Origin of the sequence: Paenibacillus sp. FSL R5-0473, from assembly GCF_038004565.1 — a bacterium.
In the GTDB taxonomy this organism is placed as follows: Bacteria; Bacillota; Bacilli; order Paenibacillales; family Paenibacillaceae; genus Paenibacillus; species Paenibacillus amylolyticus.
Window position 1 is genome coordinate 4210012 of sequence record NZ_JBBORL010000001.1, and the last position, 57671, is coordinate 4267682.

General features: G+C 48.0%; 54 protein-coding genes and 1 riboswitch (2 of these 55 only partly in view). Of the genes, 15 read left to right on the plus strand and 39 right to left on the minus strand.

What is annotated here, in order from left to right; all coding sequences use genetic code 11:
* Window positions 1-1076: the 5' portion of a peptidoglycan DD-metalloendopeptidase family protein gene (locus MKY28_RS18510; protein WP_340936599.1), read on the minus strand. It extends 25 nt beyond the left edge of the window; the window shows 1076 of its 1101 coding nt (coding positions 1-1076); it begins with the start codon at window positions 1074-1076; the stop codon falls past the left edge of the window.
* Window positions 1077-1296: 220 nt separating this feature from the next.
* On the opposite strand from MKY28_RS18510, the gene MKY28_RS18515 reads away from it, so the two are divergent.
* From MKY28_RS18515 to thrS, 3 genes are all read left to right on the plus strand, one after another.
* The gene (locus tag MKY28_RS18515; protein ID WP_340936601.1) at window positions 1297-2058 is read left to right on the plus strand and encodes a response regulator transcription factor; all 762 of its coding nucleotides are present in this window, start codon (window positions 1297-1299) and stop codon (window positions 2056-2058) included.
* Window positions 2055-3815: a sensor histidine kinase gene (locus MKY28_RS18520; RefSeq protein ID WP_340936603.1), complete on the plus strand. Its 1761-nt coding sequence runs from the start codon at window positions 2055-2057 to the stop codon at window positions 3813-3815. The genes MKY28_RS18515 and MKY28_RS18520 overlap by 4 nt, the downstream gene beginning before the upstream one ends.
* Window positions 3816-4287: 472 nt before the next feature.
* Window positions 4288-6288, plus strand: coding sequence for a threonine--tRNA ligase (gene thrS, locus MKY28_RS18525; RefSeq protein ID WP_340936604.1), 2001 nt, complete (start codon window positions 4288-4290; stop codon window positions 6286-6288).
* A 47-nt stretch (window positions 6289-6335) separates the two neighbouring features.
* Here thrS and MKY28_RS18530 read toward each other — a convergent pair whose 3' ends face one another.
* Complete coding sequence (locus MKY28_RS18530; RefSeq protein ID WP_340936605.1) at window positions 6336-7199, minus strand: SDR family oxidoreductase; 864 nt, start codon at window positions 7197-7199, stop codon at window positions 6336-6338.
* Window positions 7200-7303: 104 nt separating this feature from the next.
* Here MKY28_RS18530 and MKY28_RS18535 point away from each other — a divergent pair, with 104 nt between their 5' ends.
* A complete protein-coding gene (locus MKY28_RS18535; RefSeq protein WP_340936606.1) occupies window positions 7304-7846 on the plus strand; it encodes a hypothetical protein in 543 nt (180 codons plus the stop codon).
* 54 nt (window positions 7847-7900) lie between these two features.
* Window positions 7901-8632: an MBL fold metallo-hydrolase gene (locus MKY28_RS18540; protein WP_340936607.1), complete on the plus strand. Its 732-nt coding sequence runs from the start codon at window positions 7901-7903 to the stop codon at window positions 8630-8632.
* A gap of 776 nt (window positions 8633-9408) precedes the next feature.
* On the opposite strand, the gene MKY28_RS18545 is transcribed toward MKY28_RS18540, so the two are convergent.
* Entirely contained in the window at window positions 9409-10620 is a 1212-nt protein-coding gene (locus MKY28_RS18545) for a PQQ-dependent sugar dehydrogenase (protein ID WP_340936608.1), read from the minus strand.
* A 262-nt stretch (window positions 10621-10882) separates the two neighbouring features.
* Between MKY28_RS18545 and MKY28_RS18550 the strand changes: the two genes are divergently transcribed.
* Window positions 10883-11971 (plus strand): M24 family metallopeptidase, encoded by a 1089-nt coding sequence (locus tag MKY28_RS18550; RefSeq protein WP_340936610.1) that lies wholly within the window; start codon window positions 10883-10885, stop codon window positions 11969-11971.
* A 290-nt stretch (window positions 11972-12261) separates the two neighbouring features.
* Here MKY28_RS18550 and MKY28_RS18555 read toward each other — a convergent pair whose 3' ends face one another.
* The 3 genes from MKY28_RS18555 to MKY28_RS18565 all read right to left on the minus strand — a co-directional run bounded on the left by MKY28_RS18555 (window position 12262) and on the right by MKY28_RS18565 (window position 15273).
* Window positions 12262-12615, minus strand: coding sequence for a hypothetical protein (locus MKY28_RS18555; protein WP_036610715.1), 354 nt, complete (start codon window positions 12613-12615; stop codon window positions 12262-12264).
* Between the two features lie 203 nt (window positions 12616-12818).
* The gene (locus MKY28_RS18560; protein ID WP_100527911.1) at window positions 12819-13502 is read right to left on the minus strand and encodes a queuosine precursor transporter; all 684 of its coding nucleotides are present in this window, start codon (window positions 13500-13502) and stop codon (window positions 12819-12821) included.
* 373 nt (window positions 13503-13875) lie between these two features.
* Window positions 13876-15273, minus strand: a complete 1398-nt coding sequence (locus MKY28_RS18565) for an L-cystine transporter (RefSeq protein WP_340936613.1) — start codon at window positions 15271-15273, stop codon at window positions 13876-13878.
* Window positions 15274-15625: 352 nt separating this feature from the next.
* Here MKY28_RS18565 and MKY28_RS18570 point away from each other — a divergent pair, with 352 nt between their 5' ends.
* Complete coding sequence (locus tag MKY28_RS18570) at window positions 15626-17326, plus strand: methyl-accepting chemotaxis protein (protein ID WP_340936614.1); 1701 nt, start codon at window positions 15626-15628, stop codon at window positions 17324-17326.
* Window positions 17327-17452: 126 nt separating this feature from the next.
* Here MKY28_RS18570 and MKY28_RS18575 read toward each other — a convergent pair whose 3' ends face one another.
* The 11 genes from MKY28_RS18575 to cobD form a co-directional block, all read right to left on the minus strand.
* On the minus strand, window positions 17453-18997 hold the full coding sequence (locus MKY28_RS18575) for a cobyric acid synthase (protein ID WP_340937976.1): 1545 nt from the start codon (window positions 18995-18997) through the stop codon (window positions 17453-17455).
* A 125-nt stretch (window positions 18998-19122) separates the two neighbouring features.
* Complete coding sequence (gene cobS, locus MKY28_RS18580) at window positions 19123-20013, minus strand: adenosylcobinamide-GDP ribazoletransferase (protein WP_340936615.1); 891 nt, start codon at window positions 20011-20013, stop codon at window positions 19123-19125.
* Entirely contained in the window at window positions 20010-20570 is a 561-nt protein-coding gene (gene cobU, locus MKY28_RS18585) for a bifunctional adenosylcobinamide kinase/adenosylcobinamide-phosphate guanylyltransferase (RefSeq protein ID WP_036610730.1), read from the minus strand. Before cobU ends, cobS begins: the two co-directional genes overlap by 4 nt.
* Complete coding sequence (gene cobT / locus MKY28_RS18590) at window positions 20567-21688, minus strand: nicotinate-nucleotide--dimethylbenzimidazole phosphoribosyltransferase (protein ID WP_100527908.1); 1122 nt, start codon at window positions 21686-21688, stop codon at window positions 20567-20569. The genes cobU and cobT overlap by 4 nt, the downstream gene beginning before the upstream one ends.
* Before the next feature lie 45 nt (window positions 21689-21733).
* Window positions 21734-22546 carry an ABC transporter ATP-binding protein gene (locus tag MKY28_RS18595; protein ID WP_036610732.1) on the minus strand — a complete coding sequence of 271 codons (813 nt, stop codon included), beginning with the start codon at window positions 22544-22546 and terminating at the stop codon, window positions 21734-21736.
* Window positions 22543-23589 (minus strand): FecCD family ABC transporter permease, encoded by a 1047-nt coding sequence (locus MKY28_RS18600; protein ID WP_036610733.1) that lies wholly within the window; start codon window positions 23587-23589, stop codon window positions 22543-22545. Before MKY28_RS18600 ends, MKY28_RS18595 begins: the two co-directional genes overlap by 4 nt.
* Complete coding sequence (locus MKY28_RS18605) at window positions 23586-24584, minus strand: ABC transporter substrate-binding protein (RefSeq protein WP_340936616.1); 999 nt, start codon at window positions 24582-24584, stop codon at window positions 23586-23588. Before MKY28_RS18605 ends, MKY28_RS18600 begins: the two co-directional genes overlap by 4 nt.
* A gap of 406 nt (window positions 24585-24990) precedes the next feature.
* A riboswitch (cobalamin riboswitch) is annotated at window positions 24991-25108 on the minus strand.
* A gap of 179 nt (window positions 25109-25287) precedes the next feature.
* A complete protein-coding gene (locus tag MKY28_RS18610; protein ID WP_340936617.1) occupies window positions 25288-25974 on the minus strand; it encodes a histidine phosphatase family protein in 687 nt (228 codons plus the stop codon).
* Window positions 25965-26945 carry an adenosylcobinamide-phosphate synthase CbiB gene (cbiB, locus tag MKY28_RS18615; RefSeq protein WP_076327413.1) on the minus strand — a complete coding sequence of 327 codons (981 nt, stop codon included), beginning with the start codon at window positions 26943-26945 and terminating at the stop codon, window positions 25965-25967. The genes MKY28_RS18610 and cbiB overlap by 10 nt, the downstream gene beginning before the upstream one ends.
* A 44-nt stretch (window positions 26946-26989) precedes the next feature.
* Complete coding sequence (locus MKY28_RS18620; protein WP_076327237.1) at window positions 26990-27826, minus strand: adenosylcobinamide amidohydrolase; 837 nt, start codon at window positions 27824-27826, stop codon at window positions 26990-26992.
* Window positions 27823-28974 carry a threonine-phosphate decarboxylase CobD gene (gene cobD, locus MKY28_RS18625; protein ID WP_340936618.1) on the minus strand — a complete coding sequence of 384 codons (1152 nt, stop codon included), beginning with the start codon at window positions 28972-28974 and terminating at the stop codon, window positions 27823-27825. The genes MKY28_RS18620 and cobD overlap by 4 nt, the downstream gene beginning before the upstream one ends.
* Before the next feature lie 189 nt (window positions 28975-29163).
* Between cobD and MKY28_RS18630 the strand changes: the two genes are divergently transcribed.
* Both MKY28_RS18630 and MKY28_RS18635 read left to right on the plus strand, forming a co-directional pair.
* A complete protein-coding gene (locus MKY28_RS18630; protein ID WP_340936619.1) occupies window positions 29164-30168 on the plus strand; it encodes a lipoate--protein ligase in 1005 nt (334 codons plus the stop codon).
* Between the two features lie 288 nt (window positions 30169-30456).
* Window positions 30457-31260 (plus strand): Cof-type HAD-IIB family hydrolase, encoded by an 804-nt coding sequence (locus tag MKY28_RS18635; RefSeq protein ID WP_036610742.1) that lies wholly within the window; start codon window positions 30457-30459, stop codon window positions 31258-31260.
* A gap of 172 nt (window positions 31261-31432) precedes the next feature.
* On the opposite strand, the gene MKY28_RS18640 is transcribed toward MKY28_RS18635, so the two are convergent.
* The gene (locus tag MKY28_RS18640; RefSeq protein WP_340936620.1) at window positions 31433-32959 is read right to left on the minus strand and encodes an NAD(P)/FAD-dependent oxidoreductase; all 1527 of its coding nucleotides are present in this window, start codon (window positions 32957-32959) and stop codon (window positions 31433-31435) included.
* Window positions 32960-33115: 156 nt separating this feature from the next.
* Between MKY28_RS18640 and MKY28_RS18645 the strand changes: the two genes are divergently transcribed.
* Entirely contained in the window at window positions 33116-33685 is a 570-nt protein-coding gene (locus MKY28_RS18645; RefSeq protein ID WP_340019657.1) for a TetR/AcrR family transcriptional regulator, read from the plus strand.
* Window positions 33686-33749: 64 nt separating this feature from the next.
* Here the strand turns inward: MKY28_RS18645 and MKY28_RS18650 are convergent, their stop codons facing one another.
* Window positions 33750-34688 (minus strand): DMT family transporter, encoded by a 939-nt coding sequence (locus tag MKY28_RS18650; protein ID WP_340936621.1) that lies wholly within the window; start codon window positions 34686-34688, stop codon window positions 33750-33752.
* A 120-nt stretch (window positions 34689-34808) separates the two neighbouring features.
* Between MKY28_RS18650 and MKY28_RS18655 the strand changes: the two genes are divergently transcribed.
* Window positions 34809-36230: an aminotransferase-like domain-containing protein gene (locus MKY28_RS18655; RefSeq protein ID WP_340936622.1), complete on the plus strand. Its 1422-nt coding sequence runs from the start codon at window positions 34809-34811 to the stop codon at window positions 36228-36230.
* 140 nt (window positions 36231-36370) lie between these two features.
* On the opposite strand, the gene MKY28_RS18660 is transcribed toward MKY28_RS18655, so the two are convergent.
* The 12 genes from MKY28_RS18660 to cysT all read right to left on the minus strand — a co-directional run bounded on the left by MKY28_RS18660 (window position 36371) and on the right by cysT (window position 45514).
* Window positions 36371-36997, minus strand: coding sequence for an ABC-2 transporter permease (locus tag MKY28_RS18660; protein ID WP_100529019.1), 627 nt, complete (start codon window positions 36995-36997; stop codon window positions 36371-36373).
* Window positions 36990-37856, minus strand: coding sequence for an ABC transporter ATP-binding protein (locus MKY28_RS18665; protein WP_340936623.1), 867 nt, complete (start codon window positions 37854-37856; stop codon window positions 36990-36992). Before MKY28_RS18665 ends, MKY28_RS18660 begins: the two co-directional genes overlap by 8 nt.
* A gap of 5 nt (window positions 37857-37861) precedes the next feature.
* Entirely contained in the window at window positions 37862-38236 is a 375-nt protein-coding gene (locus tag MKY28_RS18670; RefSeq protein WP_036610760.1) for a GntR family transcriptional regulator, read from the minus strand.
* A 226-nt stretch (window positions 38237-38462) separates the two neighbouring features.
* Window positions 38463-39044, minus strand: a complete 582-nt coding sequence (clpP, locus tag MKY28_RS18675; protein ID WP_036610761.1) for an ATP-dependent Clp endopeptidase proteolytic subunit ClpP — start codon at window positions 39042-39044, stop codon at window positions 38463-38465.
* A gap of 18 nt (window positions 39045-39062) precedes the next feature.
* Complete coding sequence (locus MKY28_RS18680; protein ID WP_340936624.1) at window positions 39063-39935, minus strand: RNA polymerase sigma factor; 873 nt, start codon at window positions 39933-39935, stop codon at window positions 39063-39065.
* Window positions 39936-40053: 118 nt separating this feature from the next.
* Entirely contained in the window at window positions 40054-40860 is an 807-nt protein-coding gene (locus tag MKY28_RS18685; protein ID WP_340936625.1) for an MBL fold metallo-hydrolase, read from the minus strand.
* 17 nt (window positions 40861-40877) lie between these two features.
* A complete protein-coding gene (locus MKY28_RS18690) occupies window positions 40878-41042 on the minus strand; it encodes a hypothetical protein (protein WP_340019651.1) in 165 nt (54 codons plus the stop codon).
* A gap of 102 nt (window positions 41043-41144) precedes the next feature.
* A complete protein-coding gene (locus MKY28_RS18695) occupies window positions 41145-41591 on the minus strand; it encodes a hypothetical protein (RefSeq protein ID WP_340019650.1) in 447 nt (148 codons plus the stop codon).
* Window positions 41592-41748: 157 nt separating this feature from the next.
* Entirely contained in the window at window positions 41749-42813 is a 1065-nt protein-coding gene (locus MKY28_RS18700; RefSeq protein ID WP_036610768.1) for a sulfate ABC transporter substrate-binding protein, read from the minus strand.
* Between the two features lie 25 nt (window positions 42814-42838).
* Window positions 42839-43903, minus strand: coding sequence for a sulfate/molybdate ABC transporter ATP-binding protein (locus MKY28_RS18705; RefSeq protein WP_036610770.1), 1065 nt, complete (start codon window positions 43901-43903; stop codon window positions 42839-42841).
* Window position 43904: 1 nt separating this feature from the next.
* Window positions 43905-44702 carry a sulfate ABC transporter permease subunit gene (locus MKY28_RS18710; RefSeq protein WP_017689977.1) on the minus strand — a complete coding sequence of 266 codons (798 nt, stop codon included), beginning with the start codon at window positions 44700-44702 and terminating at the stop codon, window positions 43905-43907.
* Complete coding sequence (gene cysT, locus MKY28_RS18715; protein WP_017689978.1) at window positions 44699-45514, minus strand: sulfate ABC transporter permease subunit CysT; 816 nt, start codon at window positions 45512-45514, stop codon at window positions 44699-44701. The genes MKY28_RS18710 and cysT overlap by 4 nt, the downstream gene beginning before the upstream one ends.
* Before the next feature lie 344 nt (window positions 45515-45858).
* On the opposite strand from cysT, the gene MKY28_RS18720 reads away from it, so the two are divergent.
* Window positions 45859-46260 carry a secondary thiamine-phosphate synthase enzyme YjbQ gene (locus MKY28_RS18720; protein ID WP_340936626.1) on the plus strand — a complete coding sequence of 134 codons (402 nt, stop codon included), beginning with the start codon at window positions 45859-45861 and terminating at the stop codon, window positions 46258-46260.
* 190 nt (window positions 46261-46450) lie between these two features.
* On the opposite strand, the gene MKY28_RS18725 is transcribed toward MKY28_RS18720, so the two are convergent.
* The 5 genes from MKY28_RS18725 to tkt form a co-directional block, all read right to left on the minus strand.
* Complete coding sequence (locus MKY28_RS18725; RefSeq protein WP_036669101.1) at window positions 46451-47053, minus strand: TetR/AcrR family transcriptional regulator; 603 nt, start codon at window positions 47051-47053, stop codon at window positions 46451-46453.
* A gap of 5 nt (window positions 47054-47058) precedes the next feature.
* A complete protein-coding gene (locus tag MKY28_RS18730; protein WP_036610785.1) occupies window positions 47059-47691 on the minus strand; it encodes a YigZ family protein in 633 nt (210 codons plus the stop codon).
* Between the two features lie 176 nt (window positions 47692-47867).
* Window positions 47868-49223 (minus strand): glucose-6-phosphate isomerase, encoded by a 1356-nt coding sequence (locus tag MKY28_RS18735; protein WP_017689982.1) that lies wholly within the window; start codon window positions 49221-49223, stop codon window positions 47868-47870.
* A gap of 236 nt (window positions 49224-49459) precedes the next feature.
* Window positions 49460-49777 (minus strand): pyrimidine/purine nucleoside phosphorylase, encoded by a 318-nt coding sequence (ppnP, locus tag MKY28_RS18740; protein WP_017689983.1) that lies wholly within the window; start codon window positions 49775-49777, stop codon window positions 49460-49462.
* Between the two features lie 149 nt (window positions 49778-49926).
* Window positions 49927-51969, minus strand: coding sequence for a transketolase (gene tkt / locus MKY28_RS18745; protein ID WP_340936628.1), 2043 nt, complete (start codon window positions 51967-51969; stop codon window positions 49927-49929).
* Between the two features lie 436 nt (window positions 51970-52405).
* Between tkt and MKY28_RS18750 the strand changes: the two genes are divergently transcribed.
* Window positions 52406-52885 (plus strand): hypothetical protein, encoded by a 480-nt coding sequence (locus MKY28_RS18750; RefSeq protein ID WP_340936629.1) that lies wholly within the window; start codon window positions 52406-52408, stop codon window positions 52883-52885.
* Window positions 52886-52959: 74 nt separating this feature from the next.
* On the opposite strand, the gene purU is transcribed toward MKY28_RS18750, so the two are convergent.
* Both purU and MKY28_RS18760 read right to left on the minus strand, forming a co-directional pair.
* Window positions 52960-53853 carry a formyltetrahydrofolate deformylase gene (gene purU, locus MKY28_RS18755; RefSeq protein WP_017689986.1) on the minus strand — a complete coding sequence of 298 codons (894 nt, stop codon included), beginning with the start codon at window positions 53851-53853 and terminating at the stop codon, window positions 52960-52962.
* Window positions 53854-53895: 42 nt separating this feature from the next.
* A complete protein-coding gene (locus MKY28_RS18760) occupies window positions 53896-55002 on the minus strand; it encodes a deoxyribonuclease IV (protein WP_017689987.1) in 1107 nt (368 codons plus the stop codon).
* 170 nt (window positions 55003-55172) lie between these two features.
* Between MKY28_RS18760 and MKY28_RS18765 the strand changes: the two genes are divergently transcribed.
* Together MKY28_RS18765 and MKY28_RS18770 are read left to right on the plus strand one after the other, a co-directional pair.
* Window positions 55173-55640, plus strand: a complete 468-nt coding sequence (locus MKY28_RS18765; RefSeq protein ID WP_036610792.1) for a DUF2621 domain-containing protein — start codon at window positions 55173-55175, stop codon at window positions 55638-55640.
* A 159-nt stretch (window positions 55641-55799) separates the two neighbouring features.
* Window positions 55800-56711, plus strand: coding sequence for a TIGR01777 family oxidoreductase (locus MKY28_RS18770; protein WP_340936631.1), 912 nt, complete (start codon window positions 55800-55802; stop codon window positions 56709-56711).
* 12 nt (window positions 56712-56723) lie between these two features.
* Here MKY28_RS18770 and MKY28_RS18775 read toward each other — a convergent pair whose 3' ends face one another.
* Window positions 56724-57671, minus strand: partial view of a DUF6382 domain-containing protein gene (locus tag MKY28_RS18775; protein WP_340936633.1) — the 3' portion only. Its footprint extends 780 nt past the window's final position; only the last 948 of its 1728 coding nucleotides appear in the window; its start codon lies off the right edge, out of view; it ends in the stop codon at window positions 56724-56726.

Sequence of the window (57671 nt, forward strand, 5' to 3'; positions counted from 1 at the left end):
TTCCCACGAGTGAACTGCTGACTCTGGTCTGCCCAACGAATGTTAATTGAGCGAGATGTGAACAGATCCGGGCCATCCGATACCTGGAAATGCAGATGAGCTTCACTGGAATTTCCCGAATTACCAAGCTCACCGATAGGGTCTCCCTGCTTGAGCTTATCTCCTTTTTTGACCGAGACACTGCCTTTCTTGATGTGTCCTGTGATGCTGTATTCACTGTTGCCATGGTCGATTACCACGTAGTTACCAGCCGGTTCTTCCGGATTCATGACACCCGGTACATTGTCCGGTATATCATTTTTGATATCGACGACAGTACCATCGGCAGCTGCATAGAGCGGTTCACCAAAAGCATAGTAGTTTTGATTTTCCTTTGCATCACCTTGATAACTGGATTGCTCTTTGGTCCGTACGATATCCAGCGCATACCGCTGCGTTTCGTGCTCATAATGATAGTTCGACAACACATCATTACCTCCCCAGAATACATACCATTCTCCCTTCATCGGCAATTGAAATTCCGTTTTGGTGAATTTGGCATCCGTGTCCTCATGAGCTTGCAGCGGTTGGATCGAGAGACCTTCAATTTGATTTTCTTCGGAAAAATAGGCTCGAATTCCTTTCGTCCCAGTCTGATCCTTCCAGGCCACCTCGGATATTTGATTCATTTTGGCGTCTACCACTTGCTCCCACGATTCAACACCCTCCAGAAAAGGATCGGCGGTCGTTTTGAACTGTTCAAGTGTTAACGTCCCCTTTAATTCCGGAGAGAACTGATTATAGATTGCATCCTTTGAACCGTTCATCAACGTATCTATGAAATTGTCCGGTGTAACCACCGCGCTCACCTCTGGACTTGAGTTTTGCTCCTGATTGGAGTTCTCGCTCGCTTCATTATTGGACGCCTGTTCGGCTGACTGCTGCTCTGCCTGGTCGGAAGTAATGGAGTTACTGTTGCCGCAAGCAGACAATATCACGCAAGCTCCAAGGGTAATCGCAAGCACCTTCCAGCCTTTACTATTCTGTAATTTTGAATGTGTTTGTTGTTCTGATTTCAGATGACCTTCTCTGTTCATTCTCAACATCCCTTCAGTTAATCGTTATACTTTCCAGTTAAGTGTACAGAATGAGTCTTATCCTTCGTCTAACCCCATCTTACATGTAGTTAAACTTGCAACGCCCTCTAACGCTGTATAATTAAGATTCCGTTAAGATAGCTCATACGTTATACAGCCTTCTTGGATGGTATGATTAGCAATACACACAACGGAAGGATCAGGAGGTCATTTTTAAACTATGGATAACGTCTCATTACTGCTTGTGGATGATGAACAGGCTATTCTGCATATGCTGAAAACCGTTCTGCTCAAAGAGCAGTTTCTCGATATTGATACCGTTACAACAGGCGAAGCTGCCATCGAGGCATGCAACAACAAGACGTATCATTGCATCGTGCTCGACATCATGCTTCCTGGCAAAAGTGGACTGGAAATCTGTCCTTTTCTACGGCAGGTCACCGATGCGCCCATCCTGTTTCTGACGGCCAAAACAACCGATTATGACAAATTAACCGGATTCGCTGTTGGTGGCGACGATTATGTTGCCAAACCCTTTAATCCGCTGGAAGTCGTTGCTCGAATTAAATCATTACTGAAGCGTTATTTACCATCTAAAAGCGTAGCGATCTCGGATCATGTCCCATCTAACGTAAATGCGTCATCTCCCAGCACATCGGAAGGCGTGTACGACTTTGGACGATTCCAGGTACTGGAGTGGGCTGGTGAACTTCGGGTTGAAGGTGAGTCCGTATCTTGTCCGGCACTTGTGTTCCAACTGTTACTCTTTTTCTGCAAACATCCCAATCGAATCTTCACCAAATCAGATCTATATGAGCGGGTCTGGGGCTCGGAAGCCATTAGTGATGACAATACCGTGATGGTTCATATTCACCGCATTCGGGAGCGCATTGAAGCCGATCCTTCCAATCCGGTGTTTCTCGTCAACGTCCGGGGTCTGGGTTACAAACTGATTCAGCCGGAACATGTGTCACGCCCATGAGTATTCGTCGCAGGTTAATGACCCGGTTTATCGGGATGCTTGCCGGTGCAGTCGTTCTTATCATCCTGCTTGGGTCTGTAGCGACTTACTGGGTCGTGCAAAAGGTGAATGAAGTGAATCTGGTAGATGATTTTGCTGCCAACGGTCTGGACCAATTAATTAATACAGCAGAGATCATGCCGGATGATACGATCCGATATGACCCCGAATTGCTAAAGCAAGTGGATAAATATCAAGGCTGGCTCCAAGTTTTGGATGAACGAGGTTACGCCATTGATGAATACCACACACCCGCCGATGTTCCTACTCACTATAAACCGGGGGAATTGATTGCATACTGGGAAAGCCAGAAGCCTTTTCCTTATCAGATCGTCATGCTGATCCGGGAGAAAAACGGGAAGAACTTCACCTTGTTATATGGCGAGAGTAACCCGGCCAAGTCCTTAATGAATAACATTCGTTCAGATCTTGCTTTTACCAACGGGAAGCTTAATCTTCAGCCCAACCAACAGGAGGCCCTTCGTACTGCCAATGCTTATCTTCAAATATTGGACCCGTCAGGACGTGAAATTTCTTCCTTCAACAAACCAGCCATGGGCGTACCAAGCGAATACACCATTCAGGAACTGGTTCTGAAAATTCGCTATCCGAGTCGATCCGGTATGTCTGTTGCAACGTGGTACGACGAACAGAATGAAACCACCTGGCTGATTAGCATACCTGGTGATCCATTGGCGACCGGAACTCAAAACCCCTACAGTTTTATTCTGGAACCGGCATTGGTTATATTGATCGTGTCTATCATCATGTTGCTCATTTTGCTTGCCTTCTGGTATGCCAACCGATTTGGCTCACCCATGCTGCATATGCTCCAATGGTTACAGCGTCTGGAGAGGGGGCACTACGAGGAACCTACTGGAGCCTTCGGAATCCCTCGCAGTCAGCGTCGTAACGGAAAGTGGAAGCGAAAATACAAGGTATATGCTGAAGTACTTCACTCCATGCAGGCCCTGTCTCACACATTGAAGCAAGATGAAGAACTTCGGAAACAGACCGATTCTCTGCGGGAGGAATGGATCGCTGGCATAACACATGACCTGAAGACGCCCCTCTCCTCCATTCAGGGTTATGCGCATATGCTTGAGGCAGATAAATATAGCTGGACCACGGAGGAAGTCAGGGAATTCGCAGGCATAATGCTCGATAAGTCCATGTATATGGACAGGCTTGTCAACGACCTTGCCATGACCTATCGATTACGCAGTGGAGGATATCAACCTGTGGCGGAAGAGACTGACGTAAATACGTTGCTCCGTGATCTGATCCAGCGCGCTGAACGGAATCCCGCATATGGGGAAGGTCGCATCCTATTCCAACCTTCCGAAGTGCCTGTGTATGGACTTGTCCATATTCCGTCGTTTGAACGAATTGTGGATAATCTGACTGCCAATGCCCTTCTTCATAATCCGGCCGAGTCGATCCTGGTTGTCAGCGTGCATTCTGGTAAGCAGGCAGATGAATTCAGCATTGAGTTTGCCGATAATGGACGCGGCATGGACTCCGAGACGGTATGGAAGTTATTTGAACGATACTATCGCGGTACAGATACAGGTACATCGGATGTTGGATCAGGGCTGGGTATGGCGGTAACCAAAGGTTTGATCGAAGCCATGAATGGTCGTATTGAGGTACAGTCCACCCCTGGTGAAGGAACGATCATTCGCTTAATATGGGATGGGCCGTCCGAAACCAATTAAAATGTTCCGCTTGACCTTTCCATTTTCAGTCTATATAATCGACACTCAATAACACCTGTTCCAATATATTAATATTGAATGCAACACATTTCAGAATAATTTGAATGAGTTGATCTAACATATTTGGCGATGACCAGAGACATGATTTCGATTGCGTGCTGCCCAGAGAGAGAGGGGATTGGTGAAACCTTCTTCAGCGAACGGACCGGAATTACCCCTCTGCAGCCGTGACCTCGAACCTCAGCATTTCGAACTTCCCTCGGATGTTTGGCTTGCTGCCAGTAGAGTTCACCGCCTGATCCCCGATAACGGATTCCAATGAGGGTTATGATGTTTTCTGTTCCGGCGGCTGGCCGAGAACAGGGTGCACCATAACCAAAATTAGGGTGGAACCACGAGCCAAGCGCACTCGTCCCTTTTCCGGGACGGGTGTTTTTTGCGCTTTCATTTTAAGAAATGGAGAGTGGTTCACATGAGCAAACAAGAAAACAGTAACTCAGTAAGCAACAAATCAGGTAACGAAATAAACAACCAAGCAAATGATCTTCAACCATCCAGTCATTCCATTGAGGTCCATCTGCAAGGTGGCGCGATACGTTCTTACGAAGCAGGCATCACTGTAGGTGCGGTTGCCTCATCTATCAGCACAAGTCTTGGGAAACAGGCTATCGGCGGTATTGTAGATGGTCAAAATGTCGATCTCGATTGGGTGCTCCAGCAAGATTGCGAACTTGTTATCGTTACTTTAGAAAGTGCGGAAGGTCTGTATCGTTATCGTCACAGCGCAGCACATGTGCTCGCACAGGCACTCAAACGCATCTACGGTGCAGAACAAGTGAAACTGGGTATCGGCCCAGTCATTGAAGATGGATTCTATTACGATGTTGATCTGGATCATGCCTTGTCCATCAGTGATCTGGCTGCCATCGAGCGGGAAATGAACAAAATTATTCAGGAAAATGAAAAGATCAGTCGGCGGGTCGTTAGCCGGGAAGAAGCCCTCCGTATCTTCGGAGAATTCCAGGACCCTTACAAGCTTGAACTCATTCAGGATTTGCCAGAGGACGCCGAACTTTCAATCTATGATCAAGGAGAGTTCTTCGATCTGTGTCGCGGTCCCCATCTTCCATCCACTGGTCGGATCAAAGCGTTTAAGCTGTTGAATGTAGCTGGTGCGTACTGGCGGGGTAACTCGGATAATAAGATGCTGCAACGTATCTACGGCACTGCTTTCCCGAACAAAGCCCAACTGGATGAACATCTGCACATGCTCGAAGAAGCAAAGAAACGGGATCATCGTAAACTTGGCAAAGAGCTTGAACTGTTCATGTTCTCCGAAGAAGCGCCCGGCATGCCCTTCTATCTGCCCAAAGGTATGACTGTTCGCACTGAACTGGAGCAGTTCTCCCGTGAGTTGCAATTGCAGGAAGGGTATCAGGAAGTTCGGACTCCTCTCATGATGAACAATCGTCTGTGGGAGCAATCCGGTCACTGGGAGCATTACAAGGACAATATGTATTTCTCAGAAGTGGACGATGCCACTTTTGCACTGAAACCGATGAACTGCCCTGGGCATATGCTGATCTTCAAAAACACACTTCATTCCTATCGCGAATTACCCATTCGCATGATGGAATTTGGTCAGGTTCACCGTCATGAATTCTCAGGTGCCCTGAACGGAATGATGCGTGTGCGGACATTCTGCCAGGATGATGCTCATCTCTACGTCATGCCAGAGCAGATCGAGGACGAGATCAATCAGGCGATCTCACTGATCGGACGTATGTACGATATCTTTGGATTCGAATATAAGATTGAATTGTCCACTCGTCCGAAAGATTCCATGGGATCGGAAGAGCTGTGGGATCAAGCGGAACGCGCATTGCAAAATGTACTAGATCGTCGGGGCGTGGAGTATCGCATTAACGAAGGGGACGGTGCCTTTTATGGACCGAAAATTGACTTTCATATCCTCGATGCGCTGAAGCGCAGCTGGCAGTGCGGAACAATCCAGCTTGATTTTCAAATGCCGGAGAAATTCGACCTCACTTACATTGGCGAGGATAGCCTGAAACACCGTCCGGTCGTGATCCATCGTGCCATCTATGGTTCGATCGATCGTTTCATCGGCATCCTGACTGAGCACTATGCAGGAGCGTTCCCACTCTGGCTCGCACCTGTACAAGTGAAGCTCCTACCTGTGTCAGATCATTATGCAGACTATGCACTCCAAGTACAGAGCGAGCTCCGGGCTGCGGGCATTCGGGTAGAAACAGATCTGCGGAGCGAGAAGCTCGGGTACAAAATCCGTGAAGCCCAGATGGAAAAAGTTCCTTATTCGCTCGTGCTTGGTGAGAATGAGAAAAATGCCTCCTCCGCCTCTGTCCGTGCATACGGTCAGGGAGATCAAGGCATCCAACGTATTGAAGCTGTTATTGAAATGATCCAACAAGCTGTGAAGGCAAAAGTATAAAAGATGTAACGACTCTATTCATGAGTCACTCATCAGCTTGTGCTGAATTACAACTTCTCGTCATCTCTTAGCCCCACCTGTTCTTCGCTCCACGTCCAGAAACGCTCAGCTGAAGCATTGTCAACGGCATGTGCCTTCAGCTGCTGCTCTTTCTGTTGATAGAAGTAACGACCGGTGATGCCGACGACTTCAGGGCTTGTGGCCAGATAAACAGCCGTTCGCGCCCCCTCTTCAGGGGACAGAAAGAATGGAAGTTTACCTGCAAACGCCATAATGCGTGTGCCAAATCCGGTATTGCGATCTACGCCAATACTCGTTCCCACCGCACCAGGGTGTAGACAGTTCACTGTGACAGACGTACCTGACAGTTTGCTAGCCAGTGCACGAGTGAACAGCACGTTCGCCAGTTTGGATTGGGCATAACTTTTGATCGGATTATAACCTTTGTGCAGATGTGGATCTTCGAAGTGGATTTTGCCGGCCTTATAAGCACCTGACGAAACGTTCACAACCCGTCCCTGCTTCGCAGCTTTCAGAGGTTCTATCAAAAGTAAGGTCAGCAGGAAATGCCCCAGATGGTTAATACCGATACTTTGTTCGAACCCGTCTGAGGTTTCCTTTCGCTTAACCATCACTACCCCCGCATTATTAACCAGAACGTCAAGGTGATCATGACGCTCGCGGAATGTGCCGGCAAACTGGCGTATACTGTCGAGTGAACCCAGGTCACACAGCATCAATTCAATCGCAGAAGAACCGGACTGACGCACAGCTTCCTGAAGAGCCTCCTGTCCGCGCTTCTCACTGCGGCATGCCATAATTACGCGATATCCTTGCCTTGCAAGTTCAATGGTCGTTGCCAACCCCATACCTGAGTTAGCTCCTGTTACAATTGCTGTCTGATTGGACATGAGGTACTTCCCTTCTGAACCTGAGGTTCCGAAATTAGAGGCGCGACGACGGACAATATGAGATAATGATAGGATCACATCTCGGTTTCCATGGGAGGACAAGTATGCTGACCAAAGAAGATTTTAAAAAAGTTAAAAAACAAGCCAAACTTGAAATCGCACTACTCGAAAAGGAATATCAGGAAATCTTGCAGAACGTTGATTCTACGCTGTATGAAAAATATGGTATTTTGGACAAAGAAGAAACACGTGAGCTCACCCGAAAACGCAAAAACCGAAGATATGCTTCACTGGTCATCGAACTATGCGCCATTATTGAACAAATGTTACATCAACTATATAGAGACGTATATCAGAAAAAGTTTAATTCGACCCAGCTGATGAAAACTCCTGCCTACCGTGCACGCTCCAATATGGAGATTATTCAGTCCGAACTCAGTAAAGAGTTCATTGCTCTGGAATCCGAAAAAGAACACTTTGCTGAAGCCCTTAGCCTGGTGTTTCAGACGAGGAACAAACTTGTTCATGATAACTTCTCGTTTGTCTCCATCGTTAAGGATGGCAGTAATGAAGAAGAAACGTTCGAAGCGCTGCTCCATACGGTAAAAAAGTATAGAAAACACTTGAAATACAATCGCCCTGAATAACAACAATCATCGCTAAAAAAAAAGGAGGTGTACCGGACTACGGTCCGGATCATCATGAGCCATCCATTAACTTCGATTACTGTGCTAAATCTTCAGATTCCCACACCTTCCGGGAACAGCCCCATATTCCCCGTCATGCTTCGTGATGTAGATGGCGTTACCCTGGTGGATACAGGCATGATTGGACAATTCGCTGAACTTCAATCCGCATTGGAACAAGAGGATGTACAGCTCTCTGACGTCAAACGTGTGATTATTACTCATCAGGACATCGATCATATCGGTAACTTGGGTGCTCTGCTGGATGCCATCCCTGATCTGGAAATCTGGGCACATGCCGATGAGATTCCATATCTAACCGGTGAGAAACCTTTGATCAAATTCACACCTGAACGTCGTGCTCTGTTGCCCGCGCCCGTTTTGGCACTGGCAGATCAACTGCTCTTGCAGCTGCCTGAAGTGAACATTAGCAGAACGCTGGAAGACGGGGACATATTACCCCTTCAAGGTGGTACACAGGTCATTCATACACCGGGACATACGCTAGGTCATATCTGCCTGTATTTCGGGGAGCAACAGTTCCTGCTCGCTGCCGATGAACTTCGTGTGGTCGATGATGAACTGGTTGGCCCTGCACCACAAGCGACACCGGACATGCCTGAAGCGCTGCGAAGCCTGAAGAAACTGACCGACCTTAAGCTCAATAAGGTTCTCTGTTATCACGGTGGAGAGTACATGAATGATCCTGCTCAGCGTATTGCCACACTTGCGGAGAGCGCAGAGTAAGTAAAGAACGCGGACTTGTGAGTGCTTTTGAAATGACACAAGCATCCTGTTAACGTTGTTTCTCTTCGTGCGGCATTGTGCGTTGTAGCTCATTCAAGATTAGGAAGACACATATATTACAATCAAGGAGCTGTCCCATAAGTCATGAACTTGACAGGGACAGCTCCTTTAATTAATTAACCACGTACTTCTACTACTCTACTGCACTGGTGTTGACCGTATGGTAGCACCTATTGCGCACGCTATTCATACAGTATGCACGCAGTATCTTATATTGAACTACGACATGTGCACAGTATCTTTCCCCTGCCCGTTTGGCAAATCAATTCACCGGAAAATCCGCAACGTAAGTGTCTACTTATTGACTGAGGTCCGTCTCTAACGAATTGGGCACAGTCTAAACGCTATACTTGTTTTGTAACGAATCTCAGACACCCTATACGCAGTATTTTGAGTATCAAGATTTTCTAACGAACTCCAGACACCTTAGTTACTCATTTCATTGGTTTTTCCGCAGGTTTCGAGTGAATTTTGGCATTATAGCGTGGCTGAGGTTCGTTAAATTCTACGATCTTCACCAAACCTCTATTTAAGGTGCGTCAGGTTCTTTAGAAAAATTTTATTTAGAGCGATTCAGATTCAGGGCACTTCAGGGCTTTGACTCAAGTTAAGCGGCAACCGTTCATTTTAAACTCACTCCATCCACTACCTTACGGGGAGACGAGTTCGGTTCGACGTTGTCCTACAACACTGATTTTCTTTCCCCTGACCCCGACTCAGCTCTCCGGAGTTAGTACAATCAGCTTGTCATCTCCATCACGCGGCGATCCTCGTCCATCCCGATTGTTCGTAAGCACATATAACTTCCCGTCCTCGCCAGCACTCACATTGCGAATCCGGCCCCATTCATCTTCGAAGATGGGTTCCACCTTCTCCACCTGTGTGCCATCTTCCGAAAGAGTGACCTTCAGCAGCTGCTCTCCACGCAGATTTGCAGCAATCAGTGATCCAGCCCAAGGTCCTTCTTCTACAAAAGCTACACCAGACGGCGCCCATGTATCGTTCCCACTATGTGCAAGCGGAGCCTGATATGCGCCATTGTCATCGTCGTCTCCCTCCACCTCGGGCCAGCCATAATTCTCACCAGCTACAATCCGGTTAATCTCATCATGATTCCGCTGACCATGCTCGGTAGAATAGAGGTAACCGTTGTCCGGATTCCATGCCAGTCCCTGTGCGTTGCGGTGTCCCATACTGTATACAGGTGAATTCGGCCATGGGTTGTCTGCCGGGATCGATCCATCGAGACCTATCCGCAATATTTTACCTCCAAGGCTATCTTCGTTCTGTGACAATTCCGGTTCATAACGCTCACCTGTCGTGATATAGAGCAACTTGTCCGGGCCAATTTTGATCCGCCCACCGTTATGATTCGTTCCGCCTGGAATGTTACCAAGCAACTCTTGATCTATGACCGCTTTACCATCATTCACCTTGAGACGTAACACTCGATTGGCAATGTCGTCGCCTTCCAGATAGGAGTGGTATGCATACAGATAACCGTTCTCCTCAAAGTCCGGATCAGCTACAAGGCCCAACAGACCTCCTTCACCTTCTTCATTAAACGGGGCTGAGAATTCAATCAGTGGTTCAGGAGCTAGTTTTCCATCCTCAATGACCCGAATCGCACCAGGGCGTTCCGTTACAAACATCCGACCATCAGACACACTCACAATCTCCCATGGTGCATTCAATCCTTCAACCAGAACAGATGCCTGATACGGAATAACCGTCTCTCCCTGCGCTCCACTCTCATTTCCACTTGCACCGGTATTGCCTCCGTTGGCCGTCTGTCCCTGACCTGTTCCCTGTCCCTGAGACGTCTGCTCTGTTCCTCCCGTAGAAGGTTCGCCTGAAGAACATGACGCGGTTAACAGTGCCACACTTAATAATGAAGCATACAGCGGAACGGTTACTCGATTATTCATGATTACATCTCCCTTCGTATTTCGTTCTTCTGTATAAAATAAATAAGCCAAGCTTCAACGTATTGTTAACTTATTGTTCGCTATAGTTGTGGTGTTATTATTCATCTGTAAAGCGGTTTCGCCCTGTATTACCCTTCATACCAACCACTTAAACCGAGAATTCAAGGGATTTCGAGGACATGAAATCACTGCGGTTTGGAATTCCATCATAATCTTTTATAATAGAAGGATAGTATGAATGGAAAGGTGGACAACTACACTTATGAATCAAAACCCTTTATCTCGTCTTGAAGCCAATCTGTCCGGGCAAGGATTGGACGCCATGCTGATCACAGATCCAAAACATATCTACTATTTAACTGGATTTGCGAGCAATCCGCATGAACGCTTCCTAGGTCTGGTTCTCGCACGCGGCGAAGAGCCCCTGTTGATTGTACCTGCGCTCGATGCTGAAGCTGCCGCAGCCGCTTCTTCGGTATCCAACATTGCCACTCACACGGATACGGATAATCCATACGCTTTGTTTGATCGTTATCAGGGGCGCTTGGGCCGGGTTGGTCTCGAGAAAGAATACGTGACGGTCGCACGTTATGAGCAGCTGACCGCCGCGCTAGGTGCTGCCAGCTTTGAAGATGTTGGCCCCCTGCTTCGCACATTACGTGTGAAAAAAACACCGGATGAGTTAGCCCGCATTCGCCACGCCATTTATCTGATTGAAGAAACATTGCGTCAAGGACTCTCTCATGTTCGCACAGGTGTAACCGAGATCGAACTTGTCGCTGAGATGGAGTATCAGATGAAAAAGCTGGGTGCCGATGGTCCTTCCTTTGATACCATGGTGCTCACGGGACCCAAAACAGGTCTGCCACACGGTACACCGGGTGAACGGAAACTGCAACATGGTGACCTGTTGATGTTTGACATGGGTGTGTATGCTGGAGGATATGCCTCGGATATCACACGTACATTCGCCTTTGGTGACATCTCACCTGAACTCAAAACCATCTATAACACTGTCCTCGCAGCGAACGAAGCTGCTATCCAAATCGTGAAACCAGGCATCACCTGCGCCGAAGTGGATCGTGCAGCACGCCAGGTCACGGAAGAAGCGGGTTACGGCGAGCGTTTTATGCATAGAGTAGGCCATGGATTGGGTATCGACGTACATGAGTATCCTTCTCTCCATGGAGAGAATATGGACATCCTGAATGAAGGTACCGTATTCACGATTGAACCGGGCATCTATACCGCTGCAGGCGGCGTCCGTATCGAAGATGATGTAATTGTGACCGAGACGGGTATCGAAGTTCTGACGACATATCCAAAAGAACTGCAAATCCTTAGCGACTAATTCAATTGGATCTATGTCAAAAATAGCCCAGATACATCAATGCTTAGCCGATATTATGCATCATGAACTAAACTGCACGAAACTGCGCTGAACTGTTCTTCAAAATAATATACTCTTTTCGCGTACGCCTCAGGCCTGTATACAGAAAAAGTAGCAAGTACACACGCGAACGCAAAAATCCCGCAAATCCATGAATATCATGGGTTGCGGGATTTTAATTAATACAAAGCATATCCTAAATTACTCCGTCTGCATTCTACGTAATTTTATTCCTGCTCACTCATTTACCATTAGTCAAACTCATGCGTGATATCCTGCCAAGACTCCAGCTGTGGCAGCTGTTGCTTCCCCCAGTAATCCAGAAACCATTGAATAATCCCAGTCGTATCTGTTGTTCTGCAGCTGTAATGTCGGAAACCGTCCTCGCCTTCCTGCAAACGAATCTCCGCCACCATCTGCCCTGGTTCCTCAAGCGCAGCAGCCTGCATATACATACTTCCCTCCACCAGCTCGGAAGGTACAAGTACTACGAATTCCTGCAATTCCAGATTGGAGATCAACTCCACCAATAACGAGGCATTAATGCTATCATTCTCGTAGGTTGTGCCATTGCTTTCCAGTGTATAACGCAGTGTAGAGTACATGTGCGATTCCCCTTTGTATGAAAATCATCGTTCCTAATGATACACGCTTATAACGACAGGTCGTTTATATTATAACTTTTTCATAAAAATGTAAAAAGGATTTTTCTTGTTTCGGGTCTTTTCTATGAAAAAAACCCTTGCAGAGTCTGAATTACAATTGACTACGCAGAGGTTTTTTTTAAGTGATACTCTTTGAATATTGTCTAAGCCTCATCCTTAAACTTAAAGCTACGTGCAGCATACAGAAACGGCGTTCCAACCGCAGTTAATACAAATTTGATAATATACGTCGTCAGGAAGATTTCCAGCCAAACATCCCAAGGGTAGATAAACGCAAACGCGATCGTGCAGAACACCAGTGTATCCACAAATGAACTGATGATCGAACTACCGTTGGTGCGAATCCACAACTGATTGCGCCCTGGAGCCACCTTGCGCAGCCAGGAGTACAATCGAACATCCAGGAACTGACTTATGAAGTATGCCGTCAGACTTCCGAGTGCCAAACGTGGCAGCAGACCAAACAATGTTTTCATCGAATCCTGTGCAAAGTCCGTCGGTGCCGGGTCAAAGTACAACACCATCTGCATCAGAACCGTTGTCATGATGAGCGTGAAAAAGCCAAACCATACGGCCTTGCGTGCCTCACCTGGTCCATATTTTTCATTAAGAAGGTCACTGGTCAGGTACATGCTGACATACATCGTGTTGCCTAACGTCAGTACAATTCCCATGATATCTATCGTTTTGGTCACCTGAATGTTGGCTATAACCGTAGCCACACCAATCCAGGCATAGAGACCTTTTTTACCGAACAAGCGGTAACACAGCAGGAAAAATCCATAAGTTACGAGAACAAAAACTGCTCCCCACCCTAAGTTAAACATAAATACATACACTGCCTTCCTAGTTTTGATTACGCGGGATGGTTACGAACCGCGGTTTGGCTCAGGGCCAAAACATGAATACTCTATCACATTTCTCGTCCCATGAACAGAACTAAATAACTCCAAGCGTGCCTGAGTGACTACGACCCCTTCTATATTCCTCCCGCTTCCCTCTCGACCATACTAGTTTTTCCTACCTCTATTCCCCTTGCACCGTATATCGAAAAAGAAGACTGCTTCACCACTGTGCACAGCATAGTTTGATTGCCGCAAAAAACCGCCCTCCGGATTCCTCCGAAGGACGGCTTTTCTCACTTGATTTGTAGACGGCTCTAGCTATCTTAATGTGAGCTTCTATCTAATCCATTCTGTATTAAGCCTGAGCCGCAGAATCCAGCTCACGGCTCTGATCGTTAAACGTGTCCCGATCGTTTTCCTTCAAAATTCTGCTCGTCACGAGTCCTGATGTCATCGACCCGTTCACGTTAAGCGCTGTACGACCCATGTCGATCAGCGGCTCCACGGAAATGAGTAGTCCAACCAGAGCCACAGGCAGATTCATGGTGGACAATACGATCAGGGAAGCGAAGGTTGCCCCGCCGCCAACGCCAGCCACACCAAACGAACTGATCATGACTACGAGGATCAAAGTCACAATGAAGTCCCAGCTCAGCGGGTCGATGCCGACCGTCGGAGCAATCATCACCGCCAGCATGGCCGGATAGATCCCGGCGCAGCCGTTTTGCCCAATCGTAGCACCAAAGCTTGCAGACAGGTTCGCAATGCCGTCCGATACGCCGAGTTTCTTCGTCTGTGTCTCCACATTCAGCGGGATTGCCGCTGCACTTGAACGGGACGTAAAGGCAAATATCAGTGTTGGCAGCACCTTCTTCAAATACGTAACCGGGTTGAAGCCGGACAGAGAGATAATGATCAGGTGAATAATAAACATCACGATGAGGGCCACGTAGGACGCAATGACGAATTTGATGAGCTTTAATATCTCTTCCGCATTGGTTGTCGCCGTTACCTTTGTAATCAGTGCTAGAATCCCGTAAGGCGTAAGCCTAAGCACCAGCGTAACAATTCGCATAACCACCGCATATACCGCATTAACCATACCGCGGAACGTCTCCGCCTGCTGAGGTTTTTTGCGATCCAGTCCAAGTACCGCTACACCGATAAACGCGGAGAAGATAACCACCGCCAGTGTGGATGTACGACGTTCTCCTGTCATATCTGCAAATGGATTCGAAGGAATGAATTCCAGCACTTGCTGCGGGATGGTCTGATCCTTCACATCAACAAGCCGTTCCTCCACCTTCTGAATCTGCGCATTCTCCCGGTCTCCTCCTTGAATCTCAATGGAAGTCAGGTTAAAGCCAAGGCTGGTTACAATGCTGACCCCTGCGGCAATCGCTGTGGTGATCAACAGAATGGCAATAATGGAAACACTCATCTTGCCGAGATTTTGCTTGCCCTTCAGATTCATAATGGCCGAGATGATGGACACCATGATCAATGGGATCACGACCATTTGCAACAAACGAACATATCCTGAACCGACCAGATTGAACCAATCGACTGATTTCGTAACTACATCAGAACCTGATGTGTACACCAATTGGAGAATAACTCCGTAAACAACCCCCAGTCCCAGACCCGCAAATACGCGTTTCGTAAAGGAGATATGCTTTTTCTGCATCCAGTAGAGGATGCCAAGTAAGGCAAGCATGACCACTACATTCAATATGACTAGAAAAGTATCCATTTCTTTAAATCCTCCTCAGGCATGTGTGTAACCGGAAAATATCCGGTTTTCTCTTCTATCTTTTGTACTTCCGACAAAGACATTTTACAATATAACATATAACAAACTATTCTGGTAGGTATTAATTGATATTATGTAATATGCATGTAACAGATTCATCTATTTCTGAAAAAAATACACCAAATCGTGAAAATTGTTCTATTCAACCTCCGGTTAATTTTGTAATATAGGTATATCCGCTTATTCCCAAGTTTTCTCAACCTATAATTTAGGTCTTTCTTCATTGGTAGATAGGTCTTATGAGTATGGAAAAGCGACAATGTTAATGAACTTGACGTGAAAGGATGATCGTATGTTTCGTAATCGCACCGTTGCCGGTAAAATCAGAGGCACCTTGTTCCTCGTTCTGATGGTTGCTTCCCTGTTGTTCAGTATTAGTTTCTATGCCGTGTCGATGAATATTATTCAAAGTTACGTGCTTCCGCAGTTTGACAAAGTCCTAAACACGTCCATTCAGGATATATACAAGAATACTTCTGCCTCCAAAATCCTGCAGGTACAGAGTGGCGGAGCCGGTTCTGAAGGTGCTGCCATGACCGTCGAATCGTATCTGGCAGATAAAGCAAAAGAACATAATCTGGATGCAGCGTACGTTGTCGCTATCCAAGACGGCTCAGCTCAAGTTGTGGTGGCCAACTCTTCCTCAGGAATGAAAGCCCAAGACGAGATTAGTGTAGAACCAACAATGAATGAAGCTATCGAGAGCAAAGAGATGGTAATCAGCGAAGTCTATTCCGATTCCTTCGGTGTACATAAGGCGGCATTCATTCCAATTGCAGGTAGTAATATGATTATGGCTGTGAGCATGGATGCCCAGTTCATTCAAGACAAGATTACTCAGATTTTCTGGTTGTGCCTTGGGATTACAGCATTAGTGTTTGTACTCGGCTGGCTTATCTCCACTAGTATGATCAAAAGAGTTACCAAACCAATCATCAAGCTCGTCCAACATAGCAAACAAATATCCCAGGGTGATCTGACCGCTGAACTAGAGATCAAAGGTAAAGATGAAATTGCCCAGCTTGCCGCAAGCTTCCAGACGATGACGCATAACCTGAAAGAAATGATTAGCCGTGCCTTGTCCACGTCCAATGAAGTTGTATCAGGCTCCAATGACCTGCTTCAGCGGGTTGAATCGATGTCCGGTATGGTTCGAAACTCCAGCCGCTCTGCAGAAGATGCAGAAAAAGGCAGCATCAGCATTGCGTCAAGCGCATCCGAGAACGCCAGAGCTATGGAAGAAATTACGCAAGGTATCATGCATATTGCTTCTTCTTCTGCTGAAGTGTCTGACCAGATTGGTGAAGCAGCCAACGAGGCAGTTAACGGTAACCGACTGGCTCAGAATGCTATTGAGCAGATGGAGCGTGTAGGCCAGACAGCAAGCGAATCGTTGCGATATGTTGAAACTATGAATGAACGATCGGTAGCCATCGGCACCATTGTTGCTTCCATTTTTGAAATCACCAAACAGATTAACATGCTGTCACTCAATGCCTCCATTGAAGCAGCACGTGCCGGAGAGCATGGCCGCGGATTCGCTGTTGTTGCTGGAGAAGTTCGCAAACTTGCCGAGCAATCCAAGACAGCCACCGAAGAGATTTCGGATTATCTGGGTACCATTCGTGAAGATGCTGAACGCTCGGTTGATGCCATGAACCGTGTAACCCGAGAGATTGGTTCAGGCACAACTGTCGTTCAACAAGCAGGCTCTGCCTTCCAGCAACTGAATGAATTGATTCAGAACGTGAATCTGACCATTCAGACCGTCTCGGCTTCTACACAACAAGTATCAGCTGGTGCTGAAGAAGTGAGTGCGTCCGTTGAAGAAACGGCACAGATTACGACCAAATCCCGTGAGAGCATGTTACAGATTGCTTCAACAGCAGATCTTCAGCTCAGCGAGATGGATTCACATTCGAATACAGTTCGTCACCTGCATGAACAAGCTGTAGAGCTGCAATCCGCTATGAAAAATTTCAAAATAAACTAACAGGTTAACCATTAACCTATCATCACCTGTTTTAAACCTCATTTAATCATAGGATATACAATACCCCCATGTCGCTAACATTCCGTTTCTAGAGAACGGTTTGCCGGACATGGGGGTATTGTTGTTTCACTCAGGTGCCTGAACACCCATAATCTCATACACACGCTTCATATCCAATGCCGAACGCAACGATTCAGCTACCCGATCGAACTCCATCTCCTTACGCTCATGCGCACTATACGTCTCCTGAAGTGGAGCCAGTCCCTTTCCTGCACGCAAGGCATTCAGCCAAGAACGTCGGAATTGATCACTTTCAAACAAACCATGCAGGTAGGTTCCCCACACCCTGCCATCTACTGAGCCCCAGCCTTCTTGGAAAGGTTGACCACCTGGATGTGAGATTTCAAACAACGCCGTTACACGTTCAGGCTCGTGGCACTCCGTAACGCCCATATGAATCTCATATCCGTTAATGGGTAATGAAGCATCTGCTACATCTCGCTCACCATACAGACGAATCGGGTGATCAGGTTGCACCCGTCCGGAAGCTCTGACGGTCTGCTTTTCCTGAAGAAACGTTGTCGATAGCGGGAGCCAGCCAAGTCCTTTTGCTTCCTGGATCTGATTCGCCTCCACAGCAAACGGGTCCTTCAGATGACGTCCCAGCATCTGGTATCCGCCACATATTCCTACGAGCTGAACATGCTCACGCTCGGTCTGGCTCGCAATCGCCTGTTCCAGTCCAGACTCACGCAGAAATTCCAGGTCACCTATGGTATCCTTCGTACCCGGTAGAAGAATGGCATCCGGACTGCCCAATTCCTCTGGCGAGGTCACGTAACGCACATTCACATCCGGTTCACGGGAAAGTGCATCAAAGTCTGTAAAGTTGGAAATTCGCGGATATCGGATTACCGCCAGATCCAGCTCGGTTTTGCCGGATTTACCATGACGCATGGAGTCCAGCACCACCGAATCCTCTGCTTCAATCTGAATATCTCTTATGTAAGGCAAAACACCTAATACTGGAATGCCTGTCCGTTCTTCGAGCCAGTCGAGTCCTGGTTGCAACAGGGACAGATCACCGCGGAACTTGTTGATAATGAACCCTTTGACTCGCGCCACCTCATGGGGTTCCAGCAGCTCCAACGTACCTACAATGGAAGCAAACACTCCGCCCCGATCAATATCGGAGATCAGAATCACCGGCGCATCGGCCCAGCCTGCCAGATTCATGTTGACGATATCCCGATCCTTCAGATTGATCTCGGCCGGACTGCCCGCTCCTTCCATCAGCACCACATCATAGGTGTCCCGCAACCGATTCAGCGCCTCCATCACCGTCTGTTTTGCTTCAGGCAGGAAATGCTGACGGTAGTCCGATGCACTCATCTGGGCAAAAGGTACACCATGTACCACGATCTGCGAATGCATGTCCCGTACGGGCTTAATCAGGATTGGGTTCATATCGGTTGTCGCCTCAATACCGCAGGCTTCGGCCTGTGCCCCCTGTGCCCGACCAATCTCCTTGCCATCTTCCGTCACATAGGAATTCAGTGCCATATTCTGTGACTTGAACGGAGCAGGCTTGAAGCCATCCTGCTTAAAAATCCGGCACAATGCCGTTGTGATGACACTTTTGCCTACATCGGAAGCCGTTCCTTGCAGCATCAGTACCGCCGCTGGTTGTGATGGCCTATCTTCCACGCTCTCTCCCCCTGTCTCCGTGTTATATCCAGATCACCTTGCTCCCAACCTCATGCGTAACACTTTCCATACTGCTTCTTACTTCAAAGTTAAAGCCAGAACAGTCCTTGAAGCACACTCAGCACAGTCAACAAAGCCGCCTCCAGCAGCTCATTCATGGCACCATACGTATCCCCGGTTAAACCACCGAGCCGTTCACTGATCCGGGCAGCCACGAATCGGCCGATATAATAACACGCCACAGGCAGTATAATAACTGCCGCCACCGGGTATAGCCACCATGGCAGTGTTCCCAGACCACTCACCATCGCATCTGCAATCCCCATATCCGGCTTGAAAAGCCACACCGCGGCAAACGTAAGTGCCCCTGCTACCAAGGTCAGGCCCACAGCTGAACTTCGTGCACGCTGGACCTCCTTCCGCTCCCCGAGACCTTTAAACAATACAGCAAGTCCATCATCTTCGCGCGCATTCGGCCAGGCCGACATCGCATACACCATGAACCAGCGGCTCCAGATCATGGGCAGGATCAGCAACGCACCGTACACCCAGTGGCCCCGGGCAATAAAATCAGCGATCAGCGCAACCTTCATCATCAGAAGCAACACGCAGGCGATCACGCCCATTGCCCCGACACGGCTGTCCTTCATAATCTCCAGCATCCGTTCACGGGTACGATAACTGAGCAAGCCATCCGCCGTATCCATCCATCCGTCAAGATGGAGCCCTCCGGTAAGCCATACCCATAACGTCAAGGTCAGGACGGCAGCCGGAAAGGCCGGAAGCACTGCACCGCTTAAGGCTCCCGCGAGCCAGACACACAGACCGATTGCAGCACCGACCAGCGGATAAAAGACAACACTTTCCCGCAGCAACGGCGGGACAAAATCGATTTGCATTTTGACAGGGAAACGGGACAAAAATTGAAAAGCGGCTGCCGCCGCATGTTTGCGCTGAGGAGCAGGCGTGCCATCCTTCATAAGCGGTACTCCTTGCTTTTTAGTTCAATCGCAATGCCTACGGTCACCAGAAACACTTCACCGCATATCGCCGCAATACGCTGATTCAGTACACCGGCCAAATCCCGATATTTCCTGCCAAGGGCATATTCCGGTACGATCCCATCTCCCACTTCATTTGTAACCAAAACAAGCAAACCGGGATAGGTTCGAATCGCTTCAACCAACGCGTCCAAATGTCCCTGTAACACCTGCTTCTCGTCATGCTCATGCGCTAATAAAACATTTGTCAGCCACAGCGTCAGGCAATCCACCAGAATGGTGGGTGCAGAAGTCCCTGTATGCCCTTCACCCATGCGGCTTATCAAAGCAGGTAGATGTATCGGCTCTTCTGTTGTATGCCACAGATACCCTGATGCCTCCCGCTGATGCTGATGCATGGCGATGCGCTCACGCATTTCATCATCGTACGCCTGAGCTGTCGCCACATACCACGCCTCCGAGGAACGCTGCATGCAGAGTCGCTCGGCAAAGGAGCTTTTGCCACTGCGTGCGCCGCCTGTCACCAATACGCTCATCGGGAACTCTCTCCTTGCAGGGATGAATCCACCGACGCAGCGGAGTCCGAAGCATGGCTTGCCCCGTCCGAGACACCCGCGCTTGCAAAGGTCGCCATTTCGTTCAGAATGAGACATGCTGCGTCAATCAGATGAAGACTGAGCACGCCGCCTGTGCCTTCACCCAGACGCATGTCCAGATCCAGCATCGCTTTCAGGTCCAGTTCACGCAGCAACGCTCCATGTCCATTTTCGTGTGACGTATGAGAAGCGATCATATAGGCTGTGCTCAGAGGTGCAAGTTGTCTCGCCACCAGCGCTGCCGCGGTAGAGATGAACCCGTCTACAACGACAGGGCAACGATGAGCAGCTGCTGCGAGAATAACCCCTGTGAGTCCGGCAATCTCCAGTCCACCCACCTTGCACAGAACATCCAGTGCATCTTCCGGGTTTGGTGCGTTTACGCTAAGCGCCCGGCTGACTACAGCAGCCTTGCGCTGCAAGCCTGCATCATCAATGCCGGTGCCTCGCCCCACGGCGGCAGCTGGTGCAACTCCGGTTAACGCGCTCATTACCGCAGCACTTGCAGTGGTGTTGCCAATTCCCATCTCCCCGGTGACAAACAGCTGTGTTCCCTTCGCCACCTCTGCCGATACAACTTCGGCTCCTGCAAGGATAGCGCTGACTGCCTCATCCCGGGTCATCGCTGCACCCCGGGCCATGTTGGCCGTGCCTTTGCGAATTTTGCGGGAAAGCAGGTCCGGATGTTCAAGATCGGCATTCACACCAATATCCACACAGATCACATCTGCTCCGGCGTGACGGGCAAGCACATTCACTGCCGCACCTCCAGCGAGGAAATTCAGGACCATCTGCGGGGTCACTTCAGCAGGAAAAGCACTGATGCCCTCTTCCACTACGCCGTGATCTGCGGCCATGACAATGACCGCTCTGTGATCAAAACGTGGACTTGCATTGCCCGTCATACCTGCCAAGCGGATCACCAGCTCTTCCAATTTGCCCAGACTCCCCGGCGGCTTCGTCAACGAATCCACATGCGCAGAGGTTTCTGCCGCCACTTCCTGGTCAGGAGCAGTAATCTTACTTGTTAAATGCTCCAACACCTGTTCATTATTCATACAACCAGCACTTCCTTCATCAAAATATGGGTTGCCCCGCTTCATTTAATCGATGTCCCGTCGCAGCAGCAGTTGAGGTATGGCATGGTCGGGATGAGAGACAATCGCGGGTTTGACGCGAAATATATCCTGGATATTCTCATCGTTGATCAACGTATGAGGTGTACCCTTTCCAACCGCCATGCCCTCACGCAGCGCCAGAATGTGATCGCAAAATAACGCGGCCAGATTCAGATCATGCAGCACAGCCACAATCGTAATGTTATTTCTCTGTCGCCATGCCGATAACAATTCCATGAATTGCAATTGATATTTAATATCCAGAAACGTGGTCGGCTCGTCCAGCAGCAGTAACCTCGGCTCCTGAGCCATAACTTTGGCTAGTGCGACCCGCTGCCGTTGCCCGCCGCTGAGTGCATCCAGCGGTCTGTCCGCCAGCTCTGTCAATCCCAGGTCTTCAAGCACCCTGTCCACTACAAGTGCCCCATCGCCCACTTCCCGCCCCAGCCAGTTCTGGTATGGATATCGCCCCATCTCCACCACGTCTCGCACGGGATAGGAGATGGCTGGTAAGCCATCCTGCTGCAATACAGCGATCATGCGCGACAGGTCCTTACGGCTGTAAGAGCCGATGTCTCGACCATCGATACGAATCTGACCTTCGTTTAACTGTTCCGTTCCGGCAATAAGCTGGATCAGGGTGGACTTGCCACTGCCGTTTGGTCCGACAACTCCCCACCAGTCACCTTCGCCAACATGCCAGTCTACATTGTGCAGTGCCTGATGATTGCCATATGACTTCCCTGCTCCCTTAATCGAGATAAGTGAAGTCGAGTTGGAACTGGTACTGGAATTCATGGCATCATCCCCTTCTGCAACTTTTTGTTCCGGTTCAGCAGGTAAGCAAAGAACGGCGCACCAACAAAGGCGGTGACAACACCGAGCGGAATTTCAGTTGGCGCCAGCAACGACCTTGCGATGGTATCTGCCCACACCATGAAGATCGCTCCACCAATGGCAGACAAAGGTACCAGCAGTCGGTAATCCGGTCCCACCAGCAGTCTTAACATATGCGGGATCACCAATCCAACGAATCCGATGACACCCGATACCGAGACAGCACCTGCGGTCAGCAGTGTGCCAACTGCCAGCACGGACAGCTTGAGTCTGTCCACTCCGATCCCGATATGTGCGGCTTGACGTTCTCCCAGTGCAAGCACATTCAACGAGCGTGCGCGGCTCCAGAGAAAGACCAGCCCTAACAGAAAATACGGGAAAAGGATGGCCGTATACGACCACCCACGCAGAGCCAGACTTCCCATCGTCCAGTATATAATTTCATTAATCGTCTGTTTCGACATGGTCGACAGGAAGGAAACAACTGCGCCCAGGAAACTTTGCATGACCACACCAGCCAGAATGAGGCTGTGTGTAGGTATTTTACGCCCTTCACGAGCCAGTGCCATGACAAACCATAACGTGATTACACCCGTCAAAAACGCCACCAGTGGCAACGTCCAGATTCCGATCAGTGCATACTGCAATCCGAAGAAAATCAGAAAGGCTGCACCCACCGAAGCACCGGATGACACGCCCAAGGTGAACGGGTCTGCCAGTGGGTTCCGAAGAACCCCCTGGAATCCCGTACCGGCAATCGCCAACGATGCGCCCACGAGCACGGCAAGCAGTACACGTGGGAATCTGACTTTCCAGATAATCTGTTCGGCTGCCTTATTCCAATCCGGTGTAATCCAATCGCCTACCCATGGAATTTTGTGAATCAGGATGCCTGCAATATCCCGGATCGGCAACGCTACTGAACCAATGCCCGTGCAGATGAGCACGGTGAGCACCAGCAGCACCATGCCCGTCGTTCCGAACAGGATCAGCTTTTTACTCATTGGAACAAGTCAGGGTAGATCGCTTTGGCTACTTCTTTCAACCCTTGAGTTACCCGTGGACCCGGACGGCTCAGCAGGTTGGCATCCAGGCCAATAACCGCGTCATTTTTCACAGCCGTAATTTGATCCCAGCCGCTGCGCGCCTTGATGATCTGATCCAGTGTTTTAGAGTTTTCGTCAATCACATCGTTGGCGTACAAGATCACATCCGGGTTGGAGGCAATCACGTTTTCTTCATTAATTTCATACCAGCCCTCTTTGTCCGAAGCAATATTGGTACCGCCAGCTACAGTGATGAGTTCATCCATGAATTCGCCTTTACCCACAGTCCAGCCTGGGGAGAATTCAACGTATATTTTTTTCTTCTCTTCCGGTTTAACTGCCTTCACCGCTTCGGTTACATCCGTCACGTCCTGTTTCATCTGGGTGATGATCTCTTGAGCTTTTTCTTGATGATCAGTGATTTTACCGAAGGTTTCGATATTATTCATCACGTCGTCAATGGATTTAGGATCCGTTTTGAAAATGGTAATACCCAGTTCGCGCAGCTTTTTCACCGCATCCTCACTCATCGAGATACCTGTGAAGACAATGTCGGCTTCAGCAGCAATGATTGACTCTTCATTTGGCTTGGTGATACCGCCCATTTTAGCTTTGGTTGTTGCTGCTTCCGGATAATCGTCATAGTCGGATACACCAACGATCTGATCGTCCAATCCAAGTGCAAACAGGGATTCCGTCTCAGCCGGAGACACGGATACGATTTTGGCCGGTGCCTTTTCAAAGGTGAACGATTCCCCCGTTGCATCCGTAACTGTCAGTGGATATTGTGTTTTGAGGTCCGTCTGCGCCTGGCCTTGGGACTGCTCCTGTGCCGGTTGCTGTGAAGTACCTGTGCCCTCGTTTGTTGTTGCATTGCCACATCCGGCCAAAGCCAGTGCAAGTGCCGCTGCACTTAGCAGGGACGCTACGTTTTTCCAATTCTTGAAATTCATTCTGTTATTCTCCCCTTCTCTATTTGTACTATTTTCTTGCATCGTGCTCGAACCCTTATTCCCCATGTCTTGGTGTTCCTGTACAAGTAAAACCCATCCATTTTACACAAGTCCACTCCGATTGCAGTACCATCTTCCGATCGCTGTTATCCCCAGATTTTTTTGATTCCCTTTTCGAAAGGGAAAATCCGGGGATAAAGGCGAACACTCCGTTTCTTCAGATCGGTTCTGCACTCTTCGTTAACGTGTAAAAGTTCGGTTTTTTTACATGAACAATAAAAAATCCCCAATCCATACGTCCAGGATCAGGGATGACGTCTCGCATATGGCGATCTGTACATGTTCAACCAAGGGTTGTCCATGCGCATAGAATAGCCCGAAACGCTGTCCTTTCCTCGAAGGAACACCGGTTTGTACGTCCAGGGCAGGTAACCTGACTTACAGGAATCATCCTGTTTTACAGTGGCGGGACCGTGCCGGATTTGCACCGGCTTCCCCATTTCACCCTTGTGTGTTTCATGACTCGTACTAAATTTGCCATGAAAACAGCCTTCACACGCGGGACCCTTGGTCGCTGATATGGTAAACCATTGCCGTGTAATTTCTGCATGCTACATACTCGTTCAGGCTTCACACCTGCAGCGTATCTGTATCCATGCTGAAGTCACACTTCTGTTGTGATTATAGGGTATATTGTACATCCTTACAACCCGATCGGCGGAAAAGTCACTATGCTGCCAAACCACTGATTCCCCTGTTGATCAAGCTGAACCTGAATCACCTGTCCCGGTACGACATGTGTATCCCAGAACCCAAGCCCGGCTATCAGACGGGACAAGGCATACCGGATGACACCACCATGCGTAACCACAACGATGGTTGACTCGCGCCCCTCATCAACGTGCATTGAAGAACGACCCTCCAACAACATCTCTTGGAGAAAGGAATCCAACCGTCCGGTAAACTCCTGCCACGATTCCCCTCCGGGCGGAGTGACCTCCTGCGGCGCATCAATCCAGCTTCGGTACACAGGGTTATCCTTAAGCTGATCATACGTCAGCCCTTCCCACTCTCCAAAATCATTCTCGCGCAGACGCGAGTCGAACTTCACCTGTCCGATGGCATCGGGAAGAATCTGTTCCAACGTCTGCCGGCAGCGAAGCAGATCACTGCAATATACCTCGTTCCACAAAACACCGCTCAATTGTTCATGAAGCGGAGCCAGTTCTTCTTTGGCATTTGGCAGCAGACCGATGTCGGTATGCCCCAGATATTTTTTTTCCACATTCCACAACGTTGTCCCATGACGGACCCACAGAATGTTTCGTTTCAGCGGCCCAGGCTGATTCGTATGTACTTCATTGCCTGCATTTCCTTCATTTACGGCCATAACAGCGTCCCTCCTGCCAGCCACACACCCAGCGTTATGAACACGCATAGTACCACAAAAGCACCTGCCGACCAGAACATCAGACGTGACGTTTGCACAATATCCTCGGCTTCCATCGGCCGTGTGGCTTCACCCATGTAGGCACGAAATGAAGCAACGCCGTGATACACGTTATGTCCGCCAAGCCGGATGCCCAGTGCTCCAGCCACCGCTGATTCGGGAAAACCGCTATTCGGACTTGGATGTAGTCTTGCATCCCGTGCAACCATGCGTGCTGCTCCTTTGGCGTCCAGCTTCATGACCCAGGCACCCACGATTAACAGAATCGCGGTCAGCCGGGCAGGTATCCAGTTCGCCACATCATCCAGACGGGCCGAGGCCCAGCCAAGATGCAGATACTTGTCATTTTTATATCCGACCATGGAATCCAACGTGTTGATGGCACGATAAGCCATGGCAAGCGGAGCGCCTCCAATGAGCGCATAGAATAACGGCGAGACAATGGCATCCACAATATTTTCGGCAACCGTCTCTACCGTTCCCCGTACAACCTCGGGTTCATCCAGATGCGCCGTATCACGTCCAACAATCATGCCCAGTGAACGTCTGGCCGCCGGCCAATCCTGCTGCTTCAGATGACGATACACTTCCATGCCTGCATCCTTCAGCCCTTTTGAAGCAATGGTTGTTGCAATGAGCACCACTTCAGCTGCCGCTGCAATGACAGGGTGGATTAGTCCAAGCAGATATACGATTCCCCACGTGATCGCAAAAGAACCCCCTGCGATCACCATCGGGAACAACAGCCCGGCTCTCTTCAGCCCCGAATCTGTGCGCACACACGAGCGAATGACACGCTCCAACGCCGAGATGCCTTTACCCATGCCAATCACCGGGTGGGGAATCCAGCGCGGATCTCCGATACATCGGTCCAACAGGTACGCCAGAATAATAATCCAGGCTCCCGCCATGCCTGTCCAGAAAGGCCAGGTCCATATATGCTCCACCTCAAAAGTCATTTGTGCCTGACCCTCTCTTTCCATAACAGTCCGGCCCGAAGGCTTTCCGTTACCGTGTCGTATACCAATCTGCCAATCGCCGCCCCTGCCGTAGTCGCTGTCCCGGCATAAGTGATCATCGGCTGAGGTTCCTCCACTTCCACTGCCTGACCTACTGCAAACACAATGGCATCGGTTGTGGTGCCGGTGGCGAGCAACCCGTTCTCCGAATCCAGAACACCCACATCCGCCAGCGCGGCCGCTTTGGCTTCCACCGCCGTCTGTACCGCATTCACCATCGCCCCGTTGGTCATGCGTCCGTTCAACCAGAGCATGATGTTAATTGTACCCGGGACATAGGGGGCCATCGTTAGATTCCGTGCTGAAGGAGCAGAGCGCTCCCTGCCGGAAGACATCGTCTTATTTCCCACCGTATCAAAAACCGTTCTCTCCGACCCCGCGCGTGCGGCATTCGATACACCCGCAGTGGTACAGCACAGAAGACCAAATTCATCACTTGTATATTCCTGAATGGAGGTATGCTCCAGCCTTACGGCCGTCAATAATCCGGCACATTGATCACGCGGCTCTCGCCATTCGTTCAGCGCTTGTTCGATATCACGCGGCGGATCATCACAGCGGTAATGCCTGTCCACATAGATGTTAAATATGCGATCCAGTTCAAACATCCCGCCGCCATATACCGCACTCGACAGCGCTTGGGCTGCCCTTGGACTCTGTGCTTTGATATGTCGTTCATGTGCAGATATGTTCAGTCCCGGCCAGGAAGAGGAAGCATATTCATTCTCGTCTGTTTCTCCATTCGTAAAGTAGTTATAAAACGGGAGTGTCATTGCCGCTCCCCTCCCTGTTCCTCATCTTTCGTCTGATCGGCATTCGGAAATCCCTTGGTTTCCAGCACGCTACCCAGCACTTCGAGTAATGTCGCATTGGCGTCTGCATACTTGACCGCGAAACGTACATGCCCTTTGTCAAGCCCCGGATACATGGCACAGCTGCGAATCAGAATGCCTCTTCGACCCAGCGCCTCCTGCATTGATGCCGCTGTCCAAGGGGCCGGCACACGTGCCAAAATAAAATTCGCCTCTCCCGGTGTCACCGCACATCCGTACGCCTTCAGCCCTTCGATGAGACGCCCCCGTTCCCGCGTGATCTGTGACATGGTCTCCTGTTCGTACCGTTCTCCGCTGCGCAGACAGGCTTCCCCTGCCATGAGCGCCAGACCGTTGACACTCCAGGTCACCTGTTTCTTTGTCATCGCCTGAATGTATTCGGCACGGCCCAAAGCATATCCGAGACGCAAACCCGGAATGGCATAAAACTTCGTCATCGAGCGAATGATGATCACATTAGGATAGTCATTCAGTTGTGCTGCCAGGGACTGACGCCGGTCTACCGGAATAAAATCCATAAAGGCCTCGTCAATGACAAGTACGGTTCCCGTTTCTTCCGCTTTGCGTGCAAGCCTTTGTAATACCTCAAGTGGATATTGTACACCGTTTGGATTGTTGGGCTGGCCGAGGAAGAGCAGGTCTACCTTTTCCATGAGTTGCTCGATGTCCTCGGGTTCCGCTCGCCACGCCAGTTCTTCTCTTCCCTTCGTATGTACAACCTCGGCACCGAATTGTCGTGCCAACGACCGGTACTCCGAAAATCCCGGTTCCACCGTACCCACCTTGCGCGGGGCAAGCCCCAGCAGAATGAGCGCCATGCTTTCGGCTGCGCCGTTGCCCACGGAAATCAGCTCCTGCATCACACCAAGACGCTCGCTCAGCAGTGCTTTGAATTCCCGATGCGCCGGATCGGGATAGCGAATCACCGACTGCAATCCTTGCTGTATAGCCTCCAGCACCCCTCTGGGTGGACCGAGTGGATTAATGTTGGCACTGAAATCCAGAAAATCAGCGGCTTCCCTCCCAAATCGTGACGCAGCCGTCTCCACGTCCCCGCCATGTCCGAACACTTCGATATAACCGGTCATTCTTCCGTCATCCTTTCTGTATGTCCTTTTTATTATGGATGGCACGGGAGGTGTGGGTCAATCCTGTTTTCTTTGTGTCCCAACCATAATTCGTTTACAATAGAAGAGGAATTTCGGTTCCTTTTGATATACAAGGTTCACTACATAAGGGACTAGCAATCCCTCACATACATTAATGGAGGAATGACCATGCTGTTTGTAGACAACCAGGGCATTACAGATCCTTCTGTAAACCTTGCGATTGAGGAGTACATTCTGAAGCATCTGCCGATGGAGGATGACAGCTATCTGCTGTTCTACATCAACCGTCCCTCGATCATCATCGGAAAACATCAAAATACGATTGAAGAAATTAATATCGAGTACGTTCAGGATAACGGTGTGCAGGTCGTTCGTCGTCTTTCGGGAGGCGGAGCGGTATATCACGATCTGGGCAACCTGAATTTCAGCTTTATTACAGCGGATGACGGTCAATCCTTCCATAACTTCCGCAAGTTTACCCAGCCAGTGGTTGAAGCTTTGCACGAGCTTGGTGTAAATGCCGAGTTGACCGGGCGTAATGATCTGCAAGTGGGCGAAAAGAAAATTTCGGGCAACGCCCAGTTTTCCACACGTGGGCGCATGTTCAGTCATGGCACATTGATGTTTGATCTGAATCTGGAGCATGTTCAGGCTTCCCTGAACGTCAATCCCGAGAAGTTCAAATCCAAGAGCACCAAGTCCGTCCGCAGCCGGGTCGCCAACATACGGGATCTGATTGATACCAACCTGACGATTGAGCAGTTCCGCGATGAGCTGTTACGTCACATTTTCAGAATGGAGCCACAAGACGTCCCGCAATACAAGCTGACTGACAAGGACTGGGACAAAATCAAGGAAATCTCCGCTGAGCGTTATAATAATTGGGACTGGAACTATGGCTTGTCTCCGGAAAGCAATGTGAAGCACACACGCAAATTCCCTGTTGGCATCATCGATCTGCGCATGAACATCAAGGATGGACGCATCGAAGATATCAAAATCTTTGGCGACTTCTTCGGCGTAGGCGATGTGGCGGATATCGAAAATATGCTGCGCGGCAAGCGGTATGAAGAAACCGAGGTGCGTACTGCACTTGAGGGCCTGGATGTAAAACATTACTTCGGCAACCTTGAGCTGGATGACTTTATCGGCCTTGTTTTCCTGGAAGAGTAGGTATATAAGTTCAACCCAAGAATGTTTACACCTGCCACTCCGATGACAGAATAACCTTCCGATCGCTGTTATCCCCAGATTTTTTTGATTCCCTTCTTCAAAGGGAAAATCCGGGGATAGCTTATGCTTCCGAAGTAGCTTTCTTTCAGAAAGCTTTCAGGCGAACGCTCCGCTTCTTCAGGTTTTTTCTGTCCTCTCCGTTATCGTGTAAAACGTTTAGTTGAACTGATATAGATTAAGTCGGGTATAGATACAAATAGATACAGATAAAAAAGGAGAGAAACACAGATGAGCTACAAATTGATTGCAATCGACATTGATGACACACTGATCAACGACAACAAGGAAGTAACCCCTGCTACACAGACTGCACTGGAACAAGCGGTTGCCCATGGTGTAACTGTAACGCTGGCGACTGGACGTGCTTATGCTTCCGCACAAGCGCTTGCTCGTCAAACCGGACTTAACGTGCCGATCATTACGTATCAAGGTGCATTGGTGAAAAACCTGCTGGACGAAAAAGTCCTCTATGAGCGTTACGTTCCACAGGAAGCTTCCCGCAAATTGTATGATTACTGCCTGGAGAACAATCTCCACCTTCAAACATACATTGACGACAAGTTGTATGCCCGTGAGGAAAACGACAAGCTGCGTGATTATGCCAAATTAAATGGCACCCAATATTACATCGAATCTGATTTCATCAAAGTCATCGAACAAAAAACACCAAAGCTGCTCATTATCGATGAGCCAGACTACTTGGATAAGGTTGCCGTTGACCTGCGTGAATTGCTCGGACCTCAGGTGCATATCACCAAGTCCAAACCTTACTTCCTGGAGATCATGCATAATGAAGGAACTAAAGGCCACGCCCTGACCTTCCTGGCGGACCATTTCGGTCACCAGCTCAGCGAGTGTATTGCCATCGGCGACTCCTGGAATGACCATGAGATGCTCGAAGTTGCTGGTCTTGGTGTAGCGATGGGAAATGCCATCCCTGCGCTGAAAGAGCTGGCGGACTACATTACGGCAAGTAATAACGAAGACGGTGTAAAAGAGGTTATTGAGAAGTTTGTGCTGAACGCAGAGTAAATAAGATCAACGAACAGCCCAGTCGGCGAATTTCGCCGTACAGGGCTGTTTTTTTGATTTTTAAAATATGTTTATTAGCCTATTTAGCGATTATATTAGGTATATTTTTCTGTTATTTTTTATGTTTTGAGAGCAACAATGCGGTGACTTTCACATACCACGATTCATTGTTTTACTTGCTCATGGCATGCTGGAAAGACTCCAGCAGTTTTTTGATTTGCCCATCAAATTCCAGTTGAAATGACGGAATGATCTCATCTATTCTTTGCTGAAACAGCTCCGGATCTTGGACACCAAGCTCTGCTCTTAACTCCATTTCTTCTTCGGAACCGTTGTCGTTCAGGATCATGTTCAGGATTTCACCTTTAAAGTATTCACTTGGAGGAAGGATTAGAGCATTCATCAGGAACTGGGTAAAAAAGAGATGTTTATTATTTTCCTGACTCGCCTTTTTCATCGCCTGCTTCGTAAACAAGTTTATATACTTCTGAGCAAACGAAACCCCTTTCATTCGGGAAGGCCCAACATGTTCGACCCCTTTCCAACGCAGATCGGCCACAGAACTAAGCCACCAGGCCGGTTCAATGGCCTGCTGCATACGAAGCAACACTTGGCGCTCAAACTGCGGCTCAGGATGCATTCGCTGCTCATCCAAACATTTTCCTATGGTCTCGGCTTCAATTGCAGCGACCGTCATGCCTTGACCATGGATCGGATCGAAGCTGCAAAATGCATCGCCAAGGACGAGTAATCCGGAGGGCCAATTCTCCATCAGTTCAAAATGTTGACGGACAGACTCGGAAATACGGTATCCCCGAGGCCCTTGAAAAGGCTCCAGCTGGTCTGCCAATGCTACGATTTCATCCGAAGCAAACAGATGTTTGATTTGCTCTTGGAACTCATCCGGATGAGTTGAAGGATATTCGTCTCCCCCTGCGTTGAACAGTAACAGTCCGGCGATATCATTTTCAATGCGCCACAACATGCCTGCACGAATTCCTTGCACAGGATCAGACTCTGTTATCACCGTTCCCCAGTCATTTTGAATAGAGGATGGTATCTTATAATAGCGGGTGCTGTAACCAAGAGACACCTTCAGCACTTCCGGCTCAGGCACGGACAACCCTATCTGTTCAAGCCATCTGATCAATTTGGAAGAACGTCCCGCGGCATCAATAACCATATCTGCTGCAAGCATTGCTTCCCGGTTATCCCGACCTCTTTCTTTGGTATACACGCCTGTAATCGAACGCTGATCTTCTGATGCCATTAACCCAGTAACTTCCGTGCTCGTTAAGAAGCTTATATGATCTATGTTCTGGACTCGCTCACGCAGTACCCATTCCAGCAGAGCTCTGCTGCTTGATGCAATTTTGAATGAGGAAGCAGCGTTCGCCTTATTAACTAATCTACCGTAGCGATTGGCAATCATAAACTTCTCTTCATGTGAAGGAATGGCACCAAGCGCGACCAATTCGTCATTGTATCCGGGAAAGTAGTGTTCCAGAATGAGTCCGCCGCGCGGTAATACACGATGTGGATGAAAGGATTGAGGCACACCCTGCCGATTCGTCGGCTCAGAAGGCAATTCATCTCGCTCAATGATACATACCTCATCATAATAATCAGATAACATCCTTGCAGTGATTAACCCTGCAATACCTGCCCCGATTACCACAGCTTTTTTCATGTCGGACATCGCCACTTCATCCTCTCTAATCCATCATATTTTATCTACACTTGTAGCTCTATCTAAAAATTACTTATAATACCAATATACACTTGAAATCTCGTTCCATGTAAGAATCAATGTGTTGATACTATATAGCTAAACTACAATAAGGAACTGATGTAGATGAAAATGATTGATAAAAAGGTGGATTTGAGAGTTACCCGAACTCATAAATTGTTAACGATGGCGCTACTCGATCTGTTATGTGAGAAAGGTCAGCTATTCAGCAACATCACAATTAATGAAATATGTGACAAAGCTATGGTTCACCGAACAACGTTTTACAAACATTTCAAGGATAAATTTGCTCTACTGTCCTCCACCCTAACTTGGGTCCTTCGGGATTATTTACACATGAATGTAGAAGACCGGTTACAGCAGCCTTTGCAAAGCATATCTAAAATTCTGTTTGGAAATGTACTGGAGACCATCGTGCAGAACCAACAGAAGGATGAGGGGTTTAACAACTTTTTCATACATTATATCGGAGAGATATTCAGACGGGATTTTCTGGAATTGAAGAGAAGAGGTAAACAATTTTCACTTCCCATAGAACTTGTTGCCGAGTTTCACTCGGGGGTGATTCGTTTACTTGTGATGTGGTGGATACAACATTTCGAAGAAAATGTCACGGCAGAACAGATGGATGAATATTACTACCTACTGGTTAACGAGAATATCATGTTGAAATAACAAACAGCTCAACCTAAAATCAATGGCTGATTTTGAGATTGAGCTGCATACCTTCAAACTTTACCTATTTTAAAACAGATTCGGAAGCCTGCACTGTCATCCTCGCACGACTTCTTTTCTTCAACCAACCGCTCACCTTCTCATTCATCGCCAGCAGACCTGAAACGACCAGCACTACACCGATCCATGTAACCCAGCTGACATGCTCACCGTAGACAACAGCACCAAGCCCTACGGCAATGGGTGGTGAAATGTATAACCATGTTGCTGGAAACAACGGGTTGGTACGCGACATAATCCAATAGAACAGACTATGCCCCACCATGGAGCCGATGACAGTCAAATAGATCACCGACGAGACGGCAGGCACCCAGTCCAGAGCAGACATACTCCACGATTCCGTTCCGACCGAGAGCAGGGATAACAGCAGTCCCCCATACATCATCTGCACCGCATTGATCGCTACAGGACTAGCCTCCTTGAACTGATGAATGACCTTTTTGGAGTACAATGCACCTGCTGAATAACAGACCTCCCCCACTAGTACCGCGATACAACCCCACATGAACAGGGAACCTGCACCAAGCGATACACCTGGCAACACAACCAGTACCACACCGGTGAACCCGATCAGGCAGCCCACAATCATACGGGCAGATGTTTTTTGCCGTAACAGCGCCGTCTGCATCAACATAATCATCAGCGGCCCTGTCGCTGAAAGAATGGCACCCACACCCGAGCTCACATGCTGTTCAGCCCAATATAATGTGGCAAAAGTGCCGAAGGTCAGCCCCGCTCCCGTTAACAACATCTCCTTGCGGAACAGGAGCGACCAGCTCACTTTGCCCTTCATCCTCATCCATGCAAACATCAGCGCTCCCGCGATTACAAATCGCAATCCGGCTGACAGAAAAGGCGGCATGCCTGCCTCTACTCCAATTTTAATAGCCAGAAATGTTGTACCGAAAATAAGACACATAACCGTAAATGCAATCCCCACCATGATAACCACTCCTTTATCTGTTCTCCATCATATCTCATGGTCTACAGAACAGAATGAACAAAACAGAACAGTTTTCTCCCATTAGCTGTTACAATAGAGTTCAAAAGGAGTGTGAGCCGGGTGGGCAGAACCATGATGATGACAGATAACAGCCTGAAATTATATGAGCAAGTCATCCATTATCTCGTTGTACGTATAGAAGCGGGAGAGTGGGCCGAACATGAAAAACTGCCATCTGTACGAAGCCTGTCCGAGCTACTCGGCGTACATCGTCTGACTGTTTTCAAAGCCTATCAGGAGTTAAAAGAACGTGGGAATGTTTATGTGAAAGATAAGTCTGGCTATTATGTCAGCCCAGCGACTCCATTCTCAGTAACGGATCAGGCGGATGATCCCGCCGTGTCTGCCTGGCTGCATTGGGATTCACTTGCACGGGTACAGTCCCTTGAAGCAGAATACCAATTTTCCAAATCGTTAATCGATCCCTCTCTGTTGCCCAACCGTTATTGGGGTGAACTAATGCGTGATCTGCTGGATCAATATCCCCGTTTGCTCGGAACGTATTCCACAATTCAGGGAGATCTGGAATTGCGAAGTGCGCTGGCAAGCCATCTAACGAAAAAAGAACGCTTCTATCTCTCTGCAGACGAAGTGCTCATTACATCGGGGGCCCAGCAAGCGATTGACGTCATCTCGCGGACGCTGGTCAAACCCGGGGATCGGGTGTTGATGGAACGGCCTACGTATGGACCAGCAATGGAGATTTTCCGTAAACAAGGTGCTCGTCTGATCTTTACGGATATTCACTCGGATGGGTATGATCTGGAGCAGATCGAACATCTGATGAAATCGGAGAAACCACGCTTATTCTACACGACGCCAACTTTTCATAATCCAACTGGCGTTAACGTTCCAGTAGAACAGCGCAAGCAGTTACCCGAACTTGCAGAACAGTATGGATGTTTTTTGCTCGAAGACGATAGCACCTATGATATCTATTTTAAGGAGAAACCTCCTGCACCCATTTTCACCTACGACACTACTGGACACACCCTGTACATCCGCAGTTACAGCAAGTATGTTGCACCCGGGCTACGGATTGCAGCCATCATATGCCGCCAGCGATTCATGCCAGGACTACAGGCTGTAAAATCACTGACAGATAACGGATCGCCCCTTCTGAACCAGAAGCTTTTTCTCCGTTATTTTCAGTCAGAACGTATGCATCAGCATCTGTCCAAGTTGCGGACCGCCATCCAGCTACGGATGGAAGTGATGGAACAATCTCTGCTGGAAACGGACTGGACGTGGACCCGGCCGGAGGGCGGACTCAACTTTTGGGTGGAGCTTCCTGAGGGTGTGGATACCGGAAAACTGCTTCACCGATGCATGGAACAATCAGTTGCCTTTGTACCTGGAACCGTATTTGATTCTTCGGATAATTCAGCCAGTCGCAAGCTGCGCCTGTCCTTCTCTTATGCACATGAGCAGCAGATTCGGGAAGGCATGAACAGGCTCATTACACTGGCTAAAGAAATGTAACTTTTTGATACTCTTGGATTGAAGTCAATCCGAAGAATATCAAGTGTAATTTGTCACTCGTATCGCTGCATCAAAAAAAGTCGCCTTATGGCGACTTTACTTTTGGTGTTCTATATTCTCTACCTGCACCCGCTCTGTGCTTAAAGGTCTTTTCTTGCAAACAGGCGGATCGTAATAAGATAAGACACTACAAACAAACCTATAATGCCTACAGAAACCGATGCCATTGTCGTTGTGGTAATCATACCGTTCTCGTTGGCCATACTCATGAGGTACGCAACGGGTTGCGCCAGTATAATCATGCAGACCATGAATATCGCATTGATGATACCAGCTCCTTTTTTGCTAAGCCCGTAGAAAAGAGGCATGTATATGGAAACCAGCGCAAGCACCATGCCTATGGAAATGACAATATCCCTAAATGAATAATTCGGCTTGTTCAGTTCAGGATAATTCAGGTTCACAAGCTGGTGAATCCCAAACGACGCGAGTACCCCGAATAACGTATAGATTATAGCAGAAAGGTACTTGGCTTTTACAATCTGTTTGCGGCTAACGGGGAGTGTGACCAGGAAATTGTGATTATGGTTCTTGATATCAATCATGGTTGCCAGCATGACCGAACCAAAGGCTGTGTAGATGCCTACAAAATACATTGACATTTCACTCTTAGGTATAAAGGCGAGACTAAATACCACCAGGTATAACCCAATCGTCCACAGTGAACTTTTTAGTACAATGAAATCTTTACGAAGCAAGTTAAGCATATTTGCGTCCTCCCTTCGCCGTAAAATAAATGAGGTCTTCTAACGTAGGTCTTTGTAAAAGAGCTAACCTGCCAAATAACCGTTCGGCCTCTGCCTTATGATCCGACAATGCTTCAAAACCAACGGCTGTCTCGCGTATTCCGATGAAATGTTTCCGAATGTCGGAATCAAGCAGACCCATATCCCCTTTTACAATCGTATACCTTTCCAGCACATCATCTTTTGCCTCGTTAAACACCAGTTTCCCTTGATGAATAAACGTAATGTAGTCTGCAATACGTTCCAGATCCGTCGTAATATGCGTTGAGAAAATAATAGACCTTGTTTCGTCCTGTATCATATCTGCAAGCAGATCAAGCAGTTCCCGCCTAAACACAGGATCAAGCCCGGATGTCGGTTCATCCATAATCAGCAGATCCGCTTCATGCGACAAAGCTACGGCGAGAGAATACTTAATCTTCATGCCTTTGGACAGATCCTGGATTTTCTTTTTGGGAGACAGTTCGAACTGATCCAAGTAGTCATTGAACGCTTTATTATCCCATTTGGTGTAAAAAGGAGCGATCATTTGTGTCATCTCCCGGATCGTTAGATGCTCATAATAAAAGCATTCATCTGACACAATGCCAAGGCGTTGCTTGATATCAACTTCCTGATTTGGCATCTTACTGCCCAATGTCTTGAGGCTCCCCTTATCGGGCTGGATCAGACCCGTGATCATTTTGATCAAAGTACTCTTTCCCGCCCCATTCGGACCAATAAGTCCCGTGATATACCCTTTTTTCACATCCAGAGATACATTATCTACTTTAAATAAGGGATACGTTTTGGTTACATTACGTAATTCGATAGCGTTCATTATGCTTATTCCTCCTCAACCAACAATGTAAGATGATGGATTACATCCTGTGAACTCATGCCCAGTTCTCTGCTCTCACGAATCACTTCGAGCATCTTTTCTTCCAATTGTTTCATCCGCCGCTCTCGAATAAAGTCCTGATTGGCTCCGGATACAAAGCTCCCTTTGCCTACAACTGAATCGATCAGTTTCTCCTTCTCCAGCTCTTCATAGACACGTTTAGTTGTAATAACACTGACTTGCAGATCCTTGGCGAGCTGCCGAATGGAGGGAAGACTATCTCCAGCAACCAATTCTCCGCTCAAGATGCTCTGTCTGATCTGAGTTAGAATCTGCATGTAGATCGGATCGCTCGAAGCATTCGATATTAAAATGTTAATCTTTCCTCACCTCATTGATGTTACGTAGTTTTCAGTAGGCATAGTGTATATATAATATATATACACTATGCCTACCGATGGTCAATCTTTATTTCACATTATTCTCATTCTGATTCGATCCATAGACACGGGCTAGCTAATCTGGACGACAAAAAGAGGACGTCAGTTTCCTGTTCGTCCTCTTGATTATCAAGCCCGAAAGGTCATATGACCTCCCAGGCTAATGTTATGTGCTGGATATGACCTTATCCACCAATCCATATTCGACTGCTTCAGCAGCGGTCAGGAAATAGTCTCGATCCGAGTCCTTCTCAATCCGCTCAATTGACTGTCCTGTATGGTCGGCTAACAGCTTGTTAAGACGTTGACGATGCTGAATGATGCGGTTAGCATGAATCAGCATATCGGATGCCTGCCCTCGCGTACCGCCATGTGGCTGATGGATCATGATCTCACTGTTGGGCAGCGCCATACGTTTACCTTTTGTTCCACCGACCAGCAATATCGTACCAAAGCTTGCCGCCATCCCTGTACAGATCGTGGAGATATCCGGCTTCACAAATTGCATCGTGTCATAGATCGAAAATCCTGCGGTCACCGACCCACCAGGGCTGTTGATGTACATCTGGATATCCTTTTCCGGGTCCTCTGCAGTCAAAAACAACAACTGGGCCACGATGGCATTTGCCATCTGATCCTCAATTTCTCCGGACACCATAATGATCCGATCTTTGAGCAAACGTGAATAAATATCATAACTCCGCTCTCCGCGAGCTGTCTGTTCCACTACATAGGGTACTACATTCATGTGTGTCGCCTCCTCGGTTTAGGCAACCATGTTGACCGTGTATCCTCCTCCATACGACATCGAGTTCATGCCAGAAGTAGAGTACCCGTACATCATTGGTTGCAAGGTTGGAGACGGCAAAGTATGCTGCAAAATCGTGCCCGCCACAGCCATCGGGTCATCGGTCCGGTTCAGGCACAGATCAATCATTCGGGCTGTATCCCCATTACGAAATGCCAGCAGATAGCTGCGCAGTTCCTCCCGATTGTCCTCCACTGCGCCTTCCTCATACTGCAATTCAGCGTCCGATTGTTCCAACCTGTGCCTCACTTCAGCTATGGCAGAGCGAGCACGACTTAACGCTGCTTTCACAGCGCCTTCTGTCGTATCCAGCATTTCCGCAGTCTCTGCCGCCCTATAACCCATTAATTCACGTAATACATATATCACTCGCTGCCACGGTGGTAGCGTATTTACAAGAAGTTGTAAGGCAGACTCCAATTCCTCGAATCGCCTTTCCTCCTCCATTTCGTGAAGGAGCGGCTTCAAGCTATCCAGTTTATAAGCCAATCTCTCCCGCTGACGTAAGATATCAATCCAGCTGTTGCGAGCAATACGAATCAGATAAGCTTCCCAGTTTATATCTTTATTCATCCCGGAAGTTCCAACCACTCTCGACGACAACACTTTGAGACAGGTCTCCTGAACCAGATCCTCCGTGTCTGGAACTGATTTCGTCAGAGATAGACAATACGCATACAACGAACCCATCAGATCGGGTAGTACGGTATGGATGCTTGGGTTCAATTGATTTTTTCTGTCGTTTCCATTTAATTCAATATCGAATTTATCTTGTTTACCATCATCATGTGGTCTGTTGATTCTGCAATCCACGGACTTCACAAAGGCCATCTTGGGGGCCCCCCTTTGCTGGTTCCTGATTGATTTTGACTTACACTATGTAAACGAAGAACCCCTTGTAAAGGATACGCTCTTCTGAATTTATTTTTGTTACGCTAGTTAAGTTGAGTTACGCATTCGTTTCCAGCTTTAATGTTCCAAGCGGCACCTTCATCCCGGTAAGGGCAATCGTAATACCTTGATCCAGATTATAATTCTGCCGTACATCGACGTCATGAGACATATGTGTAAAATATGTATGACCTGGCTTCAGTTCCCACAGCAGCTCCTGCGCCTCACGCATATCGTACACGGAACGTGTTGAGAATTCCGCAAGTTCATGCACAAAGCTTGTTCCAAGCACCAGCAGATCCAGTCCGTGCAACGGCTCTTTCTCGGCATCCTTCAGGTCAATAGCATCTGAACAATACGCCCAGCTATACCCACCCTGATCCAATCGATAGGCGTACGAATACCCGTTATGTCCATGGCATACTTTCCAGGAATGTACCTTCCAGCCGCCTAGTTCAATATCATCATCCGTTTCCAGAAAGTCCATATGACGACCCAACCAGGGAAACTGTCCCTGAATGGTGGCAATCACTTCGCGTGGTGCATACAAACGCCCCTTTACACCCAACCACCGGCATGCATCCGCCCATTCTGGCAATCCTCCAATATGGTCAAAATGGGCATGAGTGATGAGCAGCGTATGCACCATACGTAATCCCTGATCCTCCATCTGTGATCTCCAGTCCGGTCCGCAGTCAATCATGAACTGTTCACCCGCACCATCCCCACCACCGTCAATCAGAACAGAAGAGCGTTTCCGTTTATTCTCTCCCGTAAGCCTCGCCTCTGTACATATTTCGCAATCACAATACACACGTGGAACGCCCATCGCATCGCCTGTGCCCAGAAATGTTAGCTGATCCAATCCGCATTCCCCCTGAATTAATGATATGTAGATTGTAATCGTCCACCTCCGTTTTTGCAAAAAAAAGACCATCCCGCTGCAGTTCTCCACTGCAATTCGGGACAGTCTGTGGTCTGACCGTTCACCGTCAGACCTTCATCTCCATGCTTCGCTCCATTCGGGAGCGTACGCTTCGTCAGCATGTGATGCAACCGTATAAGCGGGTCATCCGCATGAAGATCAGGCCTTACCTTTTAAACAGGCCACGACCGATTAATTCGAGTCACATACACTCCGCGCTGGAACTATACCAGTGCCCGCAGCTTCAACGTCAGTTCCTGACCCGCAGGTACATCCTTCGAATCCGTAATGACCCAGTTCGATGCAAGCCGCTTCACCAGTACCTCTGCCTGCTCCGGTTTCAACTGTAATCCGGTGATGATTCCTTCACCCACTGTGAAGTCTTTCTCGGGCTGTACCTTGAAGGCTTTCTCCAACCAGATTCCAAGCCCACCACGCGTGTTAAAGGTAATCCGGTATCCGTCTTTTACTGCTGCCTCCAGATTTTCACCATGCTCGTCCGCATACGAGAAAAATTCGTTATATCGGTATTCCTCTTCAGACACGGCGTCAAAAGCGGAAACGTCTTTCGCTTGAATAGCTTTTAAAATTTCTTCCTCAGGCATCCCCTTACCGCGGGCCTGCTCCAGTCGAATTGCTGTACTTTGGGATAATTTGATCTCTGCACTCATCCAACTCACACCTTCCTGCTAGTACTATGTAACAATCATGATTCAGTATACCTCTATTATAACCTTTTGGCAGTAAAAAACCTCCATCTCTACTTCCATTGAAATGAAGGTTTAGTATCTACATGCTCGATTACCTATTCGATTACATCAGCAATACTCATAATCCAGCGAGCACCTGATACCACACGCCGCGTTTGGAGTACAACGTACTGCGTACCTCGTCCCATCCACCCAGATAGTTGATATCAAATAATCCTTCTGGCGTTGGAAATGTCGACTCCGTCTGTGCAAATACATCCGGATCTACTGAACGAAAACCATGCTTGGCAAAAATACGCTGCGCTTCTGGTGTACGCAGATATGCGACAAAGGCTTCTGCCAGTTCGCGATTTCCATGTTTATCGGCATATTTATTCACCACAACTGCCGGGTTCTCAATCAGGATCGTATTTTTTGGAATGACGATGTCATAATCTACACCTTTGGCGATCCGGGCAAGCAATTCATTTTCATACGTGACGATGACATCACCCACACCATATTCGAATGCCGCCATCGAAGAACGCCCACTCTTGTCCAATGATTCAACGTTACGATGTACCTGTTCGAGAAAAGCCTTGGCTGCGGCAGGATCTTTCTTCCCCTCTTGCTCCTCCGACAGTTTCAATCCGGCACCATAAATGGCATTAATGTCCCATTGTGCGCCTCCGGATGTCTTTGGATTGGGGTACAGTACCTTCACTCCTGGCTTGGTTAAGTCCTGAAAATCACGAATACCGAGCGGGTTGCCCGCTCTTGTGCCCAGAACAACAATTGAACGGGTGATCATGCCCTCATTAGGGGTCTGTTTCCAATCAGAGCTAACCAGATCGGCTTTGACCAACTTCTCGATATCACTCTCCATCGCGAGCAAGGCCACATCAGCCTCGAATCCACCAACGATGGCTCTTGCCTGTGTGCCCGAAGCTTCATAGGATTCTTGAAAGTTAATCGTCTGTCCGGTTTTTGCCTTCCACTCCTCTTGGAACTTGGGTAGCAATTCGCCTACAGCATCTTTCGCTACACTATAAGCACCAATCACCAGCGTATTGGATGAATCGTTACCAGAGGGCTCGTTCTGTTCGCTTGACTCCTCCTGCTTGCTGCATCCAGCGGTCATGCAGACGAGCAGAAGCATGAGGGCAACATATAAGAGTATGGCTTTCTTCTTCCTCGTCTGCATGGGCAGCCCCTTTCTTCCACTTGATCTAAATCATCACCGGCATCGGATCTTCCTTCAGTCGGTTCTCAACCACCCAACTGTTGGAGTCATTGAACAGGTATGCACGGTGTACAAGGACTCGAATTTGTTGACCGATCTCCAATGTCGTTTTCTCCAGGGAACGATATGTGATTAACTTATGACCCTGTACGTCCACCTCTACCATCCATTCACTACCGCGGAAATGAAGATGTTTGACTGTACCTTTTTCCGTTGCAGACAACATGGTGAATTCGTTTTTCAAGCCGATTTCAATATACTCCGGTCGAATCAGCGCTTTGGTATGTTCACCCTCGACGGCATGTTCGAATCCTTTCAACTGGGAGGCATCCTCCACAACCGTAGACTCCCCGATAAATGTAGCCACAAACGGTGTCTGAGGATTTTTGTAGATATCCCAAGGTGTGCCCTTCTGTTCCAGACGACCTTGGCTGATAATCATAATTTCGTCCGCTACTTCAATCGCTTCATCCTGGTCATGCGTTACAAAGATCGAAGTGATTCCTACCCGCTCAATCAACTCACGCAACCATGAACGCAGTTCCTGACGGATCTTGGCATCAATGGCCGCGAACGGTTCGTCCAGCAATAACAGCTGTGGCTCCGGGGCGAGTGCTCTGGCAAAAGCAACACGTTGACGCTGCCCACCAGATAACTGATGTGGATAGCGCTGTTCGAAACCTTTTAACCCGGTCAATTCAACCAGTTCCATCACCCGATCACGGATCTGGGCTTTTGGCGTCTTCTTGACCTTGAGTCCAAAGGCGATATTCTCAAATACCGTCATATGTTTGAACAAGGCATAGTTCTGGAATACAAATCCGATGCCCCGCTCCTGTGGAGGCAGATGGTTCACAACTTTTCCGTGAAAGCGAATCTCTCCGGAACCCGGATTCTCCAGACCCGCAAGCATCCGCAGGATGGACGTCTTCCCGCCTCCGCTGGGTCCAAGCAGACCGATCAGATGACCTTTGGCAATATCGAATGAGACATCTTTTACCGCATGAAAATCACCGAAATGTTTGTTCAGATCACGGACTTCTACATGCATATCAATGCACTTCCTTTCGCTTCTTGGCCCATTCCATCATGAGCAGCAGCCCGACGGAGAAGGTGACCAGCACCAATGCCACACCATTTGCGGCAGCTACATTAAAATTCTCAACATCCTGGTACACCAGAGTTGTTGCGGTCTGCGTTTTGTTCATAATATTACCGGATACCACCAGCACTGCACCGAATTCCCCAAGCGAGCGCGCAACCGTCAAGACTAGACCATACACTACCGCCCAGCGGATTGAAGGCCAGGTCACACTCCAGAACGTTCTCCAGCCGTAGGCGCCAAGTGTAGATGCGGCCTCCTCTTGCTGAGAACCGAGTTCCTGCAGGACAGGCATAACCTCTCTGACCATCAGTGGAAAGGTAACAAATAACGTTGCGATCACCATACCCGGGAAGGCATAGACCACATTGAATCCAATCCCTTCAAAAAAAGCGCCCATAATGCTGTTAGGTCCCAACATCAACACAATCATCAAACCGCCAATGACAGGAGATACGGCATAAGGCAGGTCTACAATGCTGTTTAGCAGCCCTTTTATCCGTTCACTCAGCCATCCGGCACGAACCAGATAAAGAGCCATCATGATGCCAAACAATGTATTTAACAGGGTGACCACCAGAACTACCAGTCCGGTCATCATCAAGGCATGTAACGCCTCAGGGCGCATTAACCCTTTCAGGAATCCACCTGCCCCGTCTTCAAATGCGCCAATAAAAATGCGTCCAAGTGGGATGATCAGCAGTACAATAAATACCGCAAACGTCAGTCCGATTAACAGTCGTCTCATCGTCTTCTCCCCCGCATCTGCACCAGATTGATCAGCCAGAGGATCAGGAAGGAGAGCGTCAGGAGCAACACGGATACAGCAGCAGCCCCCGTTGGATTATCACTTTCAATCTCCCCGTAGATAAATACGGAAGCAGTCAGTGTTCTTCCCGGAATGTTACCAGCCACCAGCACAACAGCCCCGAATTCAGCCAGTCCTCTCGAGAAAGCCAGCATCCCCCCACTGATCATGCCAGGTGCCATGGAAGGCAGAATAACCTGCATGAACGTGCGAGCCTTGGATGCCCCCATCGTGTACGAGGCTTCTTCCTCGGAAGGATCAATTTCTTCCAGCAAAGGCTGCACTGCACGGATAACAAACGGAAACGTGACAAAGGTCATCGCGATAACAATGGCGGGCTGGTGAAATACAATCTCAAATCCCATGGATTCTGCCAGTTTCCCGATGGCACTGACCGGACCCAAAAGCAGCATAATCATCAAGCCGCCCACCGCTGTTGGCAGTGCAAACGGAAGATCAACCAGACTGTTAAGAAACGATCGGCCCACAAAACGATACCTTGTCAACACCCAGGCGATCATCGTGCCCAAAACCACATTAATCAGCGTGGCAATAACGGCCAGCCGAATGGTCAACAGTACGGCTTTCCACGCGATGGGATCCATAATGCTCTGAACAAAGTTGCTCCATCCTTCAGAGAAGGAATTGACGTACACACCGATGATTGGAAGTACAATAAGTACGATAAAATATAACAATACGGTACTGCGGAATCCCCAAGTCCATCCCTTATGACGAAGAACGGTATTCATTGCTGCGTTCCCTCCCAGCCTCCGGCTTTAACTCCGGTCGGCAGTCTTCCTGGATTTAATACGACATTTTTCCTAAGTTGGATGATATTACTTTAATATTATTCCCATTAGTCTACTTGGTTTTGCTTTTCTGATACTTTACCAGTTTGCAGTGCTAATCGTCAATGCTTTTATTGAATATAATTGGGCCACATATGAGATCGATTAATAAAAATCACTTCGGGTTATTTCTGTCCTCTTCGTTATGGTGCAGTTCCCATAATCAGCGTCATTGTGGTTTGTTTGGTATGTAGTGGTTAAGGTACAATCGAGGGAAGAAAAGAGATGATAAGGAGTGATCTAACATGTTATATACGAAGGATATATCCACTTCCACACGAGATGAAATGAAGGATATCACATGGGACGTAAAGCAGGTTGTCCAGAGTAGCGGGGTGCAGAATGGGACGGTGCTCATCTACTGTCCACATACGACGGCAGGTATTGCCATCAACGAAAATGCAGACCCGGATGTGAAACACGATGTCTTGTTACGCCTTGACGAAGTGTACCCTTGGGAGCACCCCGAGTATCGACACGCCGAAGGCAATACAGCCTCTCACCTCAAATCGATCACAACAGGACCATCACAGACGGTGATTATTCACGAAGGCAGGCTGCTGCTCGGCCGCTGGCAAGGCATTTACTTTTGCGAATTCGATGGACCACGTGAGCGGGAGTACTTTCTCAAAATCATGGAAGGTTAGTTGGGTCCAATAGACCTGCCACCAACTCGTTCATTTTTTGCAAACACAAACAGGCGGTCCACCCTCATTCCGGGTCGGAGCCGCCTGACTTGGTCTACTGCGCATATTAACTTTCGCGAGACAACGTTATAAAGAATTAAAGTTATGACAAATCACCGCCCTGAAGTGTAAGGGTGCAACAACAGCGCCATTATTGGTCGCCAGGCTGCTGACCCAGATTGCGGCACAGCACTTTGACATGAGACAGCGCAGACGATTCAATCTCCACAAACGTTAAACGGTCCTGAATGTAATAAGAAATGAATCCGTGCATAGCCAAAAATAGCGTACGCGGTACCCTTTGAATATCCTCTTCCGTACAGTTCGCTTCATTCATATACTGCCTTATAATCGATGCAAACAATTCGAAGCAACGCCCCTGTTCGGTACGACAATAAGACAACAGTTCTTCATCCCTGATCATAAACATAATTTCGTATTGGTATGGATTCTCCAGACCAAAGCGAATAAACTCCATCATAATGTGCTCTACCTTGCTCACATCATCACGAACCGGCCTGACCATGGCTTGCAGCAGCAAATGCCCCAGATGATTAAAATCTTCAACCACGATGGCATAGAACAGCTCTGCCTTTTCCTTAAAGTGATAATACAGCGACCCATGACTATAGCCCAGATGCTGGCCGATGCTTCGCATCGAAATGGCGCGGTATCCTTTGGTAATAAAAAGGTGCCTCGCCGCCTCCAGTATCCGCTCCCTCGACAACTCCTGTTCGACTGCTCTTCTAGCCATATATTTTATTCCCCTTCAATAAAATAAAGCCGCTGTCCCTCCGTGATCCGGGATTGCCCTTGCGTCAAATCCGTGATCCAGGCTACAAAAGCCTCGGTTTCACTATCCGGCGGAAGACAAGTCAACGTAACCTTATCGGTGAATCCAGTTTCACCTGTACGGACTTCCCGGCTTCTTAACTCATTTTCCACTTTACCCAGCCACGTATAATCCAGTTCAACAAACACTTCACGATGTAGCACGTTGGTAATGGCTTCTCCGGCTTCAATGGCTGCTACAGCTCCATCCGTATAAGCACGAATTAACCCGCCAGCTCCAAGCATAATTCCCCCGAAGTATCGCGTAACCACAATTGCCACATTTTTTAATTTCTGATTTTTGATCACTTCAAGAATGGGTTTCCCTGCTGTTCCGCTGGGTTCACCGTCATCGGATTGCTTCTGGATCTCGTCCCGCTCCCCAATCATGTATGCAGAGCAGTTATGAGTTGCATTCCAATGTTTTTTCTTGATCTCATCGATGAAGGCAACAGCCTCTTCTTCTGTCGTGACCGGCATAATATGACCGATAAATCGCGACTTCTTGATTACAATTTCCAGATTGCCCGGTCCTCGAACCGTGCGATAACGTTCAATCATCCTAAATCCAACTTTCTGATCTTTTCCTGAGTCCATTTTACAAGAAAGCAGTTCACCGCGCGAACGCGGACGAACTGCCCTGGTTATCTACATCCGGGAACCCTGCATCTTACACAAACAGTGATTACCGGTTAGATTTACATTACCTTATTCAACTATATGAGCAGACCGATGAATTATTCGGAAAGTCTCGCTTCGAGCGCTGCTTTCTCTTCTTCAAAGCCTGGTTTGCCCAGCAATGCGAACATATTTTTCTTGTAAGCCTCCACGCCTGGTTGGTCAAATGGATTGACGCCCAGCAGGTAGCCACTGATACCGCATGCTTTTTCAAAGAAGTATACCAGATATCCGAAAGAATATGGAGTCATATCTGGAATGTTCACAATCAGGTTTGGTACTTGACCATCCGTATGTGCAAGCAGTGTTCCTTGGAACGCTTTTTTGTTAACAAAGTCCATAGTTTTGCCTTCAAGGAAGTTCAAACCATCCAGATCGTCCGGATCGGATTTGATTGAGATATGCTCAGCAACTTCAGTAACCTGGATAACAGTTTCGAAGATATTCCGGCTACCTTCCTGGATGAATTGACCCATGGAGTGCAAGTCTGTAGAGAAATCAACGGATGCAGGATAGATCCCTTTGTAATCTTTACCTTCACTCTCTCCAAACAGTTGTTTCCACCACTCGGATACGAAGTGCAGAGATGGCTCATAGTTTACAAGGATCTCAGTGCCTTTGCCTTTGCGATACAATGCATTACGAACAGCAGCATATTGATATGCTTCATTCTCAGCTACGTTCGGGTTGCTGTATTCTTTGGATGCGTCAGCCGCACCTTGCATCATTTCTTCGATGCTGATACCCGCTGCTGCGATTGGCAGCAAACCTACAGCTGTCAGAACGGAGTAACGTCCACCTACATCATCCGGGATAATGAAAGATTCGTATCCTTCTGCATTTGCCAGTTCTTTCAATGCACCACGTGCTTTGTCTGTTGTAGCATAGATGCGTTTGCGAGCTTCTTCTTTACCATATTTCTCTTCCAGTGCTGCACGGAAGATACGGAAAGCAATTGCCGGCTCTGTTGTTGTACCGGATTTGGAGATAACGTTGACGGAGAAATCTTTGCCTTCAACCAGATCCAGCAAATGAGTTACATATGTGGAACTGATATTGTTTCCTGCAAAATAGATTTCAGGCGTTTTGCGTTTGTCTTTTGGCAGATTGTTATAGAACGAGTGAGTCAGCATTTCAATCGCTGCACGTGCACCCAGGTATGATCCACCGATACCGATAACAATCAGTACTTCGGAGTCGCTTTGGATTTTGGCAGCCGCTTTTTGAATGCGAGCAAACTCTTCTTTGTCATAAGCCGTTGGCAGATCAATCCAGCCCAGATAATCGGAGCCTGTTCCTGTTCCGTTGTGAAGCTGCTCGTGAGCCAGACGAATCGGTTCTGCGAAATAATCCACTTCGTGCTGATTTACAAATTGCAATGCCGTGCTATAGTCAAATGTCACTTTTTTTGCCATGATCTCAAAAACCTCCTGATTTCGATTATAGTGCGTGTTCAAACTTTGTAATCAAAAGCGGACTTTTTGAACAACCTCTTATATTATGTCCGTATTCCATTCTAAACAACTTGCCTTAAGGATACTTCAAATCCACGGGGCTGACAAGCTTGCAGCTCGAACTTTGTCGTTAGAATTCAAGAAGCAAAAAGGGTAAACCGAATCCGCGGGTTGCGGTTCTGCTTACCCTTCTTATGTTATTCCGCCGGGTACGAGCAGACGTAGTCAGTAACGCTGCGTATCTCCAGTTTGAATTTGGATTCGGCAGGCACGTGGAACGTAGCTTGACCTTGAATCTCTTGCCACTCTTCTTCTCCGGGAAGCAATACTTTCAGATCTCCGGACAGAATCTCCATAATTTCACGGGAATCCGTACCGAACTCATAACTGCCTGGAAGCATGATGCCCAGAGTCACTTTGCTGCCATCCCCCAAAATAACCGTTCTGCTGGTTACCTGACCATCATAATAAATGTTGGCCTCTTTCACTACACTGACTTGATCGAATTGTGACATGCGTACCCGCTCCCCTGAAGTTAATGAAAACAATAGGCAAAACAGATCAGGGCGATAACGAGATACCGCCCATCTCTGCGGAAATAACTTACTGCCATGGATCAGGACAGCATGACGCCCTCCCAATCATAGCAGCGCTTATGAAGCTATTACAGCAATGCTTTTACGCGGCTAACCACGTTTTCCACTGTAAAGCCATATTCTTGGATAACACGGTCGCCAGGCGCGGAAGCACCAAATGTGCTGATTCCGAGAATGTCACCTTGATCGCCAACATATTTCTCCCAGCCCATTGGATAAGCCATTTCAATTGCAAGACGAGCTTTAACATCCGGAAGAAGAACGGACTCTTTGTAAGCTTTGTCTTGTTTCTCGAACAGATCCCAACTTGGCATGCTGATTACGCGAACTTGGATGCCTTGTTCTGCAAGTGCTGCTTGAGCTTTAACAGCCAATTGCACTTCAGAACCTGTAGCGATAATTTGTGCTACCGCTTTGTCATCTTTTGCATCAGAGACAACATAAGCACCACGTTTCACGTTCTCACGTGAACCTTCAACCGTACCTTCCAGGATCGGCAGGTTTTGACGAGTGAGTACGAGTGCAACCGGGTTGCTCTTGTTCTCAAGCGCGTAAGCCCAAGCAGCCGAAGTTTCATTACCATCAGCCGGACGAATAACCGTCAGGTTAGGAATGATACGCAGGGATGCCAGTTGCTCGATCGGTTCGTGCGTAGGACCATCTTCACCAACAGCGATACTGTCATGAGTCAGAACATACGTTACAGGCAATCCCATCAGGGCAGCCAGACGAACAGCCGGACGCAGGTAATCGGTAAATACGAAGAACGTACCTCCGAATACTTTCACACCGCTGTGCAGTGCCATACCGTTCATTGCTCCAGCCATACCGAATTCACGGATACCGAAGTAGATGTTACGGCCGGAGTAATCTTCAGGTGTGAAGTTCTCCAGGTTGTTCAAGTGAGTCATTGTGGAGCTTTCCAAGTCAGCAGATCCACCTGTCAGTTGTGGCACGTTGTGCGCCAGACCGTTCAGAGCGTTACCGGATGCTACACGAGTGGAAAGAGCTTTGTCTGTTGCTGCATATTTAGGAAGATCACGGTCCCAACCTTCTGGAAGGTCGCCGTTAATCGCTGTTTCGAATTGAGCTGCCAGCTCAGGGAAGGCTTTTTTGTACTCGGCAAATTTCTCATCCCAAGCTTTGTTAGCAGAGATACCACGATCTTTCACTTGTGCAAAGTGATCGCGAACTTCAGCTGGTACGTGGAAGTTTTCTTCGTAAACCCATTTGTAATACTCTTTAGTCAATTTGGCTTCGTCTGCACCCAGTGGAGATCCGTGAGTACCGCCGTGGCCGCCTTTACCTTGTTTGTTCGGGCTACCATAACCGATAACCGTTTTAACTTCGATCAGTGTAGGACGCAGTGTATCTGCTTGACCTTCCTGAATTGCTTTTTCGATTGCAGGCAGATCGTTACCATCTTCAACGCGCAGCACTTGCCAGCCATAAGCTTCAAAACGCTTCGCGATGCTTTCGGAAGAAGACAGATCCAATTTACCATCCAACGTGATGTCATTGGAGTCGAACAACATGATCAGTTTGCCCAGGTGCAAACGTCCAGCCAGGGAAGCTGATTCATGAGATACGCCTTCCATCAAGTCGCCATCACCACAGATTGCGTAAGTGTAGTGGTCAACTACGTTGAATTTGTCTTTATTGTATGTTGCGCCCAGTTGAGCTTCAGCCATCGCCATACCTACAGCCATTGCAATACCTTGACCCAGTGGGCCTGTAGTTGCATCAACACCTGCAGTATGTCCGAATTCCGGGTGACCCGGAGTTTTGCTTCCCCATTGACGGAACTGTTTCAGTTCTTCCATTGGAAGATCATATCCGCTCAGGTGCAGCAAGCTGTACAGCAACATGGAGCCATGTCCTGCAGACAGGACAAAACGGTCCCGGTTAACCCAAGTTGGGTGGTCCGGGTTATGAGTCATCGTTTTTGCAAAAAGTTGGTACCCCATTGGAGCGGAGCCCATAGGCATACCCGGGTGTCCGGAATTTGCCTTCTCAATTGCATCAATCGCCAAAGTACGTACGGTAGTAATCGACAGGTTGTCGATTGTAGTGTTCTCGTCCTTTTGAATCGCTTCGTTCTTGTCAGTCATGGTTTGTCCTCCTCATGTCTTTAGATAAGTCGGGTGCGCAAGCGAATCCCTCTCATCATACAAGCAAACCGAATTTCACAATAAGTGAATCCGCTTGAGTGTTTCATTTTGACTTATTCACTTTTGTATTGTATCACTTGGCGTGAAGCTTTTCCATAACCTTCTTTTAGAAGTTCGTGAAAAATTGGTGGTTTGTGATGAATAATCCTTGGCCTATCAAGCAAAAATCGTACTGTACAAGGTACTAAATTCCAAAAGCAGACTTAAGGCGCCTCGCAAATCCATCGCATGAAGTATAACCTTTTACCTGAAAACCATGCATTTTTTAGATATTCATCCTCAATTCACATATAATGTTCCTGAATATGGATTCGAAAGTCGGGCTGTGGTTTACTTTTTTCAGATGTACACGCGTCAATCATAGGAGGTCTCGATCATGCCAGATCCTGCTGCTCACCCATCAACATCGGCAAAACACTCATTACCCTGGATATCCGGTATTTTAACGGGAATTCTCTCGGGGGTTGTCCTGGGATTTTTCCTCAAAATGATTCAGGCCATCACAGGTCAACAAGTATATACTCTGCTGCTGAATATTGATTTTGTGCCTGGTCTTCCGCCAACCTTACCCGAATTCATTGAATTTGCTTTGCATCTCATCGTGTCCGTTGTCATCGGGATCTTCTATGTGTGGTGGGTAAGGCATTCAGGCCGCCCTATGATCAAAGGAATTTTACTTGGTGCGGTCTCGTCCTTGCTCTATATCCCACTCTCTCAATTGTCATCACGTGTGCCAGACCTGTACGATGTGTCCGCCATCCTCTACTGGATTGTAGGACATCTGCTGTTTGGTATTATGGTTGGCTTGTGCGGAAAGTATATCAACACAACAAAAAAAGCGACTCCCGTTTCGTAAACGAATTGGGGTCGCTTTATTGTTAGTCTATTACGTGGTTCCGAATCAACCTTGCACAGTATTAAAGCGCGAGCTTAAAATACAACGGTTTTATTTTCGTGAACAAGAACACGGTCTTCGACATGCCATTTCACGGCACGTGCGAGCACAACACGCTCAATGGTACGTCCAATACGCTTCAGCTCGGTTACATCGTCCCCGTGGCTTACACGCTGCACATCCTGTTCAATAATCGGGCCGCCATCCAGTTCTTCCGTAACATAGTGCGCTGTCGCACCGATAATTTTGACACCACGGTTGTACGCTTGCGCATACGGTTTACCGCCCACAAAGGCTGGCAGGAACGAATGGTGAATATTAATGATTCGATTACGGTAGTGCTCAATGAACATGGGAGAGATGATTTGCATGTAACGAGCCAAAATGATCACATCCACATCGTTGCCGATGACGTCCAGTTGGCGCTGTTCCGCTTCTTTCTTCGTATCTGCTGTAACTGGGATATGATGATATGGAATGCCAAATGATTCTACATAATCCTTCATGTCCAGATGGTTGCTGACCACAAGAGCAATATCGGCATCCAGATCGCCTGCCTGCCATTGCCACAATAATTCAACCAGACAGTGATCTTCTTTGGATACAAAGATAGCCAGTTTCTTCTTGCGGCTAACCGCAGATAACGTCCATTCCATTTGGAATCGGCTTGCCACTTCTGCAAAATCAGCTTCCAGTTTCGGCAAATTGACCAACAATTGTGGAAGATCAAACTCAATTCGCATAAAGAACATGCCGCCAGCAGGGTCCATTGTGTACTGGTCCGACTGAACAATGTTTGCACCATGCTGGTGCAGGAAATGAGATACGGCAGCTACAATTCCTGGACCATCCGGACAGGAAATAAGCATGCGCGCACGATCGGCGCGGTTTTTAGAATCAGGGCGTACTTGTTTAGCGTGGATCTCCATCGGGTTATTCTTCCTCCTTCAATTAAGCCATGACCTGCGGGATTAACCCGCAAGCCATGCAATCAAGCGATGATTCAGTTGTTCTTCATTCAAATGCGGGAACAGAGCAGCTTCAGTCACCATGTCATAGAGGCGTTCCAGCGGTTCGCGCGGATCTGCCTTTTTGGCTTTGGCATCATTTTTGAGCAACGTCCACACATCCAGAATATACGAACGAGACTCAATCTCTTTACCTTTGAAAAAGTGTTGCAACTGTTCTACTTCTGTCAGGAAATCCTGGCCGAATCGACCGGCAACATCCCCACGAAGTAGCGCAATCTCCACCTCATACATTGGACGCTGTGTCTTGGCCTCTTTACCAATCCAAGGTGTCTCTAGAATAAATGGACGTCCTTGAAGCTTCTCATGGTTGACGATTCGGTTAATCGCCTCAAACCCGATCCAGCCAGAACCAATCGGTGTATGACGGTCCTTGTGCGCACCCACAGCATTCTTACTATCATTAATATGCATTACGGCAATGCGGTCAAGTCCTACCGTACGATCGAATTGTTCCAGTACACCGTCAAAATCATTAACGATATCATATCCGGCATCATGAATGTGACATGTATCCATACACACAGTCAGGCGCTCGTTATATGTTACTTTCTCGATAATCTGAGCGATCTCTTCGAAACTGCGACCCATCTCCGTACCTTTGCCAGCCATGGTCTCCAGAGCGATGTTCACATCCGTGTCTTTCACACCCTCCAGCACTTCATTCAATCCTTCTGCGATCCTTCCGATCCCATAGTGGGCATCTTTGTCTGTAAATGCGCCGGGATGTAATACGATGTTCTTCACACCAATAGCATGTGTCCGACGAATCTCTTCCTGAAGGAAATCTACAGCCAGTCTAAACGTATTATCTTTGTATGAGCCAAGATTAACAATGTACGGTGCATGGACAACGATATCTTCCATTCCACCCTCTTGCATGGCAACCTTGCCTTCTTCAATATACATGGACTCAATTGGCTTGCGACGTGTATTCTGTGGTGCACCCGTATATATCATAAACGAACTGGAACCGTACGAGGACGCTTCCTTCGTTGCACTCAATAATCCCTTGTCCGAAAAGGACACGTGGGAGCCGATTTTCAGCATTATTGATCCCCCTTATTCTGAATTATCCCTTATTCTAACGCGATTATCGAAATAAATCTAGAAATGCGCTATAATTCGGGATAGAGGCTATTTTTGACAGCTAATATGTGGAACATGGGTAGGCGGAATCCGTCTTTCCGTGAAAATCAATGAACCGAGGTGACTCCGCAATGATTTTCGACTCCTACGCGATAATACTGAACAGCTATTCCCCCAGCAATTGGTTTATGAATACGATCGCATTCTGGACTTTTTTATTGCTAGGCAGCATGTGTATCGGTGGATTTTTCATGATGCGCAAGTTTTTGAAAGTGCTACCCAAAGCAGACGGAAAGTCCAAACTGGATTGGCAGAATTATTGGGTTGAAGCCAGCCGTCACTTGTGGACAGATGAAGCCAAAGCTTTTTTGGATCAACTTGTGGAGCCTGTGCCCGGACCATTTCGTGACATCGCCAAACATTCCATTGCTGCAGAGATCGGTAAGATTGCAGTCGAAGACAATGCCACGGAAGTATCGAGAGATCATTGCATCAAAGGATACATTATTGCCACACCGAAGCGGGATAATAAGTTTTTGGTGAAATTTTTGGAGAAAAACAAAATCGATTATTCCCCTTATCAACATTTGATTAAATAAAATAAAAGATGAGTTAAGTGGCATATAGATTTGGTTAATTAGATACAGATATGCTCCGTCAGGTAAGTTGTTCCCAACAGGCATTGCTTACCGTACGGGGCTGTTTGTCGATCCAACGGTATGTATCAGCGCAGTGAAAATACAGAGAGGATGTTTGATATGAAAATTGCCATTTGTGGAGGTACCGGATTTGTGGGAGGAGCACTTGTAGATTACTGGCTGCAAGCCGGGCACCATGTGAAAGTTATTACACGAAAACTGCCTGACTTGCATAGTCCAAGTAAAAATCTTACATATATATCGTGGGAACAAGTCGAAGAACAACCTCACTTGCTGGAATGTATGGACGCTCTCGTTAACCTTGCCGGAGAAACGCTGAATCAACGTTGGACAACCAAAGCGAAGCTGGAGATTGTTGAATCCAGAGTCACGACTGTAGCGCGGGTAGCCCGATTGGTAGAATCCCTTGAACAAAAGCCGGAAGTGGTCGTTCAGGCTTCTGCCATGGCCATCTATGGAACCTCTCCTACCGAAACCTTTGACGAGAGCAGTCCGCAAAAATCAATGAATTTCCCCTCCCGGGTCTCGGAACAATGGGAAGTTGCTGCAGATGCAATCAAAAATGTAAGACTCGTTAAAATCCGGGTGAGTCTGGTGCTTGGACATAAAAGAGGTGCTTTTCCATTGATGAAACTTCCTTATATGCTGGGTGTTGGTGGCAAGATCGGCAGTGGCAAGCAATGGACCAGCTGGATTCACATTATGGATATCGTAAGACTCATTGATTTTAGCATTCAAAATAAACAAGTGTCAGGTCCGGTCAATGCTTCCTCACCAAATCCTGTTACCAATGATGAATTCGGTCGTACGGTCGGTAAAGTGTATCATCGCCCTCACTGGTTCCCCGTACCCAGCTTCCTGATTAAAACCTTGGTCGGAGAACTATCCGTTGTCGTGCTTCAGGGGCAGAGAGTCATTCCGCAAAAAGCTCTCGACCACGGATTCCAGTTCACCTTCCCAACCTTAACCCAGGCACTGGAAGATCTGAAACACCGCGGCTTATCTGACTGATTGAACTATGCCTTATCCAACCGACCGATAAGTGTAAACAGATTCCGCAAGTGTAAATGTGTCTCCATCCGCCAATGGATACTCCTTATACGGAGCAAGAATATTGCCCTGAAGAATGGTTCCATTGACGGAACCCAGATCCTTAATCACATAGCCCGATTTGTTCCGGCTCAATTCCACATGAGCACGGGACACCCCGGTCGCTGTGTCCACCCACTGAACCATGTCTGCTGATCTTCCGATGACAAAAGATGCTCCTTGCACATCCATCCGTTCATGTTGGTCACTGCTTCCCGATCTTCGTTCAAGATAATAAGACGCCATCACCGGGCCTGCCCCTGTAACATTACTTCCACTCAGATTCTGCAAATTCACGGTTGCCTCTGCAACTGCATCCTGTCGAATTAGCTCTGAAGTTGAAGCTACCGTTTCCACATGGCGTTGAACGAACGGTGGTTCGGAGTGTTCAGATGCCATATGCAAATTTTGAAAACGGGAATGCTCGCTACCACCTTCTGAGGCGGATGCAACCGTTTGGTTTATGCGTTCCACTGGCCTTTCAGCTGCATTCCAGCGCCAACTCTCCTGAAATTGCTCCTCTTCATCATCCGTCTGCTTACCTTTGTTCTTACCTAAATTGAATGAAAAAGACCGCTTATTCTCTGAGGCATTATGAGGGCTTCCTTTACGCTTCCACGTCCATCCTGCTACACCAAGCAAGCCAAGGCTGAGTACCATACACAGGATCATCTGCGTCTGTCCCGGTTGCTCCATGTAAATAAATCTCCATACCAATGCCATGGCAACCATACAGCCCAATATGATATAAGTTACTTTGGAAGATCCGGGCTTTTCCTCCACTTCCATATCAACACGCTCTAGCGAATCATACGAGTTACTTCCTTTCTTATCCATACCGTTTGAACTCTCTAATGGAACTTGCTCAGGTGAGCGCCTGCC

Coding starts and splice junctions, on each gene's coding strand:
- MKY28_RS18515 (WP_340936601.1), top strand. CDS start 1,297: ATGGATAACGTCTCATTACTGCTTGTGGATGATGAACAGGCTATTCTG.
- MKY28_RS18520 (WP_340936603.1), top strand. CDS start 2,055: ATGAGTATTCGTCGCAGGTTAATGACCCGGTTTATCGGGATGCTTGCC.
- thrS (WP_340936604.1), top strand. CDS start 4,288: ATGAGCAAACAAGAAAACAGTAACTCAGTAAGCAACAAATCAGGTAAC.
- MKY28_RS18530 (WP_340936605.1), bottom strand. CDS start 7,199: ATGTCCAATCAGACAGCAATTGTAACAGGAGCTAACTCAGGTATGGGG.
- MKY28_RS18535 (WP_340936606.1), top strand. CDS start 7,304: ATGCTGACCAAAGAAGATTTTAAAAAAGTTAAAAAACAAGCCAAACTT.
- MKY28_RS18540 (WP_340936607.1), top strand. CDS start 7,901: ATGAGCCATCCATTAACTTCGATTACTGTGCTAAATCTTCAGATTCCC.
- MKY28_RS18545 (WP_340936608.1), bottom strand. CDS start 10,620: ATGAATAATCGAGTAACCGTTCCGCTGTATGCTTCATTATTAAGTGTG.
- MKY28_RS18550 (WP_340936610.1), top strand. CDS start 10,883: ATGAATCAAAACCCTTTATCTCGTCTTGAAGCCAATCTGTCCGGGCAA.
- MKY28_RS18555 (WP_036610715.1), bottom strand. CDS start 12,615: ATGTACTCTACACTGCGTTATACACTGGAAAGCAATGGCACAACCTAC.
- MKY28_RS18560 (WP_100527911.1), bottom strand. CDS start 13,502: ATGTTTAACTTAGGGTGGGGAGCAGTTTTTGTTCTCGTAACTTATGGA.
- MKY28_RS18565 (WP_340936613.1), bottom strand. CDS start 15,273: ATGGATACTTTTCTAGTCATATTGAATGTAGTGGTCATGCTTGCCTTA.
- MKY28_RS18570 (WP_340936614.1), top strand. CDS start 15,626: ATGTTTCGTAATCGCACCGTTGCCGGTAAAATCAGAGGCACCTTGTTC.
- MKY28_RS18575 (WP_340937976.1), bottom strand. CDS start 18,997: ATGCTGCAAGGAACGGCTTCCGATGTAGGCAAAAGTGTCATCACAACG.
- cobS (WP_340936615.1), bottom strand. CDS start 20,013: ATGAAGGATGGCACGCCTGCTCCTCAGCGCAAACATGCGGCGGCAGCC.
- cobU (WP_036610730.1), bottom strand. CDS start 20,570: ATGAGCGTATTGGTGACAGGCGGCGCACGCAGTGGCAAAAGCTCCTTT.
- cobT (WP_100527908.1), bottom strand. CDS start 21,688: ATGAATAATGAACAGGTGTTGGAGCATTTAACAAGTAAGATTACTGCT.
- MKY28_RS18595 (WP_036610732.1), bottom strand. CDS start 22,546: ATGAATTCCAGTACCAGTTCCAACTCGACTTCACTTATCTCGATTAAG.
- MKY28_RS18600 (WP_036610733.1), bottom strand. CDS start 23,589: ATGAGTAAAAAGCTGATCCTGTTCGGAACGACGGGCATGGTGCTGCTG.
- MKY28_RS18605 (WP_340936616.1), bottom strand. CDS start 24,584: ATGAATTTCAAGAATTGGAAAAACGTAGCGTCCCTGCTAAGTGCAGCG.
- MKY28_RS18610 (WP_340936617.1), bottom strand. CDS start 25,974: ATGGCCGTAAATGAAGGAAATGCAGGCAATGAAGTACATACGAATCAG.
- cbiB (WP_076327413.1), bottom strand. CDS start 26,945: ATGGCGGGAGCCTGGATTATTATTCTGGCGTACCTGTTGGACCGATGT.
- MKY28_RS18620 (WP_076327237.1), bottom strand. CDS start 27,826: ATGACACTCCCGTTTTATAACTACTTTACGAATGGAGAAACAGACGAG.
- cobD (WP_340936618.1), bottom strand. CDS start 28,974: ATGACCGGTTATATCGAAGTGTTCGGACATGGCGGGGACGTGGAGACG.
- MKY28_RS18630 (WP_340936619.1), top strand. CDS start 29,164: ATGCTGTTTGTAGACAACCAGGGCATTACAGATCCTTCTGTAAACCTT.
- MKY28_RS18635 (WP_036610742.1), top strand. CDS start 30,457: ATGAGCTACAAATTGATTGCAATCGACATTGATGACACACTGATCAAC.
- MKY28_RS18640 (WP_340936620.1), bottom strand. CDS start 32,959: ATGTCCGACATGAAAAAAGCTGTGGTAATCGGGGCAGGTATTGCAGGG.
- MKY28_RS18645 (WP_340019657.1), top strand. CDS start 33,116: ATGAAAATGATTGATAAAAAGGTGGATTTGAGAGTTACCCGAACTCAT.
- MKY28_RS18650 (WP_340936621.1), bottom strand. CDS start 34,688: ATGGTGGGGATTGCATTTACGGTTATGTGTCTTATTTTCGGTACAACA.
- MKY28_RS18660 (WP_100529019.1), bottom strand. CDS start 36,997: ATGCTTAACTTGCTTCGTAAAGATTTCATTGTACTAAAAAGTTCACTG.
- MKY28_RS18665 (WP_340936623.1), bottom strand. CDS start 37,856: ATGAACGCTATCGAATTACGTAATGTAACCAAAACGTATCCCTTATTT.
- clpP (WP_036610761.1), bottom strand. CDS start 39,044: ATGAATGTAGTACCCTATGTAGTGGAACAGACAGCTCGCGGAGAGCGG.
- MKY28_RS18680 (WP_340936624.1), bottom strand. CDS start 39,935: ATGGCCTTTGTGAAGTCCGTGGATTGCAGAATCAACAGACCACATGAT.
- MKY28_RS18690 (WP_340019651.1), bottom strand. CDS start 41,042: ATGCTGACGAAGCGTACGCTCCCGAATGGAGCGAAGCATGGAGATGAA.
- MKY28_RS18695 (WP_340019650.1), bottom strand. CDS start 41,591: ATGAGTGCAGAGATCAAATTATCCCAAAGTACAGCAATTCGACTGGAG.
- MKY28_RS18700 (WP_036610768.1), bottom strand. CDS start 42,813: ATGCAGACGAGGAAGAAGAAAGCCATACTCTTATATGTTGCCCTCATG.
- MKY28_RS18705 (WP_036610770.1), bottom strand. CDS start 43,903: ATGCATGTAGAAGTCCGTGATCTGAACAAACATTTCGGTGATTTTCAT.
- MKY28_RS18710 (WP_017689977.1), bottom strand. CDS start 44,702: ATGAGACGACTGTTAATCGGACTGACGTTTGCGGTATTTATTGTACTG.
- cysT (WP_017689978.1), bottom strand. CDS start 45,514: ATGAATACCGTTCTTCGTCATAAGGGATGGACTTGGGGATTCCGCAGT.
- MKY28_RS18720 (WP_340936626.1), top strand. CDS start 45,859: ATGTTATATACGAAGGATATATCCACTTCCACACGAGATGAAATGAAG.
- MKY28_RS18725 (WP_036669101.1), bottom strand. CDS start 47,053: ATGGCTAGAAGAGCAGTCGAACAGGAGTTGTCGAGGGAGCGGATACTG.
- MKY28_RS18730 (WP_036610785.1), bottom strand. CDS start 47,691: ATGATTGAACGTTATCGCACGGTTCGAGGACCGGGCAATCTGGAAATT.
- MKY28_RS18735 (WP_017689982.1), bottom strand. CDS start 49,223: ATGGCAAAAAAAGTGACATTTGACTATAGCACGGCATTGCAATTTGTA.
- ppnP (WP_017689983.1), bottom strand. CDS start 49,777: ATGTCACAATTCGATCAAGTCAGTGTAGTGAAAGAGGCCAACATTTAT.
- tkt (WP_340936628.1), bottom strand. CDS start 51,969: ATGACTGACAAGAACGAAGCGATTCAAAAGGACGAGAACACTACAATC.
- MKY28_RS18750 (WP_340936629.1), top strand. CDS start 52,406: ATGCCAGATCCTGCTGCTCACCCATCAACATCGGCAAAACACTCATTA.
- purU (WP_017689986.1), bottom strand. CDS start 53,853: ATGGAGATCCACGCTAAACAAGTACGCCCTGATTCTAAAAACCGCGCC.
- MKY28_RS18760 (WP_017689987.1), bottom strand. CDS start 55,002: ATGCTGAAAATCGGCTCCCACGTGTCCTTTTCGGACAAGGGATTATTG.
- MKY28_RS18765 (WP_036610792.1), top strand. CDS start 55,173: ATGATTTTCGACTCCTACGCGATAATACTGAACAGCTATTCCCCCAGC.
- MKY28_RS18770 (WP_340936631.1), top strand. CDS start 55,800: ATGAAAATTGCCATTTGTGGAGGTACCGGATTTGTGGGAGGAGCACTT.